We start from the raw sequence: 57436 nt of genomic DNA, 5'->3' as shown, positions 1-57436 counted from the left end.
AGGGCGTGACGCCCTCGGGACAGAAGCCACCGTTGGCGGTCTCGTCCCAGACCATCGGCGTGCGGCAGCCGTCGCGGCCCTTGACCTCCGGCCAGAGGTTGATGCCGAAGGGATCCTGCAGGTCCCCATAGGCCAGCTCGGCCTCGGTCAGGCCCAGCTCCTCGCCCTGGTAGAGGCACAGGCTGCCGCGCAGCGAACACAGCACGGTCAGCGCCAGCAGCGCGCGGTCCTCGCCCCAGCGGCTGGCGCTGCGGGCGACGTCGTGGTTGGACAGCGCCCAGCACGGCCAGGCGTCGTCACCGAACTCGGCGAAGCGTGACAGTACCCGGTAAAGCGCGGCGGCCTCGCCGGTCGAGTCCAGCAGATCGAAGGTGTAGGCCATGTGCAGGCGGATGTCGCCCTGGGTGTAGGCGGCCATGGTCGGCAGGGGATCGCTGCCACCGATCTCGCCCACGCTGGTACTGCCCGGGTAGTCGTCGAGCAGGGCGCGGATGCGCTCGAGATAGGCCAGGTTCTCGGGCTGGTCGGTGTTGTGGGTGAGCAGCTGATAGCTGCGCGGATGACCGCGCCGCCGATACCCGTCCGGCGAAGGCGGGTTGTCGGTCAGCTTGCGATCGTGGAAGAAGAAGTTGGCGGTGTCGAAGCGGAAGCCGTCGACGCCGAGTTCCAGCCAGAAGCGCAGGTTGTCGAGCTGCGCCTGCTGCACCTCGGGGTGATGGAAGTTGAGGTCCGGCTGGCTGGGCAGGAAATTGTGCAGGTAGTACTGGCAGCGCCGCGCATCGAAGGTCCAGGCCGGCCCGCCGAAGGCCGCCAGCCAGTTGTTGGGCGGCGTGCCGTCGGGCCGGGGGTCGGCCCACACGTACCAGTCGGCCCTGGCATTGGAGCGGTCGCGGCGGCTCTCGGCGAACCAGGGATGGCGGTCGGAGCTGTGCGACAGCACCTGGTCGATGATCACCTTGAGGCCCAGGGCGTGGGCGCGCTCGAGCAGGGCGCGGAAGTCGTCGAGGGTACCGAACATGGGGTCGACGTCGCGATAGTCGCTGACGTCGTAACCGAAGTCGTCCATCGGCGAGGTACCGATCGGCGACAGCCAGATGGCGTCGACACCCAGGCTCGCCACATGCTCGAGACGCGCGGTGATACCCGCCAGATCTCCAATCCCATCCTGATTGGAGTCCATAAAGCTGCGCGGGTAGATCTGGTAGAGGGTGGCGCCACGCCACCAGTCGTGGCGGGTGTCCTGGCGCGACTGGGAAAGCGTCATCCTGGGTTTCCTTATCGGTTGGCGCGTAGCAGGGCCCGGCCGGAGGCGATCCGGCCGGGCGGCAGACATGGCCTTACCAGCCGCGCCGGCCCAGGCGCTCGAGCTCGCGTCCCAGTTGCCGGACCGCGCCGGCCCCGTCGAGATCGCCGGAGAGCACCTGGTGGGTGCGGTTGAAGAAGGCGTTGGAGACCCGTGCATAGGCATCGCCGGTGACCGCCGAGGGGCGTGGCACCCCGCCCGCCAGGGATTCATACAGATCGCCCATGGCGGGGTTGCTGGCCAGCACCTCCTCGTCCTGGTAGAGCGCTTCGATGGTCGGGTTGCGGCCCATCTTGACGGCGTGGGCCTTCTGCTGCGGCGCGGCGGTGATGTAGGCGGCCAGGTCGGCGGCCAGCGCCGGGTGCTCGGAGTAGCGCGACACGGCGACGTTCCAGCCGCCGAGGGTGGCGCGGGACTCGCCTTCCGGGCCGTGGGGCAGAGGGGCCATGCCGATCTTTCCGGCCACCTCGCTGCCCTCGCCGTTGGCCAGCGCCCACACATAGGGCCAGTTGCGCAGGAACAGCGCGTTGCCGGACTGGAAGATGCCGCGGGTCTCCTCCTCGGTGTGGTTCAGCGCGCCTTCCGGCGAAATGCTGCCGACCCAGGAGGCGGCCAGGTCCAGCGCGGCGGCGGCGCGGGGGTTGTCGATGGTGACCTCGCCCTCCTCGTCGACGAGGGTGCCGCCAGCGTGGCTCGCCACCCACTCCAGGGCGTTGCAGGTCAGGCCCTCGTAGGCGCGGCCCTGGAAGCTGAAGCCCCAGAAGTCGCCATTGCCGGCCTCGCGCTCGGCGGCCTGGATCGCCTCGGCGGTGTCGGTCAGCTCTCGCCAGGTCTCGGGGATCTCATGGCCGTATTTCTCCAGCAGGTCCTTGCGGTAGTAGAGCACGCCGGCATCGGTGTACCAGGGCATGGCGACCAGGCGCCCGTCGATGGTGTTGTTGTCGACCAGCGCCGGGAAGAAGCCCTCGGTGGCATCCGCTGGCAGGTACTCGGAGAGGTCCACCAGGTGATCGTCGAGCAGCCCCGGCCAGACGATATCGATCAGCAGCACGTCGATGTCGCTGGACTGGCTGCCCAAGAGCTGCTGGTAGAGCGACAGCTTCTCGGTGGCGTCGTTGGGCGTGGAGATGACGTCGACCGTGTTGCCGGTCTTCTCGGCCCACTGCTCGGCGAGGGCCGGGCAGTAGTCGGAGGAATCGCCGGCGCCGCAGGCGATGGCGATGTCCTCCGCCAGCACCTGGGGGGTGGCCAGGGCCGCGCCGCCGAGCAGCAGGGTGCCGGCGCCGGCTTTCAGCAGGCGCATGGCGGGACGCGGCGAGGATATGACGAGGCTAGGCATTCCAGGAGTCTCCAGGGTTGTGGTTGTGGTGTCGTGAGGAAGGCGCCGGTCGTGGCGGCGCCCTCCATGGGGGAGACGTCAGCGCAGTTCCAGCCAGGCGGCACGGCCCGGCGTCAGCGTCAGGGCGCGGCCCGCCATCTCGGGGACCGGCATGCCCGGCAGCGCGAGGCTGTGCCAACCGGCGATGCCGTCCACCAGCGCATCGGGGGCGATCGTCGCCGGCGCGGTGCCGCGGCCCAGGTGGGCCAGGCAGAGCACGCGCTTGTCGCCGTCATGACGCAGCACGGCGAAGACGTCCTCGGGCAGTTCGCCGGGGGCGATCAGTTGCTGGTCGCCCTGGCGCAGCACCTCGCTCGCGCCGCGCAGCTTAAGCAGCTCGCGTACCCGATTCAGCAGGCTGTCGGGGTCGGCCTCCTGGCGTGTCACCGCCAGCGGCAGATGCCGCGCGTCGACCGGCAGCCAGGGCGCGCCGGACTCGGCACAGAAGCCGCCGTTGGCGGACTCGTCCCAGACCATCGGCGTGCGGCAGCCGTCGCGGCCCTTGACCTCGGGCCACAGGTTGATGCCGAAGGGGTCCTGGAGGTCCTCGAAGGCCAGCTCGGCCTCGGGCAGGCCGAGCTCCTCGCCCTGGTAGAGGCACAGGCTGCCGCGCAGCGAGCAGAGCACGGTCAACGCCAGCAGGGCGCGCTGCTCGCCCCAGCTGGTGGCACTGCGCACCACGTCGTGATTGGACAGCGCCCAGCACGGCCAGGTGTCCTCACCCAGTTCGCTAGAGCGCGCCAGCACGCCGTAGAGCTCGGTGGCGTCGCCGGTCGAGTCCAGCAGGTCGAAGGTGTAGGCCATATGCAATCGCGACTCACCCTGGGTGTAGGCGGCCATGGTCGGCAGCTGGTCGTTGCCGGCGATCTCGCCCACGGTGGTCGACCCCGGGTACTCGTCGAGCAGGGCGCGGATGCGCTCGAGATAGGCCAGGTTCTCGGGCTGCTCGATGTTGTGGCGCTGGAACTGGTAGCTCTGGGGGTTGCCGGGGTGGACCCGCTCGCGGGGCATCGGCGGGTTGTCGGTGAGGGCGCGGTCGTGGAAATAGTAGTTGACCACGTCGAAGCGGAAGCCGTCGACGCCGAGCTCCAGCCAGAAGCGCAGGTTGTCGAGATGGGCCTCGCGCACCTCGGGATGGTGGAAGTTGAGGTCCGGCTGGCTGGGCAGGAAGTTGTGCAGGTAGTACTGGCGGCGCCGGGCGTCGAAGGTCCAGGCCGGCCCGCCGAAGGCCGCCATCCAGTTGTTGGGCGGCGTGCCGTCGGGCCGGGGGTCGGCCCAGACATACCAGTCGGCCTTGGGGTTGGTGCGGTCCTGGCGGCTCTCCTGGAACCAGGCATGCCGGTCGGAGCTGTGCGACAGCACCTGGTCGATGATCACCCGCAGGCCCAGTTCGTGGGCGCGGTCGACCAGGGCGCGGAAGTCGTCGAGGGTGCCGAACATCGGGTCGACGTCGCAGTAGTCGGCGATGTCGTAGCCGAAGTCGTCCATCGGCGAGGTGAAGAACGGCGACAGCCAGATGGCGTCGACATTGAGGCTCGCCACGTGCTCGAGACGCGCGGTGATGCCGGGCAGGTCACCGATGCCGTCGCCGTTGGCGTCCATAAAGCTGCGCGGGTAGATCTGGTAGATCGTCGCGCCCCGCCACCAGTCATGCCGGGCGTCCTGGCGCAATTGGGAAAGCGTCATCCTGGGGTTCCTGTCGGTGGGTGCGAGGGAGGGCCTGGCCGGAACCGCTCCGGCCGGGCGACACACATGGCCTTACCAGCCGCGCCGGCCCAGGCGCTCGAGCTCGCGGCCCAGCTGCTGGACGGCGCTGGCGCCGTCGAGATCACCGGAGAGCACCTGGTGGGTGCGGTTGAAGAAGGCGTTGGAGACCCGTGCATAGCTGTCGCCGGTCACCGTGGCGGGACGTGGCACGCCATTGGTCAGGGTCTCGTAGAGCTCGCTCATGGAGGGGTTGCTGGCCAGCACCTCCTCGTCCTGGTAGAGCGCCTCGATGGTGGGGTTCATGCCATTCTGGATGGCATGCGCCTTCTGCTGCTCCCGGGAGGTGATGAAGGCGACCAGCTCGGCGGCCAGCTCGGGATGCTCGGAGTAGCGCGACACGGCGAAGTTCCAGCCGCCCAGGGTCGCCTTGGCCTCTCCTTCGGGGCCGTGGGGCAGCGGCGCCATGCCGATCTTGCCGGCCACCGCGCTGCCCTCGCCGTTGGCCAGCGACCACACATAGGGCCAGTTACGCAGGAAGAGCGCGTTGCCGGACTGGAAGATGCCGCGGGTCTCCTCCTCGGTGTGGTTCAGCGCGCCTTCCGGCGAAATGCTGCCGACCCAGGAGGCGGCCAGGTCGAGCGCGGCGGCGGCGCGGGGATTGTCGATGGTGACCTCGCCCTGGTCATCGACGAGGGTGCCGCCGCCGTGGCTGGCCACCCATTCCAGGGCGTTGCAGGTCAGGCCCTCGTAGGCGCGGCCCTGGAAGCTGAAGCCCCAGAAGTCTTGGTTGCCGGCCTCGCGTTCGGCGGCCTGGATGTCCGTGGCGATGTCGGTCAGTTGCTGCCAGGTCTCGGGGACCTCATGGCCGTATTTTTCCAGCAGGTCCTTGCGGTAGTAGAGCAGGCCGGCGTCGGTGAACCAGGGCATGGCCACCAGCCGGCCGTCGACGGTGTTGTTGTCGACCAGCGCCGGGAAGAAGCCCTCGGTGGCATCCTCGGGCAGGTACTTTGAGAGGTCCACCAGGTGATCGTCGAGCATGCCCGGCCAGACGATATCGACCATCAGCACGTCGATGTCGCTGGACTGGCTATTCAGCAGCTGCTGGTAGAGCGACAGCTTCTCGGTGGCGCTGTTGGGGGTGGAGACGACCTGCACGCTGTTGCCGGTCTCCTCGGCCCACTGCCGGGCGGCGATCGGGCAGTAGTCGGCGGCGTCGCCGGCGCCGCAGGCGATGGCGATCTCGGCCGCCATGACGTTCTGGGCGGCCAGTGCCGAACCGCCCAGGGCCAGGGCGCCGATCAGGGCGCGGCGTTGCTGCTTGGCGTTGTCGAGGATCATGGAGTGGACTCCTGATGTTGTTGTGAGCGTTGTCGTTGTAAGGCGCGGGCTCAGGGGTGCCAGGCTGCTTGTTCAGGCTTGCCATCTGGACAGCGGGCGATGGCGATGCCACAGGCCGGCAGCCGCAGCGTCCCGTCCTGCCAGCTGCCGTTGACCATCGCCGGCGCATCGTCGAGGGCTCGGGCGTCCCGGGGGGCGCGCAGTTCGCGGGGCTCATCGGCGAAGTTCAGCGCCACCAGCAGGCGGCTGCCCTGATGAGTGCGCTCGAGGCACATGACGTCATCGCGCAGCGGGTGATAGCGGATCTCGCCCTTGACCAGTGCCGGATGCCGGCGGCGGAAGGCCAGGAAGGCGCGAGTGGCGTTGAGCAGCGAGTCCGGGTCTCGCTCCTGCCGGTCCACGGCCAGGCCCAGGTGGTCGTCGGGCACCGGCAGCCAGGGCCTTCCCGTGGAGAAGCCAGCGTGGCGGGCGTCGGCCTGCCAGGGCATGGGGGTGCGGCAGCCGTCGCGGCCCTTGTAGGACGGCCAGAAGGTGATGCCGGCCGGGTCGACCAGCTGCTCGAAGGTCAGTTCGGCCTCGCTGAGGCCCAGTTCCTCGCCCTGGTAGAGGCAGACGCTGCCGCGCTGGGTGAGCAGGAAGGCCAGGTAGAGACGCAGCCTGGCGGCATCGCCCCCGGCGCCCCAGCGGGTGGCCAGGCGGGTGATGTCGTGGTTGCCGAGCGCCCAGCACGGCCAGCCGTCGCCGATGCGTGATTCCATCTCGGTCAGCGGCGCCAGCAGGTCGGCAGGCGCGGCCTTGTCGGTGAGCAGGTTGAAGGAGTAGCACATGTGCAGGCGCTTGCCGCCCTGGGTGTACTCGGCCATCACGCCCAGCGAGTCGTCGTCGCCGACCTCGCCGACGCTGGTGGTGCCGGGGTACGCGTCGAGCAGCGCCCGCAGCCGCTCCAGGAAGACCAGGTTCTCCGGCTGGGTCTTGTCATGGAGATGCCGTTGATAGCCGTAGGGGTTGTCGGGGCGCACGCCGATGAAGCCCTCGACGATCTCCTCGCGGGGCGGATTGTCCTTGAGCTCGCCATGGGTGCAGAAGTTCACCGCATCGAGGCGGAAGCCGTCGACGCCGCGTTCCAGCCAGAAGCGCACCTCGCCGAGGATGGCCTCGACCACCGCGGGGTTCTGGAAGTTGAGGTCCGGCTGCTCGACCAGGAAGTTGTGCAGGTAGTACTGGCAGCGGCGGGTGTCCCACTGCCAGGCGGAGCCGCCGAAGATCGCCTGCCAGTTGGTAGGCGGGGCGCCGTCGGGCCGGGGGTCGGCCCATACGTACCAGTCGGCCCTGGGGTTGTCGCGGCTCTGTCGGCTCTCGGCGAACCAGGCATGTTGGTCGGAGGTGTGGGAGAGCACCTGGTCGATGGTGACCTTGAGCCCCCGGGCGTGGGCGGCCTCCACCAGGCGGTCGAAGTCCGCCAGGGTGCCGAACATCGGATCGACGCCCCGGTAGTCGCTGACGTCGTAGCCGAAGTCCTTCATCGGCGAGGTGAAGAACGGCGACAGCCAGATGGCATCGACATTCAATGAGGCGATGTAGTCGAGCTTGTCGATCACGCCCTGCAGGTCGCCGATGCCGTCGCCGTCGGTGTCGAGGAAGCTGCGCGGGTAGACCTGGTAGATCACCGCGCCACGCCACCAGTCGTGTGGCTCGTCGAGTGGGGGTCGAGAGAACGCCATCCGGGTCTCCAGGCGACGGGAGCCGCGGCTCCCGTCGGCAGTACGGGTAGGAGTGGGTAGGGTAGGGCTCAGGCCGCCTGGCGTTGCTTGGCGAGGCCCAGCGCCCGATCCTCGACGTCGAACAGGTGGACGTGCTCGAGCTCGGGCACCAGTGCCACCCGCTGGCCGATGTCCCAGCGGCTCGGCGCCTCGCTGCGATGGATCAACAGGGTGTCGCCGGCCTTGGGCTCGAGATAGACATAGACCTCGTTGCCCAGGTACTCGACGTTGACGATCTCGAAGGCGTTGTCGCCCTGGGCCTCGGCCAGGCGCAGGTGCTCGGGGCGCACCCCCAGGGTCAGGTCGGCGCCGCGGCTTTCGCCGCTGGCGTCCTGGGGCAGGGCCAGCTCGCCGAGCCCCGGGGCCTTGACCTTGCACCCTTCGCCGTCGCTGCTCAGCAACTGCGCCGGCATGAAGTTCATGGTCGGCGAGCCGATGAAGCCGGCGACGAACCTGGTGGCCGGCTGCTGGTAGAGGGTCTGCGGGCTGCCGACCTGCTCGATGCGACCGGCGCGCAGCACCACGATCTTGTCGGCCAGCGTCATGGCCTCGACCTGGTCGTGGGTGACATAGATCATGGTCGAGCCCAGGCGGTGGTGCAGGCGGGCGATCTCGTTGCGCATCTGCACGCGCAGCGAGGCATCCAGGTTGGAGAGCGGCTCGTCGAACAGCAGGATGCGCGGCTCGCGGGCCATGGCGCGGCCCATGGCCACCCGCTGGCGCTGGCCGCCGGAGAGCTCCTTGGGCTTGCGGTGCAGCAGCTCCTCGAGCTGCAGGATGCGCGCGGTGGCCATCACCCGGTCGTCGACGGTCTCGTTGGCCATCTTGGCCAGCTTGAGGCCGAAGGCCATGTTCTCGTAGACCGTCATGTGCGGGTAGAGGGCGTAGGACTGGAACACCATGCCCACGCCGCGCTCGCGGGGCGGCAGGTCGTTGACCACGCCGTCGGCGATCTTGAGGTCGCCATCGGTGATCGACTCCAGGCCGGCGATCAGGCGCAGCAGGGTGGACTTGCCGCAGCCCGAGGGCCCGACGAAGACCACGAACTCGCCATCGGCGACCGTGAGGTCGACGTCCTTGATGATATGGGTGTGGCCGAAGACCTTGTTGAGCTTCTCCAGGGTCACGCTTGCCATCTTGCGACTCCTCGCCGGCCACCGGGACCGGCATTGTTGTGATTCGGTGTTAGCGATCGAGCTTGAAGTAGGCGGCCTGGTAGGCCGGCAGGGTCAGGGTGTCGCCGTCGAGCGCCGCCGCGAAGCCGTGCCCCTGGAGCGGGATGCCGGAGCGCGGCAGCGTCGTGCTGCGGGTCTCGCCGCCGAAGTTGAAGACACAGAGGAGCGTCTCCTCGTCCTTCTCGCGGATAAAGCCGAGCAGCTCCTCGCCGACGTCGACCAGCGACAGCTCGCCGTCGACCAGCGCCGGGTGGGCCTGGCGGAAGGCCAGCAGGCGGCGGGTGGCGTTGAGCACCGAGTCGCCGTCGTCCAGCTGACGGCTCACCGCCAGGGGCACATGCTGTTCCGACACCGGCAGCCAGGGCTCCGCGCGGGAGAAGCCGGCGTCGGGGCCGTCCGTCCAGGGCATGGGCGTGCGGCAGCCGTCGCGGCCCTTGAACTCCGGCCACAGCACCTTGCCGTAGGGGTCCTGGAGGCGCTCGTAGGGCACCTCGGCCTCGGGCAGCCCCAGCTCCTCCCCCTGGTACAGGCAGACGCTGCCACGCAGCGACAACAGCATCGCCAGCGCCACCTTGGGGTAGGCCACGGGGTCCTCGCCCGCACCCCAGCGGGTGGCGCTTCTCACTACGTCGTGGTTGGACAGCGCCCAGCACGGCCAGGCATCGCCGGCCAGGCGCTGGAAGCGCTCGATCACCTGGCGGATGTAGGCCGGCGAGTGCGGCTCGTTGAGCAGGTCGAAGCCATAGGCCATGTGCAGCTTGTCGCCACCGGCGGTGTATTCGGCCATGCGCGCCAGCGGCTCGTCGTCGCCGATCTCGCCCACCGTGGTGGTGCCGGGGAACTCGTCCATCAGCGAGCGCAGCTCGCGAAGGAAGTCGAGGTTCTCCGGGCGGCTCAGGTCATAGACGTGGCGCTGCCAGGTGTAGGGGTTGGCGTCCGGCGCGCCGAGGGTCTTGGCTTCGCCCGCCGGTACCGGCGGGTTGTCGCGCAGTTCGCGGTCGTGGAAGTAGAAGTTGACGGTGTCCAGGCGGAAGCCGTCGACGCCGAGTTCCAGCCAGAAGCGCAGGTTGTCCAGTTGTGCCTGACGCACCGCCGGATGGTGGAAGTTGAGGTCCGGCTGGCTGGTCAGGAAGTTGTGCAGATAGTACTGGCGGCGCCGGGAGTCGAAGGTCCAGGCCGCGCCGCCGAAGATCGACAGCCAGTTGTTGGGCGGGGTGCCGTCGGGTTTGGGGTCGGCCCACACGTACCAGTCGGCCTTGGCGTTGGTGCGGTCGGCGCGGCTCTCCTGGAACCAGGGATGCTGATCCGAGGAATGGCTGATCACCTGGTCGATCATCACCTTCAGGCCCAGCGCATGGGCCCGGGCCAGCAGCGCCTTGAAGTCGTCGAGGGTGCCGAACATCGGGTCGACGTCGCGGTAGTCGCTGACGTCGTAGCCGAAGTCGTGCATCGGCGAGGTGAAGAAGGGCGACACCCAGATGCCGTCCACGCCCAGGCCGGCCACATAGTCCAGTTTCTCGGTGATGCCCGGCAGGTCGCCGATGCCATCTCCGTTGCGGTCCATGAAGCTGCGCGGGTAGATCTGGTAGATGACGCCGCCACGCCACCAGGTCAGGTTGTCTTGCATCGAGATAGTCCTTGAAGTCATGCGGATCAGCCCTTGACGGCACCGGCGGTGAGCCCCGAGACGATGCGGCGCTGGAAGATCATCACCAGGATGACCAGAGGCACGGTGACGGTGACCGAGGCGGCCATGATCGGGCCCCAGGGCAGCTCGTGCTGGCTGCCGCCGGAGATCAGGGCGATGGCCACCGGCACGGTGCGCTGGTCGTCGGTGAGGGTGAAGGTCAGGGCGAACAGGAACTCGTTCCAGGCGGCGATGAAGGCCAGCAGCCCGGTGGTGGCCATGGCCGGCCACATCAGCGGCAGGAACACCTTGGTGATGGTCACCCAGGGGGTGGCGCCGTCCATGATCGCCGCCTCCTCCAGTTCCATGGGCAGCTGGCGCATGAAGGTGGTCAGCACCCAGACGGTGAAGGGCAGGGTGAAGATGGTGTAGCTCAGGATCAGGCCACCCGGATTGTTGTAGAGGTTCAGCGCGCGGATGACCTCGAACAGCCCGGAGAGCACCGCCACCTGGGGGAACATCGACACGCCGAGGATCACCAGCATCACCGTGGTGCGGCCACGGAAGCGTACCCGGCCGAGGGCATAGGAGGCGGTGATCCCCAGCAGCAGGGCGATGAGTACCACCGACAGCGAGATGATGATGGAGTTGAAGATGGCACGTACGAAGCTCTTCTGGGTGAAGATCTGCACGTAGTTGCCGAAGTCCAGCGACGACAGCCAGAAATCGACCCGAAACAGCTCGCTGGAGGGCTTCAGCGAGGTGATCACGGCATAGTAGAAGGGGAAGATGGCGTAGACCATCACCACGGCGATCAGGGCGTAGAGCCCGACGCGCTTGGCGAGCTTGATCAGCTGATACTGGTTCATTGGTCGACTCCCAGTTGACGGCGACCCAGGTAGAGGTAGATCACCACGGCCAGGGCGATGATCAGGAACAGCAGCGTCGAGGCCGCACTGCCGTAGCCCACGTCCTGGAACTCGACCAGCTGCTGACGGGCATAGATCGACATGGTCATGGTGCTGGTGGAGTTGGAGGTCAGCACGTAGATGACGTCGAACACCCGCAGGGCGTCGAGCAGGCGGAAGATCACCGCCACCAGCAGCGCCGGGGTGATAAGCGGCAGGGTGACGCGGAAGAACACCTTGAGCGGGTGGATGCCGTCGACCTCGGCGGCCTCGTAGCAGTCCTTGGGCAGCATCTGCAGGGCGGCCAGCACCAGCAGGGCGACGAAGGGAATGGTCTTCCACACATCGACCATGATCACCGCCCACATGGACAGGTCGGCATCGGCGGTCCAGGCCAGGGGCGCATCGATCAGGCCCAGGGCCATCAGCATATGGTTGATGATCCCGAACTGGTCGTTGAGCATCCAGGCCCACATCTTGGCCGAGACGATGGTGGGGATGGCCCAGGGGATCAGCACCGCGGCGCGCACCAGCATGCGGCCCTTGAACTCGGCGTTGAGCAGCAGGGCGACGATGATGCCGAACACCACCTCGAGCGATACCGACACCACGCTGAAGTAGACGGTGTTCCATACCGAGTTCCACCACACCGGGTCGGTGAGCAGGCCATACCAGGCACCGTCGTCATAGACCAGGTAGTTCTCGAAGCCGATGAAGGCCGCGCCCGCGGTATCCGATAGCAAGGCATCGGTGAGGCTCAGATAGAAGGTGCGCAGCAGCGGCCAGCCGGCCACCAGAACCAGCGCGACCAGCATCGGCGCGAGAAAGGTCCAGGCGGCGCGGACGCGCTGGCGGCGGACCTTGGTGCCACGATAGCCGGCCGGGGAGGCGCGCCCCACCTGAGGGGCGCGTTCGGTTGCGGGAGTTGACATGGAGGCCTCCTGGGTTACCAACGACGACGCTTGATGCGGGACAGCTCGCTGTCCAGCTGAGACACGGCCTCGGCACCGCTCTGGTTGCCTGACAGCACGTCATGCACGGCGTTGAAGAAGCCGTTGCTGACCCGGCCGTAGTGGTTGCCGGTGGGGGCGGAGGGGCGGGCCACGGCATTGGTGAAGGTGTCATAGAGGGTGCCGAAGAAGGGCACCGCCTCGAGGACCTCTTCATCCTGGTAGAGCGAGGTGAGGGTGGGGTTGTAGGCGCCCTCGATGGCGCGGCGCTTCTGCTCGGCCTCGGAGGTCAGGAAGGCCACCAGGTCGGCGGCGGCTTCACGATTCTCGGTATACTTGGAGACCGCCAGGTTCCAGCCGCCCAGCGTCGCCGCGCTGTCGCCGTCGGGCCCGTGGGGCAGCTTGACCACGCCGACCTTGCCGGCCACGTCGCTGTCTTCGCTCTGGGCCAGCGACCAGGCATAGGGCCAGTTGCGCATGAACACCGCATTGCCGGACTGGAAGATGCCGCGCGCCTCTTCCTCGGTGTAGTTGAGCACGCCGGCAGGCGAGATCTCGCCGGGCCAGCTGGCGGCCAGGTCCAGCGCCGCGGCGGCCTTGTCGTTGTCGATGGTGATCTCGCCCTCGGCATCGACGAGGGTACCGCCGCCGTGACTCGCCACCCATTCCAGGGCGTTGCAGGTCAGGCCCTCGTAGGCGCGGCCCTGGAACACGTAGCCCCACATCCTGTCGTTGCCGGCCTCGCGTTCCGCGGCCTGGATCTCGGTGGCGATGTCGGTGAGCTCGGTCCAGGTCTCGGGGGCCTCGAAGCCGTGCTTCTCGAGCAGGTCCTTGCGGTAGTAGAGTACGCCGGCGTCGGTGAACCAGGGCATCGCCACCAGCCGGTCGTCGACGGTGTTGTTGGCGACGATGGTCTCGAAATGGCCCTCGGCGGCGTCCTCGCCGAGCGTCTCGTTGAGATCGAGCAGGTGGTTGGCCAGCAGCCCCGGCCACACCACGTCGATCTGCATCACGTCGATGTCGCTGGACTGGGCGGAGAGGATCTGCTGGTAGAGCGACAGGCGCTCGGTGGAGGAGTTGGGGGTGGAGACGATATCCACCTGGTGGCCGGTCTTCTCCTCCCACGCCGCGACGCCCTGCTGGCAGAGGGTCAGTTCGGCGCCCACCGCGCCGCAGGAGATGGTCAGCTCGGCGGCCAGGGCCGGGCCGACGGCGCTCGCGGCTCCGGCCAGGGAGAGCGCGGAGGCGATCAGGGTCTTCTGAAATGACTTCTTGTGCATGGGTTTCCTCGTCGCTTGTTGTTGTCCGGGACCGGGTGTGAGTCGTCGACACCCTTGCCGTCGCTCATGGCGGGCGGGCCTTAAGGCCTCTTAAACGATTAAGATGAGCTTGCCGCTCAGTTAAGCGGTGGTGACGACGGACTGCAACCTAGACTTTCGTCACAGACATCGTGAGGACAATGAGCGCGTGAATCACTCGCCGGCCAATTTTTAAGTAATGTTACTTATATTCGAGAGGTTCCGGGCACTTCGTTAGACATAGGTCGTAAAACAACCATTTTTTTTTGTCCCTTGATGCTTAATCGATTAAGTTTCAGGGCGTGTTGCATGCCCCCGTGCCCCGGTCGACCGCTCCCGCGGCAAGGGCCCCGCAGGCAGGACGGCGAGACGCCTCATCCCTGGCGCATGGACACGATGTTCGACATGACCTCCCGTGACAACAACAAAGGGCGATACTCACCATGACCTTCCCCGCTTCCTGCAAGATCAAGTCACCGCTCGCCATCGCCATCGCCGCCGCCGGTCTGGGGGCCAGCGGCCTGGCCAGTGCCCAGGGCCAGGGTGACCTCGAGGCGCGCCTCGCCGAGCTGGAGCAGCGCATCGTCGCCGCCGAGCGGCGCGCCGACGCCGCCGAGCAGCGCGCCGACCTGGCCGAACGGCAGGCCGAGGATCGCCTGTCGGAAGACGAGATCGAGGCTCGTCTGGCCAGGGTCGAGGAGAAGGCCGACAGCGACGAAGGCTTCACCTTCGGTGCCTATGCGCGCTCGGGCTTGCTGATCGGCGAGGACGGCAAGAGCACCGAAGGCGGCCCCTATGTCACTCCTGCCGGAGGCCTCGGCGGTGCCGTGGGCCGCCTGGGTAATGAGCCGGATACCTATGCCGAGGCCAAGCTGAACTACCGTCAGCGCTTCGATAATGGCGCCGTCGCCGACTACCACTTGATGTTCGCCGACGGCACCACCACCAGCAATGACTGGAACAACGAATCCAACATCAACGTGCGCAATGTCTATGCCGAGTTCAGCGAGCTGCCGAGCTTCACCGGGGCCTTCGAGGATGCCTCGATCTGGGCCGGCAAGCGTTTCGATCGCGACAACTTCGATATCCACTGGCTGGATACCGATGTCGTGTTCCTGGCCGGCACCGGCGGCGGTATCTACGATGTTCAGCTCGCCGACAGCTGGAAGGCCAATTTCTCGCTCTATGGACGCAGCTTCACCGACTTTCCCGTCATCGAGGAAGCCGATCCGAACGAGACTGACACCGATAGCTTCATCTACACGGTCAACAATTATTTCGGCAACTGGCAATGGATGGTCAACGGCATGACCGCCGCCGACAATGACATGCGCTTGCTCGAGAGCGGCGACACGGCCGCCGACGACGGCTTCCATACCATGGTGGCCTACCATGGCGACAGCTTCTTCGGACTCAGCGAGGGCAACTACAAGGCGGCGGTGCTGCACGGCCAGGGCCTGGGCGCCGAGGTCAAGGGACTGGGATCCAATGGCGACCTGACCGAGGACGCCACCTCCACCCGAGTGGCGCTCTACGGCACCACCTACCTGGCACCCAAGTGGCGCATCGCGCCGGCCCTGATGGCCGAGACCAGCGAGGATCGTTTCGCCGAGGGCGACGAGTACCGGTGGGCCACGGTCAACGCGCGCCTGGCCAACGAGCTCACCGACAACTTCGAGATGCAGTATGAGGCCAGCTACCAGTACCTCGATTTCGATCCTGCCGGGTTCAAGGGGCGCAATGCTGCCGAGGGGGGATACACCAGGTTCACCATCGCGCCGACCTTCAAGCCCGATGTGGGCGGCTTCTGGGCGCGCCCGGAGATTCGCGTCTTCGCCAGCTTCAGCGACTGGGACGAGGAGCTCAACGACTTCAGCGATGACGATGCCTTCGGCAGTGAGGGCTTCGCCGGCAGCCAGTGGGCCTTCGGCGTGCAGAGCGAAGTCTGGTTCTGACGTCCCGGCCCTGATGGCCTGACCCTTGCTGTTCCGATCCTTGCCCGTGGCTCAGATGCCACGGGCTTTTTGTTGGTGCCCCGTCTCCCTGCCGGCAGCGGAGCGGGTCGGATTGCGCCGTCGGCCGCCCTCCGGCGGGGGTCCAAATGCCCCCTCTGGCTCCTTCCAAAGTAGCGAAGGGGCGGGCCGGCCCCTGTGCTTCACTGTGGGTGGCAGATGCCGATGCCACCATGTCTTGCAGAGGAGCACCATCATGTGGACCAAACCGCGTTACACCGACCTGCGTCTGGGCTTTGAGGTCACCCTGTATATCGCCAACCGCTGAGTGATGGGCCGCCCGGTGTCCCGGATTCCGGGGACCGGGCGAGCCACCGCTCTCACCTAGCCGAGATCGGGAGGGTACCCGCATGCAGATCATCGTCCTGGGCGCGGGGGCCGGTGGGGGCTTCCCGCAGTGGAACTGCAACTGTCCCCACTGCCGTGCCGTGCGACGGGGAAGCGGCGAGCTGACGCCGCGCACCCAGTCGTCCATCGCCATCAGTGCCGACGGCGAGCGTTGGCTGCTGTGCAACGCCTCGCCGGATATCCGCGCCCAGATCGCCGCCACCCCCGAGCTGCAGCCGCGTCACGGCGTGCGGGACAGCGGCATCGCCGAGGTGCTGCTGGTGGATGCCCAGATCGACCATGTCAGCGGGCTGCTGTCGCTGCGCGAGGGCTGTCCGCTGGACGTCTGGTGCACGCCCAGCGTGCACCGCGACCTGAGCACCGGCTTCCCGCTGTTCCCGATGCTCGGCCACTGGCAGGGGGGGCTGCACTGGCGGCCGATCGAGCTCGACGAGGCGCATCCCGAGACGACCTTCCGGGTGCCGAGTTGCCCGGGTCTCGTCTTCACCGCGGTGGCCCTGCACAGCAACGCGCCCCCCTATTCGCCGCGCCGCGGCTGGCCCTCCACCGGCGACAACCTGGGACTGTTCATCGAAGACGGCGTCAGCGGCACCTCGCTGTTCTACGCCCCCGGGCTCGGTGAGATGACCCCCGGGGTGCACGACTACCTGGCCCGGGCGGATTGTGTGCTGGTCGACGGCACCCTCTGGCACGACGACGAGCTGCCACGCCTGGGCGTGGGGCGGGCCACCGGCGCCGAGATGGGCCACCTGGCCTTGGCCGGCGAGCATGGCCTGATCCGCGAGCTCGACGCGCTGCCCGCCACCACGCGGCGCATCCTCATCCATATCAACAACACCAACCCGATCCTCGACGCCGCCTCGGCCGAGCGAGCCGTGCTCGACGGCCACGGCATCGAAGTGGCCGTCGATGGCCTGCGTCTGACGCTGTGAACGACACCACCGGGGAGCCTGTCATGACCGCCACCGATCCCACCCCCATCGACACCGCGCCGCTGTCGCCGGCGGCCTTCCGCGAGGCGCTGCTGGCCAAGGGCGACTACTACCACATCCATCATCCCTACCAGGTCGACATGGCCGAGGGCCGTGCCACGGCCGAGCAGATTCGCGGCTGGGTCGCCAACCGCTTCTACTACCAGGTGATGATTCCGCAGAAGGACGCCGCCCTGCTGGCCAACTGCCCGGACGCCGCGACCCGCCGGCGCTGGATCCAGCGCCTGCTCGACCACGACGGCCACGGCGACGACGCCGGCGGCATCGAGGCCTGGCTGGCGCTGGGCGAGGCGGTGGGGCTGACCCGCGACGCGCTGTGGTCCCAGGAGCACGTGCTGCCCGGGGTCCGCTTCGCCGTCGATGCCTACGTGAACTTCGTGCGCCGGGCCTGCTGGGAGGAGGCGGCGATCTCCTCGCTCACCGAGCTGTTCGCCCCGCGCGCGCACCAGAGTCGCCTGGACACCTGGCCGGGCCACTACCCCTGGATCGATGCCGCGGGCTATGCCTATTTCCGCAAGCGTCTGGGCGAGGCGCGCCGCGACGTCGAGCACGGCCTGGAGGTGGCGATGACGGTCTGCACCACCGCCGAGACCCAGCGCCGCGCCCTGGACATCCTGCAGTTCAAGCTCGACGTGCTGTGGAGCATGCTCGACGCCATGACCCTGGCCTACCAGCTCGACCGCGCGCCCTATCACACCGTCACCACGCAGCGCGTCTACCACCGGGGGCTGTCATGAACGCTGCCCGCGTGTTTCGCCTGCGCCCCGGCTGGCGGCTGCAGTGGGAGCCGGCCCAGGGCCGCCACGTGCTGCTCTATCCCGAGGGCATGGTGCAGCTCAACGACAGCGCCGGAGCGGTGCTCGGCCTGGTCGACGGCCGCCGCGACCTGGCGGCGATCCTCTCCGCGCTGGGCGAGCGCTTTCCCGAGGCCGAGACACTGGCCGACGACGTCCACGAGTTCCTCGCCGAGGCCCTGGCCCAGGGCTGGATCCGCGACACGGAGGCGACATGATGGCCCCTGATACTGAGCATGACGTGACCCCCGGGCCGCCGCTGTGGCTGCTCGCCGAGCTGACCTATCGCTGCCCGCTGCAGTGCCCGTACTGCTCCAACCCGCTGGACTTCGCCGCCCACCGCGACGAGCTGACCACCGACGAATGGCGCGACGTGCTGCGCCAGTCCCGCGCCCTGGGCGCCGCCCAGCTCGGTTTCTCCGGTGGCGAGCCGCTGGTGCGCGACGACCTGGAGGCGCTGGTGGCCGAGGCCCGCGAGCTCGGCTTCTACACCAACCTGATCACCTCGGGGCTGGGGCTCGACAGCGCGCGCATCACGGCCCTCCAGGCGGCCGGCCTCGACCACATCCAGATCAGCCTGCAGGCCGCCGACGACGACCTGGCCGCCGCGGTGGCCGGCGCGCCCCGGGCGCATGCGAAGAAGCTGGCCATGGCTCGGGCGGTCAAGGCCGCCGGCTACCCGATGGTGCTCAACGTGGTGCTGCATCGCCACAATATCGATGACATCGACCGGCTGATCGCGCTGTGCGACGAGCTCGGCGCCGATGCCGTGGAGCTGGCCACCTGCCAGCACTACGGCTGGGCGCAGCTCAATCGCGCCGGGCTGTTGCCCAGCCGCGCCCAGGTCGAGGCCGCCGAGGCCGCCACCGGGCGCTGGCGCGAGCGCCTGGCGGCGCGCGGCCGCGACATGCGCCTGCTGTTCGTGGTGCCCGACTACTACGCCGAGCGGCCCAAGGCCTGCATGGGCGGCTGGGGATCGCTGTTCATGACCGTCGCCCCGGACGGCGCGGTGCTGCCCTGTCACAGCGCTCGGGAACTGCCGATGGCCTTCCCCACGGTGCGCGAGCAGTCGCTGGCGGCGATCTGGCAAGAGAGTGCCGCCTTCAACCGCTTCCGCGGCGATGCCTGGATGTCCCCGACGTGCCGCGACTGCGACGAGCGCCACCACGACTACGGCGGCTGCCGCTGCCAGGCCTACCTGCTCACCGGCGACCCGGCGGCCACCGACCCGGTGTGCGCGCGGTCGCCGGATCACGGCGTGATCGAGGCCGCCCGCGACGAGGCCGCGCGCGACGGCCGTGGCCTCGACGGCCTGGTGGCGCGCAACGTTCGCGCGTCGCGGGTGTTCTGCCGCCAATGAGCGCGGCGGATGCGCTGCATGCCGCGGCCCGCCCGGCCGACGGCTTCGGCGAGCTGCGCCTGGGCCCGGCCGGGGTGACCTGGCTGGCCCGCGACGCCGACAGCGGCCGGTGGGCCCTGTGGGGCTGGCGCGAGGCGCATGGCCGCGCCCGTCGCCTGACGCCGCCCTCGCTGGATATCGCCAGCCGCGTCAACGGCTATGGCGGCGGGGCGCAGGTGCCGCTGGGGCCATGGGTGGTGCTGGTCGCCGCAACCGACCAGGCGCTCCTGGCGCTCGAGGTGGGCAGCGGGCGCCTCGTCCCCTGGTGGTCGCGTCCGGGCTGTGCCTACGGCGGCCTGGTCGCCGACCCGGGCCGGCAGCGCGTGCTGGCGGTGGAGGAGCAAGGGGAGGGCCGGCAGGGGGGCCAGCGCCTGGTGGCGCTGGCCCCGGGGCGGCGGCGGGTGCTCGCCGAGGGGGCGGACTTCTACGGCGCGCCGGCGTTGTCCCCCGACGGCCGCCGGCTGGCCTGGGTGGAATGGTCGCTGCCGCATATGCCCTGGCAGCGCGCCCGGCTGTGCATCGCCGCGTTCACCCCGGATGGCGGCGTCGGCACGATACGCTATTGGGATCCCGGCGCGGCGGTGACCCAGCCGACCTTCGCCGCCGACGGCCGGCTGGTGTGCCTGAGCGACCATGCCGGCTGGTGGCAGCCCTGGTCGGTGGACGGCGCGGCGGCGAGGCCGCTGGCCACGGCCGCCGCCGATCACGCCTCGACCCCCTGGCAGCTCGGCGAGTGCCAGCATCTCTGGCACGCCGACGGCGGGGTGGTGATGCGTCTCGAGGCGGGCGCCGCCCGGCTGGCCCGGGTCGACGCCGCGGGCCGCCAGCGCGCGGCGCTGCTGCCCGATGCCACCCGAGTCATCGGCGTGGCCGGCGACGCGCGCTGGGTCTATGCCCTGACCCAGGGGCCCGGCCACGGTGCGCGGCTGGCCCGGGTCCGCCACGACGGCGGCGGGATGCGGGTCCTGGCGACGAGCGGCCCGCGGGTCGAGGCGCCGCTGGCGGCCGAGGCGCTCGCCGCCCCGGTGGGGGAGGATAAGGCGGCGCAGGGCGAGGCGGTGCCGGCCTTCGTCTATGGCGCCGGGGGCGGGCCGCGGCCGCTGATCCTGCGCGTGCACGGCGGACCCACCGCGGCCTGCTACCCGGTCCACGACCCGCTCATCGCCTGGTGGGTCGCCCAGGGCTACGCGGTCGCCGACATCAATCCGCGTGGCAGCGGCAGCTACGGCCGCGCCTTCCGCGAGCGCCTGGCCGGCGGCTGGGGGCGCCTCGACGTGGCCGACGTCGAGGCCCTGGCCGACGCCCTGGTCGCCCGCGGCATCGCCGACCCGGCGCGGTTGTGCATCCGCGGCCAGAGCGCCGGCGGCTTCACGGTGCTCAACGCCCTGGCCAGTTCGTCGCGCTTCGCCGCCGGGGCCAGCCTCTACGGGGTCACCGACGCCGTGCGCCTGGCCGGCCAGACCCACCGCTTCGAGTCGGGCTACCTGGACTGGCTGATCGGCGACGAGGCCGCCAGGCGCGCCGTCAGCCCGCTGCAGCGGGCGGCGGTGCTGCACGGCGCGGTGCTGTTCGCTCAGGGCTGCCGCGACCGGGTGGTGGTGCCCGACCAGACGCTGCGCATGGCCGCGGCGTTGCGCCGTGCCGGACGGACCGCCGAGGTGATGCTGTTCGCCGGCGAGGGCCACGGCATCCGCCACCCGGCCCAGCGCCGACGGATGATCGCCCGCGAGCTGGCCTTCTTTGCCCGGGCGACGCCTGCCCCGCATCACGACGATAGCCGTAGGGAAACCGCCCTGGCACTGGCGTAGTCTACTGCGTGGGGGACACCACCGGGCATGGAGGTGACGCCTTCCTGCCCGCATCATCACCAGGGGGAGCACGCTATGTCCCAGGCCATCACCACGCTGCGCAAGTACGTGGCCCCGGAGATCATCTTCGGCGACGGCTCCCGCCATGCGGTCGCCAACTATGCCCAGACCTTCGGCGCCGACAAGATCCTGCTGGTCTCCGACCCCGGGGTGCTGGCCGCCGGCTGGGTCGCCGAGGTCGAGGCCGACCTGGCCGCCTGTGGCATTCCCTGTCGACGCTTCGTGCAGGTCTCGCCCAATCCGCGTGTCGAGGAGGTGATGGCCGGAGCCGAGACCTACCGCGACCACGGCTGCAACGCCATCGTCGCCATCGGCGGCGGCAGCCCGATGGATTGCGCCAAGGGCATCGGCATCGTGGTCGCCCATGACGGCCACATCCTCGACTTCGAGGGCGTCGATACCATCCGGGTGCCGATTCCGCCGCTGATCTTCATCCCCTCCACCGCGGGGACCTCGGCGGATGTCTCGCAGTTCGCGATCATCTCCGACCCGCAGCGACGCATGAAGTTTTCCATCGTCAGCAAGGCGGTGGTCCCGGACGTGTCGCTGATCGATCCCCAGGTCACCCTGACCATGGATCCCTTCCTCACCGCCTGCACCGGGGTCGACGCCCTGGTGCATGCCATCGAGGCCTTCGTCTCCACCGGCAGCGGCCCGCTCACCGACACCCATGCCCTCGAGGCCATGCGCCTGATCAACGGGCATCTCGTGGCGCTGGTCGCCGACCCCCATAACGGCGAGCTGCGCGGTCAGGTGATGCTGGGCAGCATGCAGGCGGGGCTGGCCTTCTCCAACGCCATCCTGGGGGCGGTGCATGCCATGTCCCACAGCCTCGGCGGCTTCCTCGACCTGCCCCACGGGCTGTGCAACTCGATGCTGCTCGAGCATGTGGTGGCCTACAACTTCGCCTCGGCCCCCGAGCGCTTCCGGCGCGTGGCCGAGACGCTGGGCATCGACTGCCGCGGCCTGTCGCAGGACGACGTCAAGCGGCGGCTGGTGGCCCACCTGGTGGAGCTGAAGCGGGCGGTGGGCCTCTCGGGCACCCTGGGCGGCGCCGGGGTCCACACCAGCGATGTGCCCTTCCTGACCCGGCATGCCATGGAGGACCCCTGCATCCTGACCAACCCTCGCCGCTCCAACGAGCGCGACGTGGCGGTGGTCTACGAGGAGGCACTCTAGCGTTCCATGAAGAAGGCATCCGATCCCGACGGCTATTCGGTCAGCGAACTGCTCGGCCTGGGCAGTCATTCGGCGCGCAAGAGCTACTACCCCGAACTCAGCGCCCGCATGGCCGATGTCGAGACCGAGCGCAACCGCTACAAGTGGCTGTTCGAGAACGCCCTGCACGGTATCTTCCAGGCCTCGCTGACCGGCGGCCTGCGCGCCGCCAATCCCGCCCTGGCCAGCATGCTGGGGGATGGCTCGGTCGACGCCACCCTGGCGCGCTGCACCACCCTGGCGGCCCTGTTCGTGAATCCAGAGGATGCCGTCGAGATGCAGCGGCGGGTCGTTGCGGAGGGACGCGTCGCCGGCTACACGACCCGATTGCAGGGACGCGATGGCCGCCAGGTGCCGGTGGCCATGACCCTGGTACAGAAACCCTCCGACGATGACGAGCCCCTGGTCGAGGCCTTCGTCGCCGACATCACCGAGCGCGAGCGGGCCCGGGAGCGCCTCCTGCAGCTCAATGCCCGGCTCGAGGGGCGGGTACAGGAGCGTACCCTCGCCCTGGAGCGGGTCAACGCGGAGCTGCGCCAGGAGATCCGCGAGCGCCGGCGCATCGAGGAGGAGCTGCGCCAGGCCCGCGACGCCGCGGAACAGGCCAATCGCAGCAAGGACCGTTACCTGGCGGCCGCCAGCCACGACCTGCTGCAGCCCATGAACGCCGCGCGCCTGCTGGTCACCAGTCTCCTCGAGCGCCCCCTGGCGGACGAGCCCCGTGACCTGGCCGAACGCCTGCAGCTGTCGCTGGAGAGCGCCGAGGAGCTGCTCACCGACCTGCTCGACATCGCCCGGCTGGACCATGATCGCATCCAGCCACAACTCGAGAACTTCTCGCTGCGCGAACTCACCGACTGCCTGGAGGCCGAGTTCTCCTCGCTGGCCCAGGGCAAGGGGCTGCGCTTCCGCCAGCGGGTCGTCGATGCCCGGGTGGTCAGCGACTTTCGCCTGCTGGGCCGCGTGTTGCGCAACTTCCTGTCCAACGCCTGCCGCTACACCAGCCGGGGCGGGGTGTTGCTGGGTAGCCGGCGACGCGGGGACACCCTGTGGCTCGAGGTCTGGGACAGCGGCCCGGGGATTCCCGCCGACCAGCGCCAGAGCATCTTCCGCGAGTTCCACCAGCTCGACGCCCCCCGGGCGCGGGATCGCCGGGGCGTGGGCCTCGGCCTGGCCATCGTCGAGCGGGTCGTGACCAAGCTCGGCCATCCCGTGGAGGTTCGCTCGCGTCCCGGACATGGCTCCTGCTTCGCGGTAGGGGTGCCGCTGGGCGAGTCGTGCCCGTCGCCGGGTGTCGCGCCGCCCGCCGCGCTGCCGGGTCACAGCCTGGTCGACCGGCGCGTGCTGGTGATCGACAACGAACCGAGCATCCTCGCCAGCATGCAGGCGCTGCTGGAGGGCTGGGGCATGCGCTGCCTGCTGGCCCTGGATGCCGAGGAGGCCCGGGAGGCAACCACCATGCCACCGGATATCCTGCTGGTGGATCTGCATCTCGATGCCGGCGTCACCGGCGACGCCCTGGTCACGCAGCTTCGCGACTACTGGGAGCGTCCCGCGCTGCCCGCCGTGATCCTCACCGCCGAGCGCGGCGAGGCATGGCGCCAGCGGCTGGACGAGGCGCACCTGCCGGTCCTCAACAAGCCGCTCAAGCCCGGCAAGCTGCGCGCCCTGCTGGACGCGCTGTTGAGCCATGACCCGCTGGCGTGAGGCGGCCGCCGACGGCTTGCCGCCGGGCAGTCGGGTGGCCGAGGGCCGGCTGGCCGGCGGCCTGGCGGTCTGGCTGGCCGAGGTCCCCGGGGCACAGCGGGTGCGGCTGGCCCTCGGCGTCGGGGCCGGCTATCTGGACGAGCCCGATCGCTACCCCGGGCTCGCCCATCTCCTCGAGCATGCCCTCTTCCTCGGGCCGGGCGATGCCCCATCGTTCGCTGACTGGGTCGCGGCCGAGGGCGGAAGCTACAATGCGCGTACCGATGACCGGGTCACCGACTTCCACCTGACGCTGCCCCCCGAGGCGCTCGCTGCGGGGCTCTCGCGCCTGGTGACGCTGGTCGCCGAGCCGCGCTTCACGGCCGAGGCGGTCGCCCGCGAGGTGGCCGTGATCGACGCCGAGTTCCATGCCCGCCTGGCCGACCCGGCGCTGCACCGCCTGGCGGCACTGTCGCGGCTGTGCCGCCGGGGGCATCCGGCCCGCGGTTGCCATGCCGGCAATGCGGCGACGCTGTCGGCGTCCCCGGCGACCCTGCGGCGGGCACTTCTCGCCTTGCACCGTCGTCACTTCCGGGCCGGGACCATGAGCCTGGCCGTGTTGGCCCCACACTCCCTCGCCGAGCAGCGCGCCCGGGTCGAGACGCTGGTCGCGCGCCTCCCGGGCGGTGGCACACCACGGGCCTCCTCCCCCTGGTGGGGGGCGCCCGCCGGCGTGCGCTGGATCTCGCCGGCCGGCGGTGGCGACCTGGAGCTGACCTGGCCGTTGCACCTCGGGGCGGCCCGCCGCCGGCATGACGCCCTTGGGCGCGTCGCCGCGGCGCTGACCGACGGGCGCCTGGCGGCGAGCCTCGCCGCCAGGCACCGACTGTCGGCGCTCGCCGCGAGTCCCGCGATCGCCGGGGGCGGCGACGGCCTGTCCCTGCGGTTGACCCTCGAGGATGCCGACCCGTCCGAGCGGGATGCCGTGCTCGTCAGCTGTGCCGGGGTGGTGGCCGAGCTGGCTGGCCGCGTCGACACCCTGCCCGCGGCGACGCAGGCGCCGCTCGACCTCGAGACCTGGTCCCGCGAGCGGGTGCGTGCCGCCTGCCGCCACGCCGCCCGTGGGGCGGCAGTGGCCGATGGCCGCCCCCTGTCGAGCTGGCTGGCGCCCCGGCGCTGTCGGTGGCTGGCGGCGGTCGATAGCCTGGCCGCTGGTGAGGCCCGGGTCCCCGTGACCGGCACGCGCTACCGCCGCGAGGGTCCGCTGTCCGCGACACCGGCGGCGCTCCCCCCGGCACCGGCCCCGCCGCCGGAGGCCCCCGCCCCGTCAGCTCCGGCACCGGCCATCGGCGCCTCGCCACGTCGGCTGGTGGCAGCGGACGCGCCGGTCACCTGGTGGGGCGGCGCACCGGCGGGGCTCGCCGCCACGCTGTGCCTGGGCTGGCCCGCCGCCGCCCACCACCGGGCATCACGCTTGGCGGAGTGGCGGCGGCGGACCCTGGCGTTGACCCAGGGCGCGGCGTGGCGCGGCATACGCTGCGAGTTCCAGGCGGATGCCCGGGGTGACTGGGTGGCGCTCGCCGGTGCACCGTCGCAGCTGGAGTGGGTGGCGGGACGCGCCCTGGCGGCCTGGCCCCGCAAGCTCGGAGGGCGGGAGGCGCCTGAGCGGGCGGGCCTGCTCGCCCAGCGGTTACTGGCCCGTCTCGAGCAGACACCGGCCGACGCGGGGGCGCCCCTGGCGGCCTGTGCCTGGGTCGATGGCCTGTCGGCCGAGGAGGCCGGAGCCATGGTGGCGCGCCTGGCCGAGGCGTTGCCGTCGACGTCATCGGCTGTCGGGACACCCCATCCTCCCGACCTGCTTGAGCACTCGTCCGGCAGTGGCCAGGCGGCGGTGATGCTGCAGGTCGAGGGCGACGACGATCCACGCGAGCGTCTCTACCTGCGCCTGCTGGCGCTGTGCCATGATGGTCCCTTCCACGACGAGATGCGCCGGCGGCGCGGCCTCGGCTATGTGGCGGCGGTGCGCTACCGCGAGGCGGCGGGACGCCCGAGGCTGGGCTACGTGGTGCAATCGCCGTACGCCGGCGTTGACCGGCTGCAGGCGGCCGTCGCGGCCTTCCTCGCCGACCAGGGACGGCGCCTGGCAACCCTCGATGGCGCGAGCTTCGAGCGTCGACGCCGGGCCCTGGCGGGGCAGTGCGGCCTGCCGGAGTCCCCCGTCGAGGCCTGGCTGGCCCGCTGGCAGGCGCTGCGCCGGGACGATCCCGCCCCTCCCGGCGAGGCGACCCGCGCCGCATTGGCACGACTCGACGCGGCGGGGCTCGAGACCCGCGCCGAGGCGCTCCTCGACGGCCGCCTGAGCCGGCGCTGGTGGTGGGTCGGGCGGGCGGGTTCGAGTTCGACGGATGACCTGCCGCGTCGGTAACCGCCAGGCGGCGAGGCACGCCGCAGGCGTAGCGGCTCGGTTGAGACGGCCGGAGCGCGATGACCGGCAATGTGATGGCGCTGTTTTGGGTTTTTGATGCTTGGCCGGGGCCGGAGAAGCGGTAAACTCAAGGCTGGCCGTGGAGCCTAGCCTAAGCTTTGTCTGAAACGTCGACGAGCGATGGCCAGACAAGGCAAAAATCGGAGAAAAGACGGAGTTTACGCGGTGTAAATGAGTACTTTTAGCCGATTTTTAACGCCGGATGGGCGAGCGCAGGCAGTTTTCAGACAAAGCGTAGGGCAACAAGGGCCAGCGTAGGTGGGTACCCGACGCAGGCTGGGAGTCCCGCTTATCAGTGGGCAAGGCGGAGCGTCTACGCGACCCGGTGCTCGAGCGGGGTGCTTCTACGGCTGGCACCGATGTGCAGGTCATTGTGAGCGGAGCAGGCCATGGCAATCCAGTTTCCTCCCCCCTTCTCGCCCAGCGGGACGCTGGCCGAGCTGACATTGACGGCCCTACGAGAGCAGAACGCGACCTTCCGCGGCAGCGGCGGGGTCAGCGAGGGCAACCGTTCACAGGGGTTCCGCCCCGCCTTCTATGACATGGACACCGGCCGCGTGCACCCCTCCCGGTTCGCCAGCGGCCTGGAGGCCCCGATGCACGTGCTCGATGGCCTGCCCGATGACCTGGTGGTCTCGCGCCTGGCCAATGGCCGGGTCGAGGCCATCAAGCCGGGGATCGTGGCGGGTTTCGTGCGTCACGGCCAGTTCTTCACCCGCCAGCAGGCGGCCATGGCCACGGCACCGCCCGAGGATTCCGCCGATCGCTTCAGCAATCCCCGGGATCACCACCGCCTGCTGTCGCTATGGGAGCGCTTCGTCGAGGACCGGGTGGTGGCGGCGGACGAGCTCCGCCCTGTCGTCGGGGCCTCCTGGCAGCGCTGTCACGCCTGCCGGGTCAACCCGGAGCGGCGCCATGCGCCGCTGGTGGCCGACGAGGAGGCGCTCGATCGGCATCGGGATCGCCAGGCAGACCTCCGTGAGGCCGCGCAACCGGTCCTGTCGCGGGCCGGTGAGCTGCTGTTCGAGGAGGACAGCCTGGTGCTGCTGGCCGATCCCGAGGGGCTCGTCCTGGAGGTGGCCGGGGACCATCGCGCCCGACGCCAGGCCGAGACGGTCAACCTGATGGCGGGCGGGCTCTGGTCGGAACGCGACGTGGGCACCAACGCCATCGGCACGGCCCTGACCGCCGCCGAGCCGGTACAGCTTTACGGGGCCGAGCACTTCTGCACCGGCATCAAGCCCTATACCTGCTCGGCCGATGTGATCCGTGATCCCCACGATGGCCGGGTGCTGGGGGTGATCGACCTCACGGGCCGCACCCAGAACTACCGGCCCCATGCCCTGGACTTCGCGATGTCGGCCGCCCGGATGATCGAGGCCAACCTGATGGCCAATTACTTCCAGAGCCGTGAACGGGTGATCGAGGCGAGCCGGGCTGCCTTCCGCCGCTGGTCGGGCGAGGGCCTGCTGGCCTTCGATCGTCGCGGGCGGCTGGTCAAGGCCAACACCCCGGCCCATGAGGCCCTGAGACGCCTGGACGCCGACATGGCGCTGACGCCCCAGACCCGCGTGTCGGCCCTGGACCGGGGCGCGTCGGGGGCGCCCCAGGCGCCGCCGGCGTGGCTGGCCAGCCAGGAGCGCCAGCCGCTGGGTGAGCCCGGCCGCGAGGTGGGGACCCTGGTGAGGTTGTCGGCCGGGTCCTGAGGGGCGCCGGATCGATGCGGCTACTACCCAAGTCGCACGCCTGGCGTCGCAGCCGGCACCCAAGTCGCATACCTCGCCGCGGCACTTCTCTCTAGACTGGAGGGGCCGCCCTTGCCGATGAGTGACCCCGCATGGAGATCGACCCGTCACCCTTGTCTCCCGCCGGCGCCCCCCCCGGGGACGCCCCCGTCCTGGTCGCCCAGTCGCTGTCCCGGGAGCCCGACATGGCCGCCCAGGACCTGGCCAGCCGCCTGCTGCATCCCTGCCTCGGCGGGGTGCTGTTCTTCTGTTCCGCGGAATACGATCTCGAGGCCCTGGGGCGCGCCCTGGAGGAGCACTTCGGCGGCGTCTCGCTGTGTGGTTGCACCACCGCCGGCGAGATCGGCGAGGCCGGCTATGGCCGCGGCGGCATCACCGCCATCGGCTTCGATCATCGCTACTTCGCCTTCGCCCATGCGCTGATCGAGGATCTCGACGGCGTCTCGTTGCTCGCGGCCCAGCGCCTGAGCGATCGGCTGCTCGACCGCTGTCGTCAGGCGGGCATCGCCCCGATCAAGGGCCATACCTTCGCCCTGACCCTGCTCGACGGCCTTTCGGCCAGCGAGGAGCGGGTGCTGGCGACCCTCAATGCCGCCCTCGGCAGTATTCCCCATTTCGGCGGCAGCGCCGGCGACGACAATCGCCTCGCCGGCACCCATGTCTACGGCGAGGGCCGCTTTCGCAGCGGAGCGGCGGTGGTGGTGATGGTCAACAGCGTGCTCGACTTCGAGGTGTTCACCACCCATCACCTGCGGCCGCTCGCCGACAAGCTGGTGGTGACCGCCGCCGACCCTGAGCAACGTCGGGTGATCGAGCTCAACGCCGAACCCGCCGCCGAGGAGTACGCCCGGCTGGTGGGCTGTGCGGTGGAGGCACTCGGCGAGGAGGTCTTCGCCCGCCATCCGCTGGCCGTGCGCCTGCACGACCAGACCTACGTGCGCTCCATCCAGCGGGTCAACGACGATCTCAGCCTGAGCTTCTACTGTGCGGTGGAGAACGGCATCGTGCTCACCGCCATGGCCGCCGCGCCGCTGCTCGACGACCTCCAGCGCGTGCTCGACGATATCGTCGCGCGCCTGGGACCACCGCTGCTGGTCATCGGCTGCGACTGCTTCCTGCGCCGCCTGGAGATCGACCTGGACGGGCTCGGCGAGGCCGCCTCCCGGCTGCTGAGCCGCTATCACGTGGTGGGCTTCAATACCTACGGAGAGCAATGCAATGGCCTGCACCTCAACCAGACCTTCACCGGGGTCGCCATCGGTCATGGACGCCGCGGATCCTGAGCGCGGCGACCGCGAGCGGGCCCTGGAGCGCGAGGTCGCCAAGCTCAAGCGCATCAACGCGGCCCTGATCGAGCGCGTCGAGGCGAGCAACCTGCCGCGCAGTGCCCCCTATGCGGCCTTCGAGCATGCCGCCCTGCTGGCCGAGCAGGTGCGCGAGCGGACCCAGGAGCTCAACCAGGCCATGCACGAGCTGCGGGCCAGCAACCGCTTGCTGGTCGAGGCCCGGGAACGCGCCGAGACCGCCGGACAGCACCTGGTCGACGCCATCGAGAGCATCACCGACGCCTTCGTGCTGTTCGACGCCGACCAGCGCATCCAGCGCTTCAACAGCCGCTTCGCCGAGTTCTGGCGACCGGCGGGGATCCGCATCGCGAGCGGCATGCACATGGAGGAACTGCGCCGCCTGGCGGTGAACTCGGGACTGGTGCTCAGCGAGCAGCTCGGCCATGGCGACCGACGTACCCTCTATCGTCTCCACGACGATCGCTGGGTCCAGGTGCACCAGCGGCCCACCCGGGGTGGCGGTCGGGTGATGCTCTACGTCGACATCACCGCGCTCAAGCGCCAGGAGCATGCCCGCCGCGAGCATGCCCTGGCCCAGAAGAGTCGCCTGCAGCAGATCACCCTGGACAGCCTGTCCCAGGGCGTGGCGGTGATCGGTGCCGGAGGCCAGCTGGAGATGTGCAACCAGCGCTTCCGGACCCTGACCGGGCTCACCGCCCTCGAGGTGCCCCACGCCCTGGCGACCCTGGCCGGGGACAGCGCGCTGATCGTCGCCGGCGACGCCCGTGGCGTGACCGTGCCCTGCGAGCGGCAGCTGCCCGACGGCCGGGTGGTCGAGGTGCGTGGCCATGCCATGCCCGGCGGCGGCCAGGTGTTGACCTACACCGATGTCACCGAGCGCATCCACCACGCCGAGACGCTGCGCGAGCGCGAGCGCTGGATCCGCACCATCACCGACGAACTGCCGGCGATGATCGCCTACCTCGACCGCGACCTGCGCTACGTCTTCACCAATCGGGTCTACGAGGAGTGGTACGGCTGGCCGCGGGACCTGCTGCTCGGCGGCGAGCTCAGCGCGCTGCACAGCGCCGAGCATTGCGCGCGACTGGCCCCTTTCCTGGACCGGGCGCTGTCCGGGGAGAGCGTGTCCTTCGAGTTCCCCGAGCACGGGGCCAATGGCCAGGAACGGGTCCTGCTGCGGGCCTATGTGCCCCACGTCGGCGAGCACGGCGAGGTGCTCGGGCTCTTCGTGCTGATCCGCGACATCACCGAGCGGCGGCGGACCGCCGAGGCACTGCACCAGGCCTACCAGAACCTCGAGCAGCGCGTGCGCGAGCGCACCACCGAGCTGACCCGGGTGAATAGCCAGCTGCGCGGCGAGATCGCCGAGCGCGCCGCGGTCGAGCAGCGCCTGCGCGAGGCCAAGGCCGAGGCCGAGACGGCCAACCTCTCGAAGACCAAGTTCCTGGCGGCGGTCAGCCACGACCTGCTGCAGCCCCTCAATGCCGCGCGCCTGTTCACGGGCGCCCTCGGCGAGCACGAGGTGACACCGGATGGCCAGGCGCTGATCGAGCAGATCGGCCGCTCGCTGAAGGACGTCGAGACGTTGCTCGGCACCCTGGTCGACATCTCCAAGCTCGACGCCGGGGTGGTGACCCCGGACGTCGCCGCCTTCCCGGTGGCCGAGCTTCTCGACGGCCTGGCCCGGGAGTATCGTCAGGTGGCCGCCAGCGAGGGTCTGACGCTGCACTACGTGCCTTGCGACGGCGTGGTCCAAAGCGACATCCAGCTGCTCTCCCGGGTGGTGCGCAACTTCCTGACCAACGCCGTCCGCTACACGGAGCGGGGGCGCATCCTGCTCGGTTGCCGACATCGCCCCGACGGCCTGGAGATCCAGGTGGTCGACACCGGCATGGGCATCGAGGAGGCCGAACTGGGGGTGATCTTCCAGGAGTTCCGCCGCTCCCACGCCGTCGGCAAGCGCCAGGACCGGGGCCTGGGGCTGGGCCTGGCCATCGCCGACAAGATCGCCCGCATGCTCGACCATCCGCTGGGTGTGGCCTCGGTCGCCGGCCGTGGCTCGCGGTTCAGTATCCTGCTGCCCTACGGCCAGGCAGCTCCGCACAGTCCCCTGGCGCCGGCGCCAAGCCCGGGCGGCCACCTGGCCCTGCAGGGCCGGCGCGTCTGGGTGGTCGACAACGACGCCGACATCTGCGAGGCGATGCGCCTGTTGCTGGGTCGCTGGGGGTGCCGGGTGTGGGTCGCCGAGAGCGAGGCGGCGCTGGCCGCCCAGCTCGACCCGGCCACCGCCCCGGCGGACGTGCTGGTCGTCGACTACCACCTGGACGAGGGGGACACCGGCGTGGCGCTGGCCGAACGGCTCAACGCCGCGCGCCGGGACCCGCTGCCGGTGGTGGTGATCACCGCCAACCATAGCCACGAACTCCGCCAGCTGCTGCGCGAACGGGGCCACGGCCTGCTGCACAAGCCGGTGAAGCCGCTCAAGCTGCGCATGGTGCTGGCACGCCTGCTGGCCGAGACGGGGTGAGGGGCCGGCACGCCTCGGCGAGGGGCGCCGGAGACTCAGCGCTTGAGGTAGGCGCTGAAGTCGATGTCGCCGGCCGAGAGGATCGCCTGCACCCGGTTGTGCACCCCGAGCTTGCGCAGGATCGCCGAGACATGGGCCTTGACCGTGGTCTCGGCGATGTTCAGGTTGTAGGCGATCATCTTGTTGGATTCGCCGCGGGTCATGCGCTCGAGCACCTGCAGCTGCTTGCGGGTCAGGGTCTCGAGCTGCTGCGGGGTGATGCCGGGCTCGGCGCCGCGCGTCGTCGACGGGCTGCCGGTGGCCCGCATGATGTCCGAGGGCAGGTAGATGTTGCCATCGAGGACCTGGGCGATCGCCTTGGTCATCTGCTCGCGGGGCGACGACTTGGTGATGAAGCCCACCGCGCCATAGGTCACGGCCTGCAGGATGACCTGCTTGTCCTCCTCGGCGGAGATGATCACCACCGGGATGGTCGGCGCCTCGTTGCGCAGCTGGATCAGCCCTCCCAGGCCATGCATGCCGGGCATGTTGAGGTCGAGCAGGATCAGGTCCAGGTCATCGTGCTCGGCGGTCATCGCCAGGGTGGCGTCGAGGTCCTGGGTCTCGAGCACCTCGGCCTCGTCGAAGCCGTCGCGGATGACCCGGCCGATGGCCTCGCGGAACAGCGGGTGATCGTCGGCGATCAGTAGCTTGTACATGGCTATGGCCTTGTCGTTGTCGTCGATGGGCATCGCCATCGTGTCCATAGGGAGCCTCCCATCGCCAGCGATCGGCCTGGCCGCTGTCGGCGCTGGCCCAGCGCGGGGCGAGGGGCAGCTGCCTGCCACGCGGCTCCTCTCCCCATGATGACGCCAAACGGCGTCGGGTGAACTACGACTTCCGTCGGCACCGCCCGGGCTCAGGCCCCCGCCGGGCGCCGCCATAGACCCCGCCGGGGATCGAAGGTCAGTACCGCCAGCAGGGCGAAGACCAGGGTCAGTCCCAGGCACCAGGCCAGCGGGGCGGCGGCCAGCTCCCGGTAGAGGGCGAAGCGCACCAGCTCGACGCCCTGGGTGAAGGGATTGTGGGCACACAGCCAGTAGAGCCAGGGCCCGGCCTCGCGCATCTTCCACAGCGGGTAGAGCGCCGAGGACAGGAAGAACAGCGGGAAGATCACGAAGTTCATCACCCCGGCGAAGTTCTCCAACTGGCGAATGCCGTTGGCCAGCAGCAGCCCCAGGCAGCCCAGCATCATGGCCACCAGCAGCAGCGCCGGCAGGGCCGTGAGCAGGCCCATCGCCGGCGGCTGGATGCCGTACAGCCAGGCGATGCCGAGGAAGGCGTAGACCTGCACCAGCGAGACCAGGGCGATGGCCAGCACCTTGCACAGCAGCAGGAAGGGACGCGGCAGCGGACTCATCAGCAGCACCTTCATGCTGCCCATCTCGCGGTCGTAGACCATCGACAGCGAGCCCTGCATGCCGTTGAACAGCAGGATCATGCAGCACAGCCCCGGGGTGATGTAGACCTCGTAGAGGATATAGGTGTCGTAGGGCGCCATGATCGAGACCCCGAGCACCGCCCGGAAGCCGGCGGCGAACACCACCAGCCACAGCAGCGGACGCACCAGGGCGCTGAAGAAGCGGCTGCGCTGCTGCACGAAGCGTCGCCATTCCCGGGCGCCGATCCCGACCAGGCAGTGCAGATAGGCGGTGGGGGTCATGCCGGTGTCTCCTCGAGCGCGGCGAGCCGGGCGTAGGCCTCGGGCAGGGAGTCGCTGCCGGTGCGACGGCACAGCTGGCGGGAGGGGCCCTGGGCGAGCACCCGGCCGCCACCGAGCATCACCACCGGGTCGTCGTGGCGGATCTCGTCGAGCAGGTGAGTGGTCCACAGCACGCTGACGCCCCGCTCGTGGCACAGCGCCCGGACATGGTCGTTGAGCGACGCGCGGCTGGCGACGTCGAGCCCCACGCTGGGTTCGTCGAGGACCAGCAGTCGCGGTTCGTGGAGCAGCGCGCGGGCGATCTCCAGGCGCCGCCGGTGGCCGCCGTTGAGGCGACGCACCCTGTCGTCGGCCCGCTCGGCGAGGCCGACCCGGGCCAGCTCCTCCGCGCAGCGACGACGGGCCTGGCGCCGCCCCAGGCCATGCAGGGCGGCATGGTAGAGCAGGTTCTGGCGCACGCTGAGTTCCAGGTCCAGGGTGGGCTGCTGGAACACCACCCCCAGACGCCGCCGCGCCGCCCGGGGATGCGCCGGCAGCGACAGGCCATCCAGGTGCAGGGTGCCGCGCTGCAGCGCCAGCAGGCCGGTGATCAGGCCGATCAGGGTGCTCTTGCCGGCGCCGTTGGGCCCGACCAGGGCGTGGAAGACGCCGCGCTCGAGGCGCAGGTCGACGCCCTCCAGCGCCTGGCGAGGCCCGTAGCGGTGGCCGAGGCCGATCGCCTCCAGCATGGGGAGCGAGCGCGTGTCGCCGTTCATGGCGTGACCACCACGTCCCAGGGGAAGCGGCCGACCCGCAGGGTCTTGGTCACCTTCCGCTCGGCGATATCGATCACCGAGACGTCGCCGCTCACGCCGTTGGTCACCAGCAGCCGGCGCTGGTCGGTATCGAAGGCCATGTGCCAGGCGCGCCGGCCCACCAGCAGGTAGTCCAGCACCTCGTAGCTCCGGGCATCGACGATGGCCACGTGGTTGGCCGGCCCCAGGGCGACGAAGGCGTAGCGACCGTCGTCGGTGAGCTCCACGCCCACCGGCTGGACCTTGTCGGGATGCACGCCGCGAATCGCGAAGCGCAGCTTGTGGCGGATCTCGCGGCTTGCCACGTCGATGATCGAGACGGTGCCGCCGATCTCCGCCGAGACCCACAGCAGGCTGCCGTCGGCGTTGAACACCAGGTCCCGCGGACGCTGATCGACCAGGGTGTTGTCGACCAGCGCGAGCGATTCGACGTCGATCCAGTGCACCATGTTGGTGGTCTCGCTGGTGTTGACCGCCAGGCGGCCGTCGGGGCTCACCGCCATGCCCTCGGGTTCCACCCCCACGTCGATCTGGGCCAGTACCTGGCGGCTGCGGGTGTCGACCACGGTGGCCAGGGCATCGTCCTCGTTGGCGATGAACAGCCAGCGGTCGTTGGGATGCAGGGCGAACTGCTCGGGATCCTCGCCGGACGGCAGCTCATGGAGGATCTCGCGAGTCGCCAGGTCGAGGACCTGCACGGTGTCCGAGTCGCTGGCGCAGATGTAGAGCAGGCGGCGGTCCGAGGACAGTGCCAGGCCGCGGGGACGCTTGCCCACCGCGATGGTGTCGACCACTTCCAGGCGATCGAGGTCGATCACCGAGAGGTTGTCGTCCTTCTCGTTGGAGACGTAGGCCAGCTCGGCAACGGCCGGGCCGGCACCCAGGCTCAGCAGCGCGGCGAGGGCGAGGTGTCGGGGCAGGGGGAAACGGCGCATGGCGGACCCTCCGGTCAGGTGTCGCGGGGCGTGTCGAGCAGTCGGCAGCGGCTCTCGGGGCGATCGAAGCCCAGGGTGTCGAGCTCGGTCTCGGGGTGCAGATAGCCTTGCTGGGGCGAGACGTCGACCAGGCCTCGCGGGTGGACCAGCGGAATCGGCTGGCGCAGCTGGCCGCTCCAGGGTCGGAAGGTGAGCTTGCGGCCCTTGAAGCCGTCCAGGGCCAGCTCGCCGCCCAGCAGGGCGTCACGCAGGCCCTGGGCCGAGGCGGCCTCGGTGAAGGTCACGGCGGTGGCGATGGCACGCACCCCGAGCCAGGCGGCATAGTCCGCCGACGTCATCCCGCGTCCGGCCAGCTCCGCGAAGCGGTTCTGCAGCTGCACGGCGCCGAAGGTCTCGACGGTGGGATGCCAGGCCCGTGGCGACAGCCCCTGGGTGCCGGCCACCGGACGCGGATACCAGGTCTGGTAGGGCAGGTACTCGCCGAAGTCGCCGCGCTCGTCGGCGACCACCACCACGTCGTAGGCGTCCTCGGTCTGGGTGAACAGCGGCATCTCGGCGGAGGCGCTGCGGCGCAGATCGGTGGCGAAGGTCCAGGGCTTGGTGGCGATGGCCTCGTGGCCGTAGCGCCGCATGGCCCGCTCGAGTGACCGGGCATAGGCACGATCGCCAGCGGTCTGGCCGACCACGACCAGCCATGATCGCCAGCGCCGCCTGGCCAGGAACTGGCCGAGGGCGTCGGTCAGCATGGCGCGGCTGGGCAGGGTGTGCAGCACGTTGGCCAGGCAGGTCTCGGTGCGCAGCGCATCGCTGGCGCTGCCGGCGTTGAACACCAGGCTGTCGTCCAGGGCGCGGGACACCGCGGTGAGCCGCTGCTCGGGCAGCCGGGTGACGAACAGCCGCACGCCCTGATCATGCAGGGCCCGGGCCGCGGCGACGAGCGCCTCGGGCGAGTCGATCTCGGGCGCCATCAGGCGGTAGTGCTGGTCCAGGAAGCGCCCGGTGGTGTTGCTGTCGCGGATGGCCAGTTCGGCCCCTCGCCGGCCGGCATCGGCCGGCTCGGGCGTCACGTTGGAGAGCACCGGGCCGCGGTCGGGCTGCCAGGCGAGATAACCGATGGGAACCTCCAGCGCCAGGGCCTGGCCGGCCAGCACCCAGCCGGCCAGCAGCGGCAGCAGCCGGGCCGGGCCGTGGCGGCGGGGGCCTGCTCGATAGCGTCGGGGCATGCCGTCCTCCCGGGGGATCGGTGGTGGCTATGGCGACCAGCCTAGGCCTGGCGCGGGGCTCGGCGACATATGCGCATGGTCGCGAACGGCTGCTACTTGCGACCCATGACTTCGGTCGCATACCCACCCGGGGTACGACCATGGGAGGAGCGCTTCGCGCACCAAAGCACCATGTCCGTGTCCCCGGGACCCCGCCTAGGCTGGAACCCGATGCTATCGGCCGTCTGGCCGCACAACCGGAGGGATGCAGCATGAACCACAGAACAACGCTGATGCTGGCCATGGGCCTGGGCGGCGCACTCGTCGCCGGGATGGCGCTGGGACATGGCAACGTCACCCCCCAGAAGGTCGATACCCGGGCCCTCGAGCCGCTCGGCGAGGAATGGGTCGAGGAAAACCCCTACCGCGCGCCCTACGACAAGCACGAGCTGGCCGTGGAGGTCGGCAAGTCCGCCTACAGCGAGAACTGCGCCCGCTGCCATGGACTGGAGGCCGTGTCCGGCGGCATCGCCCCTGACCTGCGCGAGCTCGAGAGCACGCCCTATGGCGACGAATGGTTCGTCGAGCGGGTGGTCAACGGGGCCGGCCAGATGCCCAAGATGGCCGACTACCTGAGCCAGGAGGCGCTGTGGGCGATCCGCACCTATGTGGAATCCCTGGAAACGGAGTGACACCCATGGGCCGGACCTTCCGCCATGTCCTGGGCCGATGCCTGTCCCCGCTGGTCATCTGGCTGGCGGTGGTCGGGTCGGCCCAGGCCCTGACCGAGGTGCGCGACCAGGAGCAGATCCTGGCCGCCGGGACGCTGCGGGTGGCGGTCTATCGCGATTTCCCCCCCTACAGTTTCACCGTCGAAGGCGAGCCCCGCGGCGTGGACGTGGCCATCGCCCGTGAGCTGGCGGCCGACCTGGGGGTCGAGCTGCGTCTCCACTGGCTGGCCCCCGACGAGACCCTGGGCGACGACCTGCGCAATGCCATCTGGAAGGGACACTACCTGCGCCCCGGCCAGATCGCCGACGTCATGATGCGGGTGCCCTACGACCGTGACTATGCCTTCCGCATGAATGCCCTTGGCGAGGTGGAGAACGAGCTGGTGCACATGTTCGCCCCCTACCAGGTGGAGCGTTGGCAGCTCGCCTACGATGCCGAGCGTCTCGATGGGGTGGCCTCCCTGGCCCTCTTCCAGCACCATCCCATCGGCGTACAGATCGACCAGATTCCCGACTTCTACCTGTCCTCGGCCTTTCGGGGGCGGCTCAACGCCCAGACCCACCGCTATCGCACGCCGCGCCAGGCCTTCCAGGCCATGCACGACGGCGAGGTGGCGGCGATGATGGCGATGCGCGCCCAGGTGGAGTGGCTGCTGGGCGAGGCCGATGCCCCGGACGGCCGCTATCGCCTGGCCGACGAGGCCTTCCCCCAGCTCGGCAAGCGGCAGTGGCAGCTGGGGCTGGCGGTCCACGAGGTCAACCGCTCCCTTGCCTATGCCCTGGAAGACACCATCATGCGGCTGATCCGCAGCGGCGAGATGGCGCGCCTCTACGCGGCGTACCACCTCGGCTACGAGGTGCCGGCGATGTACCGCTCGCTGCGTGCCGCCGAGGACGCGCCGCCCTGAGCGACCCGGCAGCCCCGTTGGCCGATCCCGACCGCCACGCCGGCGTTGCCGGGGCCTATACTGAGTGGACACCCACCCCCCGATCGTAGGCAGCGATCACTGCGGCCGTCCCTCGGGCGCACGGAGGTCGGTATGGCCTCGGATTTCACCCTCGAAGAGTTGCAGTCGGCGACCCGCAACCACGGCATGCCCCTGGAGGGCCTGGCCTACGCGACCACCCCCCCGGGCATGCACTATGTGCTCACCCATTTCGATATTCCCCGGGTCGATCCCGGGACCTGGCGACTCGAGGTCGACGGCCGGGTCGCCCGGTCACTGTGCCTGTCGCTGGAGGACCTCCGCGCGCGGCCGCGGGTGACCCAGCCGGTGACCCTGGAGTGCGCGGGCAACGGCCGGGCACGGCTCGAGCCCCGGCCGCACAGCCAGCCCTGGCTCGACGAGGCGGTGGGCACCGGCGAATGGACCGGGACCCCGCTGGGACCGCTGCTGCAGCAGGCCGGGCTGCTCGATGACGCCAAGGAGGTGCTGTTCAGCGGGCTGGACCGCGGCGAGCAGGGCGAGATCGTCCAGTGGTACCAGCGCGCCCTGTCCGCCGCCGACAGCCTGCGCCCGGAGGTGCTGCTGGCCGACGAGATGAATGGCGCGCCGCTGCCGCCCCAGCACGGTTTCCCGCTGCGACTGATCGTGCCCGGCTGGTATGGCATGGCCCAGGTGAAATGGCTGCACCGCATCACGGTGCTCGACGAGCCGTTCTGGGGCTACCAGCAGAACGTCTTCTACCGCATCGCCCAGGACGACGACGATCCCGGTGTCCAGCTGACGCGCATCTATCCCCGCGCCTTGATGGTGCCGCCGGGGATGCCGGTGTTCGAGACCCGCGAGCGCCTGCTGTCCCCCGGGCCGCTGACCCTGCATGGCCGTGCCTGGTCGGGCTGGGGAGCCATCGCCCGGGTCGACGTCAGCACGGATGCGGGCGAGCACTGGCATCAGAGCGAGCTCGAGCCGCCGTCGGCGCCCCACGCCTGGCAGGCGTGGTCCTGGACCTGGGAGGCCGAGGAGGGCCGCCACGAGCTGCTCTGCCGGGCCACGGACGCGGCCGGCAACGTGCAGCCCCTGTGGCCCCGGTGGAACCTCAAGGGGGTCGCCAACAATGCGGTCCAGCGCCTGGCGGTCCGGGTGCGCCACGAGCCGGAAGCCTGAGCCCCCGGGCGGCGGGCCACGCCGCGCGCGTCTCTCGACCCCCGGGTCGTGCGACCAAGGAAGGAGGGCAATTGCGTCCAGAGTGCCGTTGAGGGCAGCCCGGCCCTCGCCAAGACTGAGTCCACACCCACGGGGCCTCGTGCGCCGGGGCGGGAAGACAACAACAGACTCAGAGGGCTTTCACGATGATTCGACTCGGCACTCGAACTCCCTTCGCCTTGACCACCCTGGTGGCCTCGCTGGTGATGGCTGGCGCCGCCCAGGCCGCCGTCACCGACGACGATATCGCCAACGACCAGGCCACCCCCGATGACGTGGTCACCAATGGCATGGGCTGGCGGGGCCAGCGCTTCAGCCCGCTGGAGACCCTCAACAGCGACAACGTCGAGCGGCTGCAGCCGGCCTGGGCCTTCTCGCTGGGGGGCGAGAAGCAGCGCGGCCAGGAGTCCCAGCCGATGGTCAAGGACGGGGTGATGTACATCACCGGCTCCTACTCGCGGGTCTACGCGGTGGATGCGCGCACCGGGGAGGAGCTCTGGCAATACGAGGCGCGCCTGCCCCAGGGCATCATGCCCTGCTGTGACGTGATCAATCGCGGCGTGGCCCTCTATGAGGACCTGGTGATCTTCGGCACCCTGGACGCCCGGCTGGTGGCCTTGAACAAGGACACCGGCAAGGTGGTCTGGCGTCAGAAGGTGGCCGAGTACGAGGAAGGCTATTCGATCTCCGCGGCGCCACTGATCGTCAAGGGCAAGCTGATCACCGGCGTGGCCGGGGGTGAATTCGGCGTGGTCGGCAGGATCAGCGCCTACGACCCCACCAATGGCGAGCCGCTGTGGACCCGGCCCACGGTGGAAGGCCACATGGGCTATGTCTACGAGGACGGCGAGGCCATCGAGAACGGCATCACCGGGGGCGAGGCCGGCAAGACCTGGCCGGGCGAGATGTGGAAGAACGGCGGCGCGGCGCCCTGGCTTGGCGGCTTCTACGATCCCGAGATCGACAAGCTGCTGATCGGGACCGGCAACCCGGCCCCCTGGAACTCCCATCTGCGGCCGGGCGACAACCTCTACTCCTCCTCGCGGCTGGCGATCGATCCGGATGACGGCAGCATCTCCTGGCACTTCCAGACCACGCCTCATGACGGCTGGGACTTCGACGGCGTCAACGAGCTGATCTCCTTCGACTACGAGGAGGGTGGCGAGGTCGTGAAGGCGGCCGCCACCGCCGACCGCAACGGCTTCTTCTACGTGCTCGATCGCACCGACGGGGACTTCATTCGCGGCTTCCCCTTCGTCGACGAGATCACCTGGGCCTCCGGGCTCGACGACAACGGCCGCCCGCTCTACAACGATGAGCGCCGGCCCGGCGATCCCCGCGAGGGCGGTGGCGAGGGCGAGTCGGTGTTCGTCGCGCCCTCCTTCCTGGGCGGCAAGAACTGGATGCCGATGGCCTACAGCCAGGACACCGGCTACTTCTACGTGCCGTCCAACGAGTGGGGCATGGACATCTGGAACGAGGAGGTGGCCTACAAGCAGGGAGCGGCCTACCTGGGCGCCGGCTTCACCATCAAGCCGCTCAACGAGGACTACGTCGGGGTGCTGCGCGCCATCGACCCGAGGACCGGCGAGACGGTCTGGCGCTACAACAACTACGCGCCGCTGTGGGGCGGGGTGATGGCCACCGCCGGCAACCTGGTGTTCACCGGCAACCCGGAAGGCTACCTGATGGCCTTCGATGCCCGCAGCGGCGAGAAGCTCTACGAGTTCAACACCGGCTCGGGGATCGTCGGCACGCCCATCACCTGGGAGATGGACGGCGAGCAGTACGTCTCGGTGATGTCCGGCTGGGGCGGCGCCGTGCCCCTGTGGGGCGGCGAGATCGGCAAGCGGGTCAAGGACTTCAACCAGGGCGCCATGCTGTGGACCTTCAGGTTGCCCGGCCAGGCCGCCAGCGAGGGACTGGTCAGCCGCTGAGTCGAGATGCGGCCCCGGCGTCCGGCCGGGGCCGCGGACTACGACCAAAGACCCCCATCGGCTGCTGCCAAGGCAGGATGGGCGAACGAGCAGAATTCACTACCCTCTAATGCATGCGGTTCGCCCGGCCTGCCGTCGTCGGCGGCGGGCGGACCCCCAGAGAGTCCAACAGGCAGGAGTGCTCCCATGATCTACGCCAACCCCGGTAGTCCCGATTCCCCGGTGTCCTTCGCGCCCCGTTACGGCAACTACATCGGCGGCGAGTTCGTCGCGCCGCTCAAGGGGCAGTACTTCGACAACGTCAGCCCGGTCAACGGCGAGGCGTTCTGCGAGATTCCCCGCTCCACCGCGGAGGACATCGACAAGGCGCTGGACGCCGCCCACGCGGCCGCGCCGGCCTGGGGCCGGACCTCGGCCACCGAGCGGTCCAACCTGCTGCTCAGGATCGCCGACCGCCTCGAGGCCAACCTCGAGATGCTCGCCGTCGCCGAGACCTGGGACAACGGCAAGGCGGTGCGCGAGACCCTGAACGCCGACATTCCCCTGGCCGTGGATCACTTCCGCTACTTCGCCGGCTGTATCCGCGCCCAGGAGGGCACCGCGGCGGACATCGATGCCAATACGGTGTCCTACCACTTCCACGAGCCGTTGGGCGTGGTGGGCCAGATCATCCCCTGGAACTTCCCCATCCTGATGGCCGCCTGGAAGCTGGCCCCGGCACTGGCCGCCGGCAACTGCGTGGTGCTCAAGCCCGCCGAGCAGACCCCGGTGTCGATCCTCAAGGTCATGGAACTGGTCGGCGACCTGCTGCCGCCCGGGGTGGTCAACGTGGTCAACGGCTACGGCGCCGAGGCCGGCCAGGCGCTGGCCACCAGCCAGCGGATCGCCAAGATCGCCTTCACCGGCTCGACCCCGGTGGGCGCGCACATCCTCAAGTGCGCCGCGGAGAACATCATCCCCTCCACCGTGGAGCTGGGCGGCAAGTCGCCGAACATCTACTTCGCCGACATCATGGACGCCGAGCCGGAGTTCATCGACAAGGCCGCCGAGGGCCTGGTGCTGGCCTTCTTCAACCAGGGCGAGGTGTGCACCTGCCCGTCCCGGGCGCTGATCCAGGAGGATATCTACGACACCTTCATGGCCAAGGTGATGGACAAGGTGACGACCATCCAGCGTGGCAACCCGCTGGACACCGACGTCCAGGTTGGCGCCCAGGCCTCCCAGGAGCAGTTCGACAAGATCATGTCCTACATGGACGTCGCCCGGGAGGAGGGCGCCGAGTTCCTCACCGGCGGCGACAAGGAGAGTTTCGACCCGGCCTTCGAGAAGGGCTATTACATCCAGCCGACGCTGCTCAAGGGCCACAACAAGATGCGCGTCTTCCAGGAGGAGATTTTCGGCCCGGTGGTGGCGGTGACCACCTTCAAGGACGAGGCCGAGGCGCTGGCCATCGCCAACGACACCGAGTTCGGCCTCGGCGCCGGGGTATGGAGCCGTGACATGAACGTGGCCTTCCGCATGGGGCGCGGCATCCAGGCCGGCCGGATCTGGACCAACTGCTACCATCAGTATCCGGCCCATGCCGCCTTCGGCGGCTACAAGAAGTCCGGCGTGGGCCGCGAGACCCACAAGGTGGCCCTCGAGCACTATCAGCAGACCAAGAACCTGCTGGTCAGCTACGACACCAATCCGCTGGGCTTCTTCTGAGCCCCGGCCCCGGGCGCTTGCCCGGGGCCACTTCCCTGATGAGTCGATGCCCGGTGCCGCCATGCGGCAGCACCGGACTCTGTCAACCCGACGGTGAGGAGCAGGAATCATGGACAAGACGATGCAAGCCGCCGTGGTGCGGTCCTTCGGCGAGCCGCTGAGCCTGGAAGAGGTCGAGGTACCCCGCCCGGGACGCGGCGAGATCCTGGTCAAGGTGGCCGCCTCCGGGGTCTGCCACACCGATCTGCATGCGGCCCACGGCGACTGGCCGGTCAAGCCCGAGCCGCCCTTCATCCCCGGCCACGAGGGCGTCGGCCACGTCGCGGCCGTGGGCGAGGGCGTGACCCATCTCCAGGAGGGCGACCGGGTCGGGGTGCCCTGGCTGTATTCCGCCTGCGGCCACTGCGAGCACTGCCTGGGGGGTTGGGAGACCCTGTGCGAGTCCCAGCAGAACACCGGCTACTCGGTGAACGGCGGCTTCGCCGGCTACACCCTGGCCGATGCCGGCTATGTGGGTCGCCTGCCGGACAATGTCGACTTCCTGGAGATCGCGCCGGTGCTCTGCGCCGGGGTCACCGTCTACAAGGGCCTCAAGATGACCGACACTCGCCCCGGCCAGTGGGTGGTGATCTCCGGCATCGGCGGGCTCGGCCATATGGCGGTGCAGTACGCCAAGGCCATGGGGCTCAACGTCGCCGCGGTGGATATCGACGACGCCAAGCTGGCGCTGGCCAAGCGGCTCGGTGCCAGCGTGACGGTCAACGCCATGACCACCGACCCGGCCGCCTACCTCAAGCGCGAGATCGGCGGCGCCCACGGCGTGCTGGTCACCGCGGTGTCGCCCAAGGCCTTCGAGCAGGCCCAGGGGATGGTGCGCCGCGGCGGCACCATCTCGCTCAACGGCCTGCCGCCCGGCGACTTCCCGCTGCCGATCTTCGATACCGTGCTCAACGGCATCACCGTGCGCGGCTCCATCGTCGGCACCCGCCAGGACCTGCAGGAGGCCCTGGACTTCGCCGGCGAGGGCAAGGTCAAGGCCACGGTGCATGGCGACCGGCTGGAGAACATCAACGACGTCTTCCAGCGCATGATCGAGGGTCGGATCGAGGGGCGCGTGGTGCTCGACATGCGCTGATCGAGGTTGACCAAGGCATGACCGGGGGTGGCGGATGCCATCCCCGGTTTTTGCGTATGGTGGAGCCGGTGGTTTCCCTCAGGGGCGCATCACCATCTTCGCCTCGGTGAGTCGCTTGACCACGCTCTTGAAGCTGTTCTTGAGGACCAGCATCTCGCCGTTGGCCAGGGTGACCACGGCCACCGGCTCGTGGCGGGGTTCGTTCTCCGCCTCGATCTCGGGACGGATCTGGGCGATCTGGTCGAGATGCAGCAGCAGCACGAACTCCTCCTCGGTGGAGGGGTAGTCGCTGACGACCTCGATGAAGCGGTGACTCATGGGCGTTCGCTCGACAGCGGTATGTGTCCCTCAGTGTAGTCGAGGCCCGGCCGGGCCCCTCTTCACCCCGCGCGTCGCCGGCCCCTACCGCGATGGCGGGGTCTGCCAGGCCTGGGTGCCCCACAGCGGCACGCTGCTCAGGGCATGCTTGAAGCTGCCGCTGGTCTCCTTGGTGCTGTAGGCCAGGTACAGCAGGGTCTGGCTCTCGGCATCGAAGATCCGCCGCAGCTTGAGGCTCTTGAACAGCACGCTCTGGGAGCGCCGGTAGAGCAGCTCGCCGTCCGCCGAGGTGTCGATGTCGGCGAGCATCTCGGCGGTAATGGGGCCGGTCTGGCGGCAGGCCAGGCTGGTGTCGGACGGGTCGGCCAGGTCCAGGTCGGCGTCGATGTTGCTGAGGTGGCAGGTCACCCCGGGCACCTTGGGATCGGAGAGGCTCTCGATCTTGATGTCCTTGGTGGTGAACAGGCCCAGGGAGACGTCGCCGACCTCGTTGCCGGCGTCGCAGCCGGCGAGCAGGAGGGCGGCAAGGGTCGGGGCCAGTCGGCGCAAGGGGCCGGCGGGGAAGGGGAAGCGCATGGGCGATAGCGTGGTCAGTGGTCGTCGTGGAAGAGGCTCAGGTCGAGCGGATGGCTGCGGCCCAGCCATATCACCCCCTGGGTATGGTCGAAGCGGTCGTCGCCGGTGCCGACATGCACGAAGACATCCAGCGCGCCGCGGTTGAGGGCCAGCCAGGGCACGACCTCGCCGAACAGCTCGGCGGCAAAGGACAGCTGGCAGCTCCACAGCGGATGCGGGCCCACCGGACGCTCGTGGAAGCGACCCACCCGGATCGCGAAACGCTCGGCGGCGGCCTCGGCCACGCGGCGAGCCTCGGCCAGCCCCGCCGCATCCTCGTAGTAGAGGTGGGCATGGTAGTAGCTGATCCGGCGCGGGTCGGTGAGGGGCGGGGTGTCGCTCATGGCATCTCCTGGCTGGGGCCTCAGGGTAACCGCTGCGCGGCGGCAACGCGAGGCGGCCCCCTGACCGGGCCCCGGGCGTCAGCCATCGGGCATCGGCAGGCTGTCCAGCTGGACCCCGTAGGCGCCCGGCGGGAGCGTCTTGTCCACCGACAGCCGGAACCCGCCGAGGGCCGGTTCGGCGAGATCGACCCGCCGCCCGGGGATGGCCGCCTTGCGTTCGTCGAGCTTGACCAGCACCTGGGGGCGGAGCGGCTGGTCGGGCACCTGCGCGACCACGATGCCGACCATGCCGTTGTTGAGCTCGACCAGGGTGCCGAGGGGATAGAGCCCGATCCAGTCGATGAAGCGGTCGACCAGCCGGCCATCGAACAGGTGTCGCCGGCCCTGGTGAAGGATGCCCAGGGCCTCGGTCGCCGGACGGGCCGGGCTGTAGACGCGGTCGCTGGTGATGGCGTCATAGGTGTCGACGATGGCGAGGATCCGCGCGGCCTCGCCGATGTCCCGGGCCGGCTTGCCGCGGGGGTAGCCGCTGCCGTCGAGGCGCTCGTGATAGTCCCGGCAGGCGATCTTGACCGCCGTCGGGAGGTGCGGGTCGTCCTCGAGCATGGCGTAGCCATGCAGCACATGCCCCTGGACGTGCGCGAACTCCTCCTCGGTGAGCGGGCCGGGCTTGTCGAGTATCGCCTGGTCGAGGCGCATCTTGCCCACGTCGTGCAGCAGGCCGGCGAGGCCCAGTTCCTCGAGCCGTGAGCGCTCGTGGCCCAGGTGCTGGCCGAAGGCCATGGCCAGGATGGCGACGTTGAGGCCGTGCTCCAGCCGGTAGGCGCCGCGGTGCTTGAGGCGCGTCAGCCAGACCAGGGTATCGGGGACCACCTCCAGGGCCGCGATGAGCCGGCCGATCTCCCGCTGCAGCGTCGGCAGGCGGCGATACCAGTCATGCTCGTCGCGCATCAGGCGCTGCAGCGTGCGCTGGGTCTTGATATACAGCTGCTCGGCGTGGTGTACCTCGCGGGGATCGCTGGACATGATCGCCGGGCTGCGTCGTTCCTCGGCGGGCAGCGGCGCGAACTCGGCGAGGTCCGGCGGGATCTGCAGGGCAGACAGGATCGCCTGCACCTGGGGTTGGGAGCGCTGCGGGTCGACATACACCGAGCGGCAGTAGCTGCGCAGTCGGCGCAGGTCGGAGCGACCCCGTTTCAACAGGTGCGGCGGGACCATCCAGGGACGATCGAGGGCGGCGATGTACATGCCGTTCTCGAGCAGGCTGACCGGCACTTCGACCAGGCGCGTGCCGACCTCAGGGTCCTGTTGCATGACGCTGTCTCCGGCTGTCATGGCCTGGCTACAGTTATAGACCATTCGCCGTGACGGCGCGGCCGTCGAGCCCGCTCAGTCCTCGAAGCGGGCCGGGACGCGGGGTGTCCGGTCCACGCTCAGCGAGAAGAGGTCGGGGCGGCCGTAGTGGCCGCCGACGTCCAGGGTGCGTCGCGCCCGCCGTGCCGCCGCGGCGTCGATGTCGGCATAGAGAATGCCCTTCTGCCGGTGCAGGGGGCCGGCGACCACCTCCCCGCCCGGGGCGACCACGGTGGCGTCTCCGGGATTGATCCACTCGTCCGGCGAGAACAGCCGGTCGCGTTCGGGGAAGTCCGCCGGGACGTCGCTCCCCTGCAGGGCGGTCGCGGTGGCGAGCACCCAGCAGCCGCCTTCCCTGGCGATATGCCGCAGGCTGGCCAGGCGCGTCTCGCCGGCGTCCCAGGTCGGGTTGATGAACAGCTCCATCCCCTGGGCGTAGAGCGCGAACCGGGCCAGCGGCATGTAGCACTCCCAGCAGATCAGGGTGCCGAGGCGCCCGGCCGGGGTGTCCACGACCCGCAGCCCGCTGGCATCGCCCTGGCCCCAGACCATGCGCTCCGGGTTGGTCGGCATCAGCTTGCGGTGGCGGTTGAGCAGGCCGCCGTCCGGCCCGATCACCACCACGCTGTTGTACAGGGTGGTGCCACTGAAGCGGCCATCCCGCTCATGCAGGCCGATCACCAGCGTCACGGCGTTGCGGGCCGCGGCCTCCTGGAGGGGACGCAGATGATCCCGGTCAAGGTCGATGGCGTTGTCCCACAGGCGGGCATGGATCTCGCCGGACAGGGCCATGTCGCCCCCCGGCCGCAGGCGCCAGATCCAGGTGGGATAGCCGGGCAGGTAGGCCTCGGGAAACACCAGCAGGCCGGCTCCCGAGGCGGCGGCCTCATCGGTCAGGGCGACAGCCCCCTCCAGGCTGGCGTCACGGTCGAGCAGGCGCGGCGGGGTCTGGATGATGGCGACACGGGTTGCCATGGTCGTTTGCTCCCCTCGAGTCGGCGGTGGCCATCGCCTATCACTATGGTCGCAATCCGTCGATCTGTCTGCCGCCCGGCCGGGCCCAAACGAAAGCGGCGACCCCGTGGGGTCGCCGCTCGCGTTCCGGTCCTGGGCGTGGCTCAGGCCGGGCTGAGGTCCTGGGGCGGCTCGCCCACCGCCCCCGGCATCGCCTGGACGCTGGCGCCGCCCTCGCCGGCCAGGGCGAGGAAGTGCAGGTGACGCTCGTACTCGGAGAGCACGTCGCCGAGCACCTGGCCGCGGGTGTAACCGTTGAGGTCCTTGTCCGCGCCACCCTCGGTCAGGTAGACGTCGAGGCGCACATAGTAGTCGTCGTCCGCCGGCAGGAAGCTCGGGGTGCGCAGGCGGTGGGCGCGCACCTGGTAGACGAAGCCATGGGCGTCGTCGAACTCCGCCTGCAGGGTCAGCTGCGGCAGCGGTTCGCCCTCGACCGCTTCCTCGGTCACCGAGGCCGACTGGCCGCGGCTCTCGAGCTCCTCGGCGAACTGGCGCAGGGCCGGCCGGATGGCGTGCTCGACGGTGGCGGCGGCGCCGTCCCGGGTGGAGGTGTCCAGCGCCCGGTCGAGGCGCTCCCGCCAGTCGCCGCCCGGCGCGGTGCCGCTGACCTGGCGGCGGGCCTCGGCCTTCTTGTTCTCCAGACGCAGCGCCCGGGTCATGCCGGCCATGATGGCGAAGATCACCAGCGAGAAGGGCAGGGCGGTGATCACCACGGCGCTCTGCAGCGCCGACAGGCCGCCGGCCATCAGCAGGGCCACGGTGACCAGGCCGATGGCCACGGACCAGAAGATGCGCAGGCGGATCGGCGCGTCGTGGTTCACGTCCGACAGGATCGAGGTGAAGTTCGCCAGCACCAGGGCGCCGGAGTCGGCGGAGGTGACGAAGAACACGATGCCCAGGATCGTCACCACCGAGGCGGTGATGCCGATGTAGGGGTACTGCTCGAGGAAGGTGTAGATGGTGGTCTGGGGCGTGTTGAGCGCCTGCTCGCCCAGTTCGACGAGCCCCTGGTTGGCGACCATCTCGATGCCGCTGTTACCGAAGATCGACATCCAGGCCATCATGAAGCCCAGCGGGATCAGCAGGGCGCCGGTGACGAACTCGCGGATGGTGCGCCCGCGCGAGATGCGTGCCAGGAACAGGCCGACGAAGGGCGTCCAGGCGATCCACCAGCCCCAGAAGAAGATCGTCCACCAGCCCTTCCACTGCTGGGCATCCGCCCCGGCGAAGGCATAGGTGTCGAAGCTCTTGCCGATGAAGCCGCCGAGGTAGTCGCCGGCGTTGAGCACCAGGGCATCGAGCAGGTGCAGGGTATCGCCCTGGAAGAGCACGAACAGCAGCAGGGCGGCGGCCAGCCCCATGTTGAACTCGGACAACCGGCGGATGCCCTTCTCGACGCCGGTGACCACCGAGATGGTCGCCAGTATCACCACCAGCACGATCAGCACCACCTGGGTGGCGAGGCTCTCGGGCACGCCGAACATGAAGGTCAGGCCGTAGTTCAGCTGCATCACGCCGATGCCGAGGCTGGTGGCGATGCCGAACACGGTGGAGATCACCGCAGTGATATCCACGGCGTTGCCGATGGGGCCGTTGATGCGCTTGCCGAGCAGCGGGTAGAGGGCGCTGCGGATGGCCAGCGGCAGGCGATGGCGATAGCTGAAGTAGGCCAGCGCCATGCCCATCAGCACGTACATGCCCCAGCCGGAGAGCCCCCAGTGGAGGAAGGTCTGGGGCACGGCGGCGCGCATCGCCGCGGCACTCTCCGGGGCCATGTCCGGCGGCGTCAGGTAGTGGGACAGCGGCTCGGCCACGCAGAAGAACAGCAGGTCGATGCCGATGCCGGCGGCGAACAGCATCGAGGCCCAGGACACCAGAGAGAACTCGGGGCGCGAGTGGTCGGGACCGAGGCGGATCGAGCCGACCCGCGAGCAGCCGATCACCACCACGAAGGCGAGATAGATCACGGCGGCCAGCATGTAGTACCAGCCGAAGGTGTCATTCACCCAGGCCAGGCCGGCGTCGAAGAAGGCGCCGGCCTCCTGGGTGAACGTCATCGTCAGGACCAGGAACACCACGATGCCCGCCACGCTGCCGTGGAAGACCGTGGGGTTGATCCGATCCCGTCGCTGGGGAAGGGCGGTGTAATCCGTCATTCAGTGAGACTCCTGTTGTTGGGGGTGACTCTTTTTTTTAAATGAACGTTCAAATAAAATACGCACATCTCGTGTCGTCTGCAAGTCGGTCACCCGGTCGGGGTGGGAATCTCGAGGTTGAGTGAGAGGGGGAAACGCAGACGCCCGGCACGGGGCCGGGCGTCCTGGCAGGCGGGCAGGGCGGCGTCAGCCGGCGTCGGGGCGCGGCGGGTGATCGCCGCCGTGGTGCGGGCCGGGGCCGTGGCGGCCGGGCCGCATGGCCTCGCGCAGCTGGCTCAGCTGCGCCTCGTCGAGGCGTTCGGCGAGAGCCTCATGGTACTCCGTGCGCAGCCCCTCCCAGGCCGCCCGGCGATCCTCGCGGCTGTCGAAGGTCCGGTCGTGCAGCGCCTGCGCCTCGGCATGGAAGGCGTCACGCTGCTCGCGGAGTGCCTCGCGGCTCGCCTCGTCGAGCTGCCACTCGTCGAACAGGGCTTCCAGGCGTGCCTCGCGGGCCTGGCGCTGCTCGGCGCGCCATTCCTGGCGCATCTCGCGCCTGGCCTGTTCGAGGGCCGCACGCTGGTCGTCATCGAGGATCTCGTCGAGCCGCTCGCGGTAGTCCTGACGCAGCGCCTGCTGCGCCTGGTGATGCTCGGCGCGGGCCGCGGCCAGGGCGTCACGCGTCTCGGCGTCGAGGCCGGCACGCTCGAAGAGCGCCTCGCGCTGCTCGGCGTGGGAGGGGCCACCCCTGACGTATCGCTCGCCTTCACCGGGCTCGGCGCTGGCGGAGAGCGCCAGGGGAGCGATGGCGGCGGCCAGCAGGGCGGGCGCGAACAGCTTGCGGGTCAGGCTCAACTTCTTCATGTCGGGCATTCCTTGTGGCCTTGGGTTGACGCTTGCAGTGTCGCCCGGCGTCGTGCAAGCGCCGTGGACCCAGGGTGCAAAGACCGGGCAAGTGCCTGCAGCACGGTGCGGCCTCGCCGACGGGCGAGTCAGCCCTTCGCCGTCGAGGGCTCCTTGGCCGGCCCGGCGCCATCCTCATGACGACCGGCTCGGTGCGGGGCGTTCTCGCCAAGGGATATATACTTCGGGGAGACCGACAGGGGCTGTCCCGAGGGCCGCGAGGATGATCAGGCGCACTTCGCTCATCGACATCGACCGTATCCGTGAGAATCTCGTCTCGCTGATCCGCATCCCCTCCGTCACCGGCCAGGAAGACGCGGCGGTGTCCCATATCGCCAACTGGCTCCAGCGATTCGATGCCGAGATCGCCTACTGGAACGATGGCATCGCCTCGCTGCAGCGCGATCCCCGCTACCCGGGCCATGAGGTAGAACGCGCCTGGGCGCCGGTGGTGGTCGGCGTGCTACGCGGCGAGCAGCCCGGCCCTTCGGTGCTCTTGACCGGGCATGTGGACGTGGTGCCACCCGGCGACTATGACCACTGGCATGACGAGCCCTTTTCGGGGGTGGCACGCGGTGATCGCATCTTCGGTTGCGGCGCCTCGGACATGAAAGCCGGCCTGGTGGCGGCCATGGCGGCGTTCGAGGCCTTCGCCGACAGCGGCCGGAACTTTCCCGGACGCCTCATCTTCGCCGCCGTACCGGCCGAGGAGGACAGCGGGCTCGGCACCCTGGCGGCCATCCGCGGTGGCTGGCATGCCGATGCGGCCATCATCCCCGAGCCCACGCTGGGGCCGGAGGGCGTTCCGCAGCTGGTCATCGCCCACGCCGGGGCCATGTCGCTGAGGATCCGGATCACCGGCAAGTCGGCCCATGCCAGCCGGCGGCTGCAGGGCGAAAGCGCGCTGGATCATTTCATCACCGTCTACCACGCCATGCGCGAACATGAGCAGGCCCTGAACGCCGGCGCCCCCCATCCCTTGATGCAACGGCATCCGCTGCCCTATGCCACCAACGTGGGCACCATCCAGGGCGGCCTGTGGTCATCGACGGTCATGAATTCCCTGGAGGCCCAGGTCCGCGTCGGCGTGGCCCTCGACGAGACCATCCAGCAGGCCGAGGAGCGCTTCCGGAGCAGCATCATGACCGCCATCGGCGATGACCCCTGGCTCCGGGATCATCCGCCGGAGATCCGCCTCCTGGCATCCGGGTTCGGATCCGCCCAGATCCGTGAGGACCATCCGCTGGTGACGTCGTTGGCCGAGGCCACGGAGGAGGAGTTCCGGAAGACGGCTCCCATCACCGGGATGCCCTATGGCTGCGACATGGCCGGTTGGGTGCGGCTGGCGGGTGTTCCCACGGTGGTGTACGGGCCCGGCGAGATCGAACTGGCGCATGCCCCGGACGAATCCGTGTCGCTGGAGGCGACGTATCGGGTGGCACGCGTCCTGGTGAAGGCGACCGAACGGTTGCTGGAAACGGATCTGGAGGACCTCGGGCTGCACCATGACGGCGAGGGTCCGTCGGGTGGAGGCGCGGGAGCGTCCGGCGATCGCCACCGAGATCGAGGCAGCGATCGATGAGCGTTCATGGTGTGAGATCCCGGTCCAGGATCACGCCCGGGTGATGATTCGCCCCCTGCCCACGCGCCCCTGCAGGCTCACTCCTCCGGCTGGTACTTGTAGCCCACGCCGTAGACCGAGCGAATGATCTCGCGCTCGGGCCAGACCTCGGCGATCTTCTTGCGCAGCTTCTTGATATGGCTGTCCACGGTGCGCTCGGAGACGATGCGGTGATCGCGGTACATGTGATCCATCAGCTGTTCCCGGGAGAAGATGCGCCCGGGCGACTGCATCATCACCCGCAGCAGCTGGAATTCCACCGCCGTCAGTCCCAGGTCCTGGCCGTCGGCCAGCGCCCGCCAGCCGTCCTCGTCCAGGCTCAGGGTGTTGCCGTTACCGGCCGTCTCCGGGGCCTCGGCGGCGCGGCTGCGGCGCAGCACGGCCCGGGCCCTGGCCACCACCTCGCGGGGGCTGAACGGCTTGCAGATGTAGTCGTCGGCGCCGAGCTCCAGGCCCAGCAGCCGGTCGACCTCCTCGACCCGGGCGGTGAGCATGATGATGGCCACGCGTGGCCAGCGCTGGCGAATCTCCCCGCACAGCGTCAGGCCATCGGTGCCCGGCAGCATCAGGTCGAGCAGCACCAGCTCCGGACGGGCCTCCTGGGCCTCGAGCCAGGGCAGGACCTTGTCGCCGTGGTCGATATGGTGGCAGTCGAAGCCACTGCCCTCCAGGTAATCCGCCACCAGGCGGGCGATCTTGGGCTCGTCCTCGACGATCAGGACGCGGTCGGTCGCGGGGTCCGGGGCAATCATGCGTCATCCTCCCTGAGTTGATGTTCGGCGATGGCCGGAAAGGTCAGCGTCCAGCATAGCCCGCCGAGCGACGACGGGTTGGCGACCATCTCGGCGCCGTGGGCCCGGGCCAGGGCCATGGCGATGGACAGCCCCAGGCCGCTGCCGCCGCTGGCGCGGCTGCGCGACCCCTCGACCCGGTAGAGGCGTTCGGTGAGTCGCGGCAGTTCGGCCTCGGGCACCCCCGGCGCGCTGTCCTCCCAACTCACCTGCCAGCCCTCGCCGGTGGCCGCGAGGCGCACCCTCAGCCGGCCCGGGGGGGAGGTGTAGGCGCAGGTGTTGTCCAGCAGGTTGGTCCACAGCTGGCGCAGGCGCTGGGTGTCGCCGCGGATCCAGGCCGGGCCCTCGATGTCGCTGTCCAGCGTGAGGCGGCTGTCGGCCAGCCAGGCGGCGGCCTCGTCGAGGCGGGCGGCGAGGCTGGCGGCGAGGTCCAGGGGCGCCAGCTGGACCTCCAGGGCCCCGGCATCGCTCTGGGACAGCAGCCGCAGGTCGGCCACCAGGCGCTCGAGCTGGTCGACCTCCTGGGCCAGCGAGCCGAGGTTGTCCAGGTCCAGCGGACGGATGCCGTCCTGCATGGCCTCGATCTCGCCGCGCAGCACGGCGAGCGGCGTGCGCAGCTCGTGGGCGATGTCCGAGACCCAGCGGCTGCGCGCCTCGCGGCTGGCCTCCAGGGTGGCCGCCAGGACGTTGAAGTCGCGTGCCAGGCTGGAGAGTTCGTCGCGGCCGCGCTCGGCCAGGCGGGTGCTGTAGTCGCCCTCGGTGAGGCGCCGGGTGGCCAGGGTCATGCCCCGGGTGCGGCGGCCCAGCCACCAGGACAGGCCGCCCGCCAGCAGCAGGGAGGCCAGCCCCAGGGCGGCGACGATGATCGCCAGGTTACGGCGCTGCTGGGAGAGGAAGATCCGGTCCATGCGCGCCATCAGCTGCTGGGGCGGTCGGTAGCCCAGGGTGCCGACCCGGGCGCCGGCGCTGACGATCGGCAGCCAGCGCAGCTCCGCCGCTTCCAGGTCGTTGTCCGGCGGCAGCCCGATCACCGGCAGGCCGTCGGCGTCATGCAGCACGAAGTCCTTGGGATCCCCCAGGCGGCGCTCGATGCCCTCCGGCGGCGGGGCATCCCCCGGCCACAGCTGGCGGCGCACCAGGTGGTGCCAGGTGCGCGGCGACTGGCGCAGCCACTGCCAGTCGCCGCGCCAGGCCCATTCATCGGCGAGGCCCTTGGCCAGGGTCTCGGCCCGCCGGGTCTGGGTGCGGTCCAGGTACTCGATGAATCCCTGGTCGAGGCTGCGCGACACGGCGATGAAGACCAGCCCGGAGATGGCCACGTTGACCACCAGGATGATCACGAACAACTTGATCCCGAGCCGGGACACGGCCGGGGTGAAGACGCGTCGTAGACGCATGCAGGGCTCCGCTAGCGTGATGGGGGCAAGATGCCACAACCTATCATCGGTGACCGTGATGGAGGCATTGGGCAGGAAGTGTGCAGATAGTGTGCAGCCTCGCCGGTATCGGTGACCGGCGTCAGTCGCCGGTCGCTCCGGCCTGGGGGCGGTTCCCGGCGGCGCGGCCCTGGAGGGCGGCCAGCAGCGATTCGAGCCCCTGGAAATGGACCTCTCGCTGGGGGAAGGGAATCCCGATGCCGGCCTCGTCCAGCGCGCCATAGACGGCGAACAGCAGCTCCGACCTGACGCTGAGCAGGTCGCCGACGTCACGCAGGTAGCAGCGCAGCTCGAAATCGAGCGAGTTCTCGCCGAGCCCGATGAACAGCACGGCGGGGGCCGGGACGGTCAGCACCGCCGGCTGGGCCCGGGCAGCCTCCAGCAGGATCGTGCGGGTGCGCTCCAGGTCGCTGCCATAGGCGATGCCCACGGGAAGCACGAGGCGGCCGGTGTGGGAGGTCAGGGTCATGTTCTTGACGGTCTCGGCGATCAGCGCCGAGTTCGGCACGATCACGTCATGGCGATCGAAGGTCTCGATGCGGGTGGAGCGCACGGCGATCTTGCGCACATAGCCGGAATAGCCGGAGACCTCGATCCAGTCGCCTTCCTTGATGGGACGCTCGATCAGCAGGATGATCCCCGAGACGAAGTTGGAGACGATGGCCTGCAGGCCGAAGCCGATCCCCACCGAGAGGGCCCCGGCCACCACGGCGAGGCTGGCGAGGTTCAGTCCCGCCGAGGAGACCGCCGTGAGCGCGGCGATGGTCAGGCCGAGATAGCCGACGCCGGTGACCAGGGCGGTTTGAGCCCCCGGATCCATGCGCGTGCGGGGCAGCACCGTGGCACGCAGCAGGCGCTGCAGCCAGCGCGTGACCAGCAGCCCCAGTGAGAAGACCAGCACCAGGGTGATCAGCATCTCCAGCGAGATGCGCGTCTCGCCGAGTTGCACGCCATCCGTCAGCAGCCGCCAGATCTCGGCGATATCGGTGGGCCGGGCGCCCCAGACCAACGCCAGCAGCGGGGCCAGGGCCAGGCTGAGCAGGAAGACGGTGCCGATGGGGATGAGCCCGAAGCCGTCGGCCAGGGTCGTGGCGTCCCGGCCCAGGGCGTCCTCCAGGGTGCGGATGACGAGGAAGTAGACCACCAGGGCGATGCCGATAAGTCCCAGTGTGATGGCCATCGGGACCAGGGCCTGTCGCGCCAGGTTGTCATAGCCGGCGATGACGAGGAGCCCGCCGATCAACGCCGAGAACGTCATCAGCCGGGCCAGCAGGCCGAGGAAGCCTTTCGCTCGTTGCGGCGCGTGCTCCGTGGAGGGCGGGCCCGTCGCCTCCCCGGTGTCGCCTTGCGGCCTGCCGAGCAGGCTGCCGAGGCGCCAGAACAGCAGGCCGCCCAGCAGGATGACCGGCGTCGAGAGCACGCCGATGGTGGCCGGGGTGTAGGTGAAATCCTGCTCGAGGGATGTCAGGGCCAGCTCCAGGGCGACGAAGACGCCGAGGCTCTGGCTGAGCAGCAGACCGTGTCGTGCCTGGGTGTCATCCAGGGGCAGCGGGCGCCGCAGGGGAAGGTTCGGACGGAAGATGAGGTGTCCCAGCCAGTGGCCCAGCACGATGAAGAAGGCCATGGCCGGCAAGGTGTCGGCCAGCTTGCCGGCGGAGACCGGGGTCACGTCGGCGATGCGGACCACGACCACCAGGGCGGCGGCGGCGACGGCCGGAATCAGCAGGCGGGCCAGGCTGTTGAGGGTCGAGAAGGCCCAGCGCTGCGAGCGAGATTCCGTCCGGGGGATGCGTGCCTCCAGCCGCCGGGTCACGAACGGCTGGCCCCATAGCACCAGCAACAGGGCCAGCCCCGGCAGCACCAGGGCCGCCGGCAGGATTCGCACCAGGTGCTCCCTGACCCCTGGCATGGCGAGCCGGGCCTGGAGCTCGCCCTCGAGCTGGTCGCCGTAGGCGCCGAGCTCCTCCAGGGCCTGCAGCCATCGGCCGGGAACCAGCGGGGAGGGGTTACGGATCAGCAGTTCCTGGGTGATCTGTTCCCGGATCAGGGTATCGGTCTCGGCAATCAGCAGGTTGGCGCGCTCGTAGGCTTCCTCCGCCGCGACGATGGGCGCCTTGGCGCTGGCCAGGGCCGCGCCGAGCTCGGCCCGACGGCCGGCCAGCTCCTCGGACTCCGTCACGCCCTCCTCGGGCGGAGGGCCCAGCGAGGCCAGCTGGGCCTGCAGCGCGCGCACGCCGATGTTGGTCTCCTGGGTCATGCGGAAGGCCTGGTCGCGCTGCTTGGCCAGGCGGGCGCGGACATTCTCCAACAGCGACTTGGAGGCGTTGCGCTCATCGAGGAGCTCCTCGGCCAGCGCCGCGGTGCGCTCCCAGGTGGAGAAGGGCTCGTCGGGCAGTTCCGGTTCCTGGGCCGCCGCCGACAGGGCCACGCACACCATCAGCGACAGCGCGGCCAGCAGGCCGCGGCGGCATCGCACGGCGGACGAGGTCGTCGGCATCGCGCAAGACTGCATCCCCCACCCTCCCTGAAGCGATATCCGGGCCAGCCACCGGCGGCGCCCGCCTTCCCTCTGCGGCCCTTGATGGGGGCGATACGGGCCCGGCGCCAGGGCATCCTCTGAGCCTAGGTTACCGACCGCTCCGCCGCGAGAGCGGCAGGGTGCCCCTGGCCTACAGCGTCAGCCGGAACAGGATCAGCGGCGGCGAAAGCAGCGAGAGGATGAACCCGCTGACCACCGCCACCGGCACGCGGGTCACGCCGCCGTGCGGCTGGCTGACCCCGGGAGAGCGGCAGG

General features: G+C 69.8%; 45 protein-coding genes (1 of these 45 cut by a window edge). 20 read left to right on the top strand and 25 right to left on the bottom strand.

Features of this window, described 5'->3' with window-relative positions; translation table 11 throughout:
- From QWY76_RS17580 to QWY76_RS17535, 10 genes are all read right to left on the bottom strand, one after another.
- On the bottom strand, window positions 1-1264 hold the 5' portion of the coding sequence (locus QWY76_RS17580) for an alpha-amylase family glycosyl hydrolase (protein WP_290312711.1). Its footprint begins 386 nt before the window's first position; only the first 1264 of its 1650 coding nucleotides appear in the window; the start codon lies at window positions 1262-1264; its stop codon lies off the left edge, out of view.
- A gap of 73 nt (window positions 1265-1337) precedes the next feature.
- Window positions 1338-2642, bottom strand: coding sequence for an ABC transporter substrate-binding protein (locus QWY76_RS17575; RefSeq protein ID WP_435388999.1), 1305 nt, complete (start codon window positions 2640-2642; stop codon window positions 1338-1340).
- Window positions 2643-2720: 78 nt separating this feature from the next.
- The gene (locus tag QWY76_RS17570) at window positions 2721-4367 is read right to left on the bottom strand and encodes an alpha-amylase family glycosyl hydrolase (protein ID WP_290312710.1); all 1647 of its coding nucleotides are present in this window, start codon (window positions 4365-4367) and stop codon (window positions 2721-2723) included.
- 72 nt (window positions 4368-4439) lie between these two features.
- Window positions 4440-5726, bottom strand: a complete 1287-nt coding sequence (locus QWY76_RS17565; protein ID WP_290312709.1) for an ABC transporter substrate-binding protein — start codon at window positions 5724-5726, stop codon at window positions 4440-4442.
- Window positions 5727-5776: 50 nt separating this feature from the next.
- Window positions 5777-7447 carry an alpha-amylase family glycosyl hydrolase gene (locus QWY76_RS17560; RefSeq protein WP_290312707.1) on the bottom strand — a complete coding sequence of 557 codons (1671 nt, stop codon included), beginning with the start codon at window positions 7445-7447 and terminating at the stop codon, window positions 5777-5779.
- A gap of 68 nt (window positions 7448-7515) precedes the next feature.
- On the bottom strand, window positions 7516-8622 hold the full coding sequence (locus QWY76_RS17555; protein WP_290312705.1) for an ABC transporter ATP-binding protein: 1107 nt from the start codon (window positions 8620-8622) through the stop codon (window positions 7516-7518).
- A gap of 49 nt (window positions 8623-8671) precedes the next feature.
- Window positions 8672-10288, bottom strand: coding sequence for an alpha-glucosidase (locus QWY76_RS17550; protein ID WP_290312703.1), 1617 nt, complete (start codon window positions 10286-10288; stop codon window positions 8672-8674).
- A 26-nt stretch (window positions 10289-10314) separates the two neighbouring features.
- Window positions 10315-11157 (bottom strand): carbohydrate ABC transporter permease, encoded by an 843-nt coding sequence (locus tag QWY76_RS17545; protein ID WP_290312701.1) that lies wholly within the window; start codon window positions 11155-11157, stop codon window positions 10315-10317.
- On the bottom strand, window positions 11154-12128 hold the full coding sequence (locus tag QWY76_RS17540; RefSeq protein WP_290312698.1) for a carbohydrate ABC transporter permease: 975 nt from the start codon (window positions 12126-12128) through the stop codon (window positions 11154-11156). The genes QWY76_RS17545 and QWY76_RS17540 overlap by 4 nt, the downstream gene beginning before the upstream one ends.
- Before the next feature lie 14 nt (window positions 12129-12142).
- Window positions 12143-13426: an ABC transporter substrate-binding protein gene (locus tag QWY76_RS17535; RefSeq protein WP_290312696.1), complete on the bottom strand. Its 1284-nt coding sequence runs from the start codon at window positions 13424-13426 to the stop codon at window positions 12143-12145.
- Window positions 13427-13887: 461 nt separating this feature from the next.
- On the opposite strand from QWY76_RS17535, the gene QWY76_RS17530 reads away from it, so the two are divergent.
- From QWY76_RS17530 to QWY76_RS17470, 13 genes are all read left to right on the top strand, one after another.
- Window positions 13888-15399: a carbohydrate porin gene (locus QWY76_RS17530; RefSeq protein ID WP_290312695.1), complete on the top strand. Its 1512-nt coding sequence runs from the start codon at window positions 13888-13890 to the stop codon at window positions 15397-15399.
- A gap of 253 nt (window positions 15400-15652) precedes the next feature.
- Complete coding sequence (pqqA, locus tag QWY76_RS17525; RefSeq protein WP_290312782.1) at window positions 15653-15724, top strand: pyrroloquinoline quinone precursor peptide PqqA; 72 nt, start codon at window positions 15653-15655, stop codon at window positions 15722-15724.
- An 82-nt stretch (window positions 15725-15806) separates the two neighbouring features.
- Window positions 15807-16736, top strand: a complete 930-nt coding sequence (gene pqqB, locus QWY76_RS17520) for a pyrroloquinoline quinone biosynthesis protein PqqB (RefSeq protein ID WP_290312694.1) — start codon at window positions 15807-15809, stop codon at window positions 16734-16736.
- Window positions 16737-16759: 23 nt separating this feature from the next.
- Entirely contained in the window at window positions 16760-17533 is a 774-nt protein-coding gene (pqqC, locus tag QWY76_RS17515) for a pyrroloquinoline-quinone synthase PqqC (protein WP_290312693.1), read from the top strand.
- Window positions 17530-17808: a pyrroloquinoline quinone biosynthesis peptide chaperone PqqD gene (gene pqqD / locus QWY76_RS17510; protein ID WP_290312692.1), complete on the top strand. Its 279-nt coding sequence runs from the start codon at window positions 17530-17532 to the stop codon at window positions 17806-17808. Before pqqC ends, pqqD begins: the two co-directional genes overlap by 4 nt.
- Window positions 17808-18950 (top strand): pyrroloquinoline quinone biosynthesis protein PqqE, encoded by a 1143-nt coding sequence (gene pqqE, locus QWY76_RS17505; protein ID WP_290312691.1) that lies wholly within the window; start codon window positions 17808-17810, stop codon window positions 18948-18950. The genes pqqD and pqqE overlap by 1 nt, the downstream gene beginning before the upstream one ends.
- Window positions 18947-20797, top strand: coding sequence for a S9 family peptidase (locus QWY76_RS17500; RefSeq protein WP_290312690.1), 1851 nt, complete (start codon window positions 18947-18949; stop codon window positions 20795-20797). Before pqqE ends, QWY76_RS17500 begins: the two co-directional genes overlap by 4 nt.
- A gap of 75 nt (window positions 20798-20872) precedes the next feature.
- Entirely contained in the window at window positions 20873-22036 is a 1164-nt protein-coding gene (ercA, locus tag QWY76_RS17495; protein WP_290312689.1) for an alcohol dehydrogenase-like regulatory protein ErcA, read from the top strand.
- A 6-nt stretch (window positions 22037-22042) separates the two neighbouring features.
- A complete protein-coding gene (locus QWY76_RS17490; protein WP_290312688.1) occupies window positions 22043-23782 on the top strand; it encodes a PAS domain-containing hybrid sensor histidine kinase/response regulator in 1740 nt (579 codons plus the stop codon).
- Window positions 23766-26186, top strand: a complete 2421-nt coding sequence (locus QWY76_RS17485) for an insulinase family protein (protein WP_290312686.1) — start codon at window positions 23766-23768, stop codon at window positions 26184-26186. Before QWY76_RS17490 ends, QWY76_RS17485 begins: the two co-directional genes overlap by 17 nt.
- 449 nt (window positions 26187-26635) lie before the next feature.
- A complete protein-coding gene (locus QWY76_RS17480) occupies window positions 26636-27952 on the top strand; it encodes a sigma-54-dependent Fis family transcriptional regulator (protein ID WP_290312684.1) in 1317 nt (438 codons plus the stop codon).
- A gap of 131 nt (window positions 27953-28083) precedes the next feature.
- The gene (gene nosP / locus QWY76_RS17475) at window positions 28084-29274 is read left to right on the top strand and encodes a nitric oxide-sensing protein NosP (RefSeq protein ID WP_290312683.1); all 1191 of its coding nucleotides are present in this window, start codon (window positions 28084-28086) and stop codon (window positions 29272-29274) included.
- Window positions 29255-31825, top strand: coding sequence for a hybrid sensor histidine kinase/response regulator (locus tag QWY76_RS17470; protein WP_290312681.1), 2571 nt, complete (start codon window positions 29255-29257; stop codon window positions 31823-31825). The genes nosP and QWY76_RS17470 overlap by 20 nt, the downstream gene beginning before the upstream one ends.
- A 35-nt stretch (window positions 31826-31860) precedes the next feature.
- Here QWY76_RS17470 and QWY76_RS17465 read toward each other — a convergent pair whose 3' ends face one another.
- The 5 genes from QWY76_RS17465 to QWY76_RS17445 form a co-directional block, all read right to left on the bottom strand.
- Window positions 31861-32523, bottom strand: a complete 663-nt coding sequence (locus QWY76_RS17465) for a response regulator (RefSeq protein ID WP_290312780.1) — start codon at window positions 32521-32523, stop codon at window positions 31861-31863.
- A 200-nt stretch (window positions 32524-32723) separates the two neighbouring features.
- The gene (locus QWY76_RS17460; protein ID WP_290312680.1) at window positions 32724-33527 is read right to left on the bottom strand and encodes an ABC transporter permease; all 804 of its coding nucleotides are present in this window, start codon (window positions 33525-33527) and stop codon (window positions 32724-32726) included.
- Window positions 33524-34282 (bottom strand): ABC transporter ATP-binding protein, encoded by a 759-nt coding sequence (locus QWY76_RS17455; RefSeq protein ID WP_290312678.1) that lies wholly within the window; start codon window positions 34280-34282, stop codon window positions 33524-33526. Before QWY76_RS17455 ends, QWY76_RS17460 begins: the two co-directional genes overlap by 4 nt.
- On the bottom strand, window positions 34279-35256 hold the full coding sequence (locus tag QWY76_RS17450) for a YVTN family beta-propeller repeat protein (protein WP_290312677.1): 978 nt from the start codon (window positions 35254-35256) through the stop codon (window positions 34279-34281). Before QWY76_RS17450 ends, QWY76_RS17455 begins: the two co-directional genes overlap by 4 nt.
- A 14-nt stretch (window positions 35257-35270) precedes the next feature.
- Window positions 35271-36479, bottom strand: a complete 1209-nt coding sequence (locus QWY76_RS17445) for an ABC transporter substrate-binding protein (protein WP_290312675.1) — start codon at window positions 36477-36479, stop codon at window positions 35271-35273.
- Window positions 36480-36730: 251 nt separating this feature from the next.
- Here QWY76_RS17445 and pedF point away from each other — a divergent pair, with 251 nt between their 5' ends.
- The 6 genes from pedF to adhP all read left to right on the top strand — a co-directional run bounded on the left by pedF (window position 36731) and on the right by adhP (window position 44115).
- Window positions 36731-37150 carry a cytochrome c-550 PedF gene (pedF, locus tag QWY76_RS17440; RefSeq protein WP_290312673.1) on the top strand — a complete coding sequence of 140 codons (420 nt, stop codon included), beginning with the start codon at window positions 36731-36733 and terminating at the stop codon, window positions 37148-37150.
- A 5-nt stretch (window positions 37151-37155) separates the two neighbouring features.
- Window positions 37156-38097, top strand: coding sequence for a substrate-binding periplasmic protein (locus QWY76_RS17435; protein ID WP_290312672.1), 942 nt, complete (start codon window positions 37156-37158; stop codon window positions 38095-38097).
- 132 nt (window positions 38098-38229) lie between these two features.
- The gene (locus QWY76_RS17430; protein ID WP_290312671.1) at window positions 38230-39297 is read left to right on the top strand and encodes a sulfite oxidase; all 1068 of its coding nucleotides are present in this window, start codon (window positions 38230-38232) and stop codon (window positions 39295-39297) included.
- Between the two features lie 185 nt (window positions 39298-39482).
- Window positions 39483-41273, top strand: a complete 1791-nt coding sequence (locus QWY76_RS17425) for a PQQ-dependent methanol/ethanol family dehydrogenase (protein WP_290312670.1) — start codon at window positions 39483-39485, stop codon at window positions 41271-41273.
- A gap of 186 nt (window positions 41274-41459) precedes the next feature.
- Complete coding sequence (gene exaC / locus QWY76_RS17420; protein ID WP_290312668.1) at window positions 41460-42980, top strand: acetaldehyde dehydrogenase ExaC; 1521 nt, start codon at window positions 41460-41462, stop codon at window positions 42978-42980.
- 109 nt (window positions 42981-43089) lie between these two features.
- Complete coding sequence (adhP, locus tag QWY76_RS17415; protein ID WP_290312667.1) at window positions 43090-44115, top strand: alcohol dehydrogenase AdhP; 1026 nt, start codon at window positions 43090-43092, stop codon at window positions 44113-44115.
- Window positions 44116-44193: 78 nt separating this feature from the next.
- Here adhP and QWY76_RS17410 read toward each other — a convergent pair whose 3' ends face one another.
- The 7 genes from QWY76_RS17410 to QWY76_RS17380 form a co-directional block, all read right to left on the bottom strand.
- A complete protein-coding gene (locus tag QWY76_RS17410) occupies window positions 44194-44433 on the bottom strand; it encodes a hypothetical protein (RefSeq protein WP_290312665.1) in 240 nt (79 codons plus the stop codon).
- 84 nt (window positions 44434-44517) lie between these two features.
- The gene (locus tag QWY76_RS17405) at window positions 44518-45009 is read right to left on the bottom strand and encodes a CreA family protein (protein WP_290312663.1); all 492 of its coding nucleotides are present in this window, start codon (window positions 45007-45009) and stop codon (window positions 44518-44520) included.
- A gap of 14 nt (window positions 45010-45023) precedes the next feature.
- Complete coding sequence (locus QWY76_RS17400; RefSeq protein ID WP_290312661.1) at window positions 45024-45392, bottom strand: DOPA 4,5-dioxygenase family protein; 369 nt, start codon at window positions 45390-45392, stop codon at window positions 45024-45026.
- A gap of 78 nt (window positions 45393-45470) precedes the next feature.
- Window positions 45471-46706 carry a cyclic di-GMP phosphodiesterase gene (locus QWY76_RS17395; protein WP_290312659.1) on the bottom strand — a complete coding sequence of 412 codons (1236 nt, stop codon included), beginning with the start codon at window positions 46704-46706 and terminating at the stop codon, window positions 45471-45473.
- A 75-nt stretch (window positions 46707-46781) separates the two neighbouring features.
- A complete protein-coding gene (locus QWY76_RS17390) occupies window positions 46782-47720 on the bottom strand; it encodes a carbon-nitrogen hydrolase family protein (RefSeq protein ID WP_290312657.1) in 939 nt (312 codons plus the stop codon).
- Between the two features lie 143 nt (window positions 47721-47863).
- Window positions 47864-49915: a choline BCCT transporter BetT gene (betT, locus tag QWY76_RS17385; protein ID WP_290312656.1), complete on the bottom strand. Its 2052-nt coding sequence runs from the start codon at window positions 49913-49915 to the stop codon at window positions 47864-47866.
- A 186-nt stretch (window positions 49916-50101) separates the two neighbouring features.
- A complete protein-coding gene (locus QWY76_RS17380) occupies window positions 50102-50755 on the bottom strand; it encodes a hypothetical protein (RefSeq protein ID WP_290312655.1) in 654 nt (217 codons plus the stop codon).
- A 262-nt stretch (window positions 50756-51017) separates the two neighbouring features.
- On the opposite strand from QWY76_RS17380, the gene QWY76_RS17375 reads away from it, so the two are divergent.
- A complete protein-coding gene (locus QWY76_RS17375) occupies window positions 51018-52376 on the top strand; it encodes an ArgE/DapE family deacylase (protein ID WP_290312653.1) in 1359 nt (452 codons plus the stop codon).
- A 77-nt stretch (window positions 52377-52453) separates the two neighbouring features.
- On the opposite strand, the gene QWY76_RS17370 is transcribed toward QWY76_RS17375, so the two are convergent.
- The 3 genes from QWY76_RS17370 to QWY76_RS17360 form a co-directional block, all read right to left on the bottom strand.
- Window positions 52454-53167: a response regulator gene (locus QWY76_RS17370; protein ID WP_290312651.1), complete on the bottom strand. Its 714-nt coding sequence runs from the start codon at window positions 53165-53167 to the stop codon at window positions 52454-52456.
- On the bottom strand, window positions 53164-54603 hold the full coding sequence (locus tag QWY76_RS17365) for an ATP-binding protein (RefSeq protein WP_290312649.1): 1440 nt from the start codon (window positions 54601-54603) through the stop codon (window positions 53164-53166). Before QWY76_RS17365 ends, QWY76_RS17370 begins: the two co-directional genes overlap by 4 nt.
- A 121-nt stretch (window positions 54604-54724) precedes the next feature.
- Window positions 54725-57154 carry a DUF3772 domain-containing protein gene (locus tag QWY76_RS17360; RefSeq protein WP_290312647.1) on the bottom strand — a complete coding sequence of 810 codons (2430 nt, stop codon included), beginning with the start codon at window positions 57152-57154 and terminating at the stop codon, window positions 54725-54727.
- Window positions 57155-57436: the final 282 nt, after the last annotated feature.

The sequence above is a fragment of the Halomonas maura genome, from assembly GCF_030409305.1.
GTDB lineage: Bacteria > Pseudomonadota > Gammaproteobacteria > Pseudomonadales > Halomonadaceae > Halomonas > Halomonas maura.
This window is presented reverse-complemented; position numbering and strand designations above follow the sequence as displayed.

Excerpts from the sequence above, each read along its gene's own strand:
- adhP (WP_290312667.1), top strand. The coding sequence starts at position 43,090 with ATGGACAAGACGATGCAAGCCGCCGTGGTGCGGTCCTTCGGCGAGCCG.
- exaC (WP_290312668.1), top strand. The coding sequence starts at position 41,460 with ATGATCTACGCCAACCCCGGTAGTCCCGATTCCCCGGTGTCCTTCGCG.
- ercA (WP_290312689.1), top strand. The coding sequence starts at position 20,873 with ATGTCCCAGGCCATCACCACGCTGCGCAAGTACGTGGCCCCGGAGATC.
- QWY76_RS17395 (WP_290312659.1), bottom strand. The coding sequence starts at position 46,706 with ATGCAACAGGACCCTGAGGTCGGCACGCGCCTGGTCGAAGTGCCGGTC.
- QWY76_RS17575 (WP_435388999.1), bottom strand. The coding sequence starts at position 2,642 with ATGCCTAGCCTCGTCATATCCTCGCCGCGTCCCGCCATGCGCCTGCTG.
- QWY76_RS17455 (WP_290312678.1), bottom strand. The coding sequence starts at position 34,282 with ATGAACGGCGACACGCGCTCGCTCCCCATGCTGGAGGCGATCGGCCTC.
- QWY76_RS17565 (WP_290312709.1), bottom strand. The coding sequence starts at position 5,726 with ATGATCCTCGACAACGCCAAGCAGCAACGCCGCGCCCTGATCGGCGCC.
- QWY76_RS17400 (WP_290312661.1), bottom strand. The coding sequence starts at position 45,392 with ATGAGCGACACCCCGCCCCTCACCGACCCGCGCCGGATCAGCTACTAC.
- betT (WP_290312656.1), bottom strand. The coding sequence starts at position 49,915 with ATGACGGATTACACCGCCCTTCCCCAGCGACGGGATCGGATCAACCCC.
- QWY76_RS17445 (WP_290312675.1), bottom strand. The coding sequence starts at position 36,479 with ATGCCCCGACGCTATCGAGCAGGCCCCCGCCGCCACGGCCCGGCCCGG.
- nosP (WP_290312683.1), top strand. The coding sequence starts at position 28,084 with ATGGAGATCGACCCGTCACCCTTGTCTCCCGCCGGCGCCCCCCCCGGG.
- QWY76_RS17490 (WP_290312688.1), top strand. The coding sequence starts at position 22,043 with ATGAAGAAGGCATCCGATCCCGACGGCTATTCGGTCAGCGAACTGCTC.
- pqqE (WP_290312691.1), top strand. The coding sequence starts at position 17,808 with ATGGCCCCTGATACTGAGCATGACGTGACCCCCGGGCCGCCGCTGTGG.
- QWY76_RS17435 (WP_290312672.1), top strand. The coding sequence starts at position 37,156 with ATGGGCCGGACCTTCCGCCATGTCCTGGGCCGATGCCTGTCCCCGCTG.
- QWY76_RS17430 (WP_290312671.1), top strand. The coding sequence starts at position 38,230 with ATGGCCTCGGATTTCACCCTCGAAGAGTTGCAGTCGGCGACCCGCAAC.
- pedF (WP_290312673.1), top strand. The coding sequence starts at position 36,731 with ATGAACCACAGAACAACGCTGATGCTGGCCATGGGCCTGGGCGGCGCA.
- QWY76_RS17545 (WP_290312701.1), bottom strand. The coding sequence starts at position 11,157 with ATGAACCAGTATCAGCTGATCAAGCTCGCCAAGCGCGTCGGGCTCTAC.
- pqqB (WP_290312694.1), top strand. The coding sequence starts at position 15,807 with ATGCAGATCATCGTCCTGGGCGCGGGGGCCGGTGGGGGCTTCCCGCAG.
- pqqD (WP_290312692.1), top strand. The coding sequence starts at position 17,530 with ATGAACGCTGCCCGCGTGTTTCGCCTGCGCCCCGGCTGGCGGCTGCAG.
- QWY76_RS17485 (WP_290312686.1), top strand. The coding sequence starts at position 23,766 with ATGACCCGCTGGCGTGAGGCGGCCGCCGACGGCTTGCCGCCGGGCAGT.
- QWY76_RS17410 (WP_290312665.1), bottom strand. The coding sequence starts at position 44,433 with ATGAGTCACCGCTTCATCGAGGTCGTCAGCGACTACCCCTCCACCGAG.
- QWY76_RS17365 (WP_290312649.1), bottom strand. The coding sequence starts at position 54,603 with ATGCGTCTACGACGCGTCTTCACCCCGGCCGTGTCCCGGCTCGGGATC.
- QWY76_RS17500 (WP_290312690.1), top strand. The coding sequence starts at position 18,947 with ATGAGCGCGGCGGATGCGCTGCATGCCGCGGCCCGCCCGGCCGACGGC.
- QWY76_RS17405 (WP_290312663.1), bottom strand. The coding sequence starts at position 45,009 with ATGCGCTTCCCCTTCCCCGCCGGCCCCTTGCGCCGACTGGCCCCGACC.
- QWY76_RS17380 (WP_290312655.1), bottom strand. The coding sequence starts at position 50,755 with ATGAAGAAGTTGAGCCTGACCCGCAAGCTGTTCGCGCCCGCCCTGCTG.
- QWY76_RS17375 (WP_290312653.1), top strand. The coding sequence starts at position 51,018 with ATGATCAGGCGCACTTCGCTCATCGACATCGACCGTATCCGTGAGAAT.
- QWY76_RS17425 (WP_290312670.1), top strand. The coding sequence starts at position 39,483 with ATGATTCGACTCGGCACTCGAACTCCCTTCGCCTTGACCACCCTGGTG.
- QWY76_RS17530 (WP_290312695.1), top strand. The coding sequence starts at position 13,888 with ATGACCTTCCCCGCTTCCTGCAAGATCAAGTCACCGCTCGCCATCGCC.
- QWY76_RS17560 (WP_290312707.1), bottom strand. The coding sequence starts at position 7,447 with ATGGCGTTCTCTCGACCCCCACTCGACGAGCCACACGACTGGTGGCGT.
- QWY76_RS17465 (WP_290312780.1), bottom strand. The coding sequence starts at position 32,523 with ATGTACAAGCTACTGATCGCCGACGATCACCCGCTGTTCCGCGAGGCC.
- QWY76_RS17470 (WP_290312681.1), top strand. The coding sequence starts at position 29,255 with ATGGACGCCGCGGATCCTGAGCGCGGCGACCGCGAGCGGGCCCTGGAG.
- QWY76_RS17480 (WP_290312684.1), top strand. The coding sequence starts at position 26,636 with ATGGCAATCCAGTTTCCTCCCCCCTTCTCGCCCAGCGGGACGCTGGCC.
- QWY76_RS17540 (WP_290312698.1), bottom strand. The coding sequence starts at position 12,128 with ATGTCAACTCCCGCAACCGAACGCGCCCCTCAGGTGGGGCGCGCCTCC.
- QWY76_RS17550 (WP_290312703.1), bottom strand. The coding sequence starts at position 10,288 with ATGCAAGACAACCTGACCTGGTGGCGTGGCGGCGTCATCTACCAGATC.
- QWY76_RS17450 (WP_290312677.1), bottom strand. The coding sequence starts at position 35,256 with ATGCGCCGTTTCCCCCTGCCCCGACACCTCGCCCTCGCCGCGCTGCTG.
- QWY76_RS17535 (WP_290312696.1), bottom strand. The coding sequence starts at position 13,426 with ATGCACAAGAAGTCATTTCAGAAGACCCTGATCGCCTCCGCGCTCTCC.
- QWY76_RS17370 (WP_290312651.1), bottom strand. The coding sequence starts at position 53,167 with ATGATTGCCCCGGACCCCGCGACCGACCGCGTCCTGATCGTCGAGGAC.
- QWY76_RS17360 (WP_290312647.1), bottom strand. The coding sequence starts at position 57,154 with ATGCAGTCTTGCGCGATGCCGACGACCTCGTCCGCCGTGCGATGCCGC.
- QWY76_RS17570 (WP_290312710.1), bottom strand. The coding sequence starts at position 4,367 with ATGACGCTTTCCCAATTGCGCCAGGACGCCCGGCATGACTGGTGGCGG.
- QWY76_RS17460 (WP_290312680.1), bottom strand. The coding sequence starts at position 33,527 with ATGACCCCCACCGCCTATCTGCACTGCCTGGTCGGGATCGGCGCCCGG.
- pqqC (WP_290312693.1), top strand. The coding sequence starts at position 16,760 with ATGACCGCCACCGATCCCACCCCCATCGACACCGCGCCGCTGTCGCCG.
- QWY76_RS17555 (WP_290312705.1), bottom strand. The coding sequence starts at position 8,622 with ATGGCAAGCGTGACCCTGGAGAAGCTCAACAAGGTCTTCGGCCACACC.
- QWY76_RS17390 (WP_290312657.1), bottom strand. The coding sequence starts at position 47,720 with ATGGCAACCCGTGTCGCCATCATCCAGACCCCGCCGCGCCTGCTCGAC.